Below are 57671 nucleotides of genomic sequence, written 5' to 3'. Positions count from 1 at the left end.
CCGGTGGTGAGCAGCAGCGGGAACCGCGGCCCGGTGCGTTCATCCGTCGCCACATATTCGGTGCGGATGAACTTGCCCTTGCCTCGGACAAAACCGTCCACATGCATGATCGGCGAACCCTCAGGGAATTTCTCGTTGCAGGGCCACTGCACCGAGCCTTTCTCTTCCAGATAGGCGTAGGAAACGCCGGCGAAACTTGGCGTTGTCGCGGCGATTTCATCCATGATTTCAGACGGATGTGCGTAGTTCCACGCAAGCCCCATGGCCTGCGCCAGTTTCTGCGTCACTTCCCAGTCGGCATAACCGTTCTTCGGCGACATGACCTTGCGCACGCGGTTGATGCGGCGCTCGGCATTGGTGAAGGTGCCGTCCTTTTCGAGGAAGGTGGAACCCGGCAGGAAGACATGCGCGTAATTCGCCGTCTCGTTCAGGAAGAGATCGTGCACCACGACACATTCCATGGCAGCGAGACCGGCCGAAACATGCTTCGTATCCGGGTCGGACTGGAGAATATCCTCGCCCTGAATATAGATGCCCTTGAAGCTGCCATCCACGGCCGCATCGAGCATGTTGGGGATACGGAGCCCCGGCTCGTTGTTAAGTTTCACGCCCCAGAGTTTCTCGAAGATGTCACGCGTGGCATCATCGGAAATATGCCGGTAGCCCGGAAGTTCGTGCGGGAAAGACCCCATGTCGCAGGAGCCCTGCACATTGTTCTGCCCGCGCAGCGGATTGACCCCCACGCCGGGGCGGCCGATATTGCCGGTCGCCATGGCAAGATTGGCGATCGCCATGACGGTCGTCGAACCCTGGCTGTGTTCGGTGACACCAAGCCCGTAATAGATCGCGCCATTGCCGCCCTTGGCATAGAGACGCGCGGCACCACGCAATTCTTCCGCCGGCACGCCGGTGAAACTTTCGGTTTCTTCCGGGCTATGCTGCGGCTCGGCAACGAAGGCAGCCCAATCCTCGAATTCCGACCAGTCGCAGCGCTCGCGGATGAAGGCTTCGTTGAACAGCCCTTCCGTGACGATCACATGCGCAAGCGCCGTCAGCACCGCAACGTTGGTGCCGGGCAGCAGCGGCAGGTGGAAGGACGCCTCCACATGCGGCGTGCGGACGAGATCGATGCGGCGCGGATCGATGACGATGAGCTTCGCCCCCTGCCGCAGCCGTTTCTTCAGCCGCGAGCCGAAAACAGGATGCCCATCGGTCGGATTGGCGCCGATGACCAGCACCACATCGGACTGCTCGACACTATCAAAATTCTGCGTGCCGGCGGAGGTGCCGAAAGCCTGGCCGAGACCATACCCCGTCGGCGAATGGCAGACGCGGGCGCAGGTATCGACGTTGTTATTACCGAAACCGGCGCGGATGAGTTTCTGGACGAGGAAGGTTTCCTCATTCGTGCAGCGCGACGAGGTGATGCCGCCGATGGACTCCCGACCATATTGACCCTGGATACGCCGGAACTCGGAGGCAACGTGAGAGAAGGCCTCCTCCCACGAGACTTCCCGCCATGGATCGCTGATCTTTTCGCGGATCATCGGGTTGAGAATGCGGTCCCTGTGGGTCGCGTAACCATAGGCAAAGCGGCCCTTGACGCAGGAATGGCCACGATTGGCCTGTCCGTCCTTCCACGGCACCATGCGCACCAGTTCTTCACCGCGCATTTCCGCCTTGAAGGAGCAGCCGACACCGCAATAGGCGCAGGTCGTGACCATCGAATGTTCCGGCTGGCCGATCTCGATCACCGATTTTTCCGTCAGCGTCGCCGTCGGACAGGCCTGCACGCAGGCGCCGCAGGAAACGCAGTCGGAATCGAGGAACGCCTCATGCGCGCCGGGTGACACCCGGCTTTCGAAACCGCGCCCTTCGATCGTCAGTGCGAAGGTGCCCTGCACTTCCTCGCAGGCGCGCACGCAGCGGGAACAGACGATGCATTTGGAAGGATCATAGGTGAAATAGGGATTGCTTTCGTCCTTCGGCATCCAGCGGGCATTGAGATCGCCCTCACCGGTGCGCGCCTTGACGTGGTTGTCGCCTTCATAACCATAACGCACATCGCGCAGGCCAACGGCACCCGCCATATCCTGCAATTCACAATCGCCATTGGCGGCGCAGGTCAGACAGTCGAGCGGGTGATCGGAGATATAAAGCTCCATCACGCCTTTACGGATCTGCTTCAGCCGCTCCGTCTGCGTGTGCACGACGAGACCGGGGGCGACAGGCGTGGTGCAGGAGGCGGGGGTGCCGTTGCGGCCCTCCACCTCGATCAGACAGAGCCGGCAGGAGCCGAAAGCATCCACCATATCGGTGGCACAGAGTTTCGGGACATCGATGCCCGCTTCGCGCGAGGCGCGCATTATCGAGGTACCCGCCGGCACAGTCACCTGCCGCCCATCGATGGTCAGCGTCACCATGTCCGTAGCGAGGGATTTCGGGGTTCCATAGTCAAATTCTGTCACAAGGGCCATGGTCTTACTCCGCCGCTTCAACACGTGGGATGGGGGCAAAATCTTCCGGGAAATGCCGGAGCGCGCTCATGACGGGATAGGGCGTGAAACCGCCAAGCGCACAGAGCGAACCGAATTTCATGGTTTCGCAGAGGTCTTCGAGCAGCGCCGTGTTTTTCTCCCGCTCGATGCCAAGCGCGATCTTGTCCACCGTCTCGACACCGCGCGTTGAGCCGATGCGGCAGGGCGTGCACTTGCCGCAACTTTCGACCGCGCAGAATTCCAGCGCGAACCGCGCCTGATGGAGCATGTCCGCGGTCTCGTCGAACACCACGATACCGGCATGTCCGATAAGGCCGCCGGCAGCGGTAAAAGCCTCATAATCGAAGATCGTATCGAACAGCGAGACCGGGAAATAGGCGCCGAGCGGGCCGCCCACCTGCACCGCCTTGACGGGCCGGCCAGTGATCGTGCCGCCACCGATATCGTTGACCAACTGACCGAGCGGCAGGCCGAAGGCGGTCTCATAAAGCCCGCCATGTTTGATGTTTCCGGCGAGCTGGATGGGGATGGTGCCATGCGAGCGGCCAACGCCGAAATCGCGATAGAAGGCCGCACCACGATCCATGATGACCGGAATGGAGGCGAGCGAAATCACATTGTTGACGACGGTGGGCTTGCCGAACAGCCCTTGCAAGGCGGGCAGCGGCGGCTTGGCACGCACGGTGCCGCGTTTACCTTCCAGGCTGTTCAGAAGCGAGGTTTCCTCGCCGCAGACATAGGCGCCGGCACCCATGCGCACTTCCATGTCGAAGGCCCGGCCGGAACCGAGGACGGATGGGCCGATGATGCCTTCGCGACGGGCGATCTCTATCGCCTGCTCCATGACCTTGATGGCGTAAGGATATTCCGAGCGCGTATAGATGAAACCTTTCGTCGCGCCGACGGCAAGGCCGGCAATCACCATGCCTTCGATCAGCACGAAGGGATCGCCTTCCATGATCATGCGGTCGGCAAAGGTGCCGCTATCACCCTCGTCCGCATTGCAGACGATGTATTTCTGATCGGCCACCGCATCGGCAACCGTCTTCCATTTGATGCCCGTCGGGAAACCCGCACCGCCGCGCCCGCGCAGGCCGCTTTCGGTCACCTGGGCGACGATGTCGAGCGGCGCCATGGCAACGGCTTTTTCAAGACCTTTCATGCCCTGATAGGCACGATAATCCTCAAGCGACAACGGATCGGTCACGCCGCAACGTGCAAAGGTCAGGCGCGTCTGGTTTTTCAGGAACGGAATATCCTTTGTCGGCCCGAGACAGAGACGATGCTCGCCGCCATTGAGAAAACCCGCATCGAAGAGCGAAGCAACGTCACTGGCCTTGACCGGCCCATAGGCGATACGACCATGCTCGGTGCGCACTTCCACAAGCACTTCAAGCCAGAGCATGCCGCGCGAGCCGTTGCGGACGATATGGACGTCGAGGTTGCGGACGGCCGCCTCGCGGGCGATCGCTTCGGCCACGCGGTTTGCGCCAACGGCAAGTGCTGCGGAGTCGCCCGGAACAAAAACGGTGACACTCATCGGCGCGCCTCCGTCAGAATGTCGCCAAGACAGTCCTCGTCAAGGCGGGCATGGACTTCGCCATCCAGCATCAGGGCCGGCGCCTGCGCGCAAAGCCCGAGACAGAAGACCGGTTCCAGCGTGACCGAGCCGTCGGCCGCGGTTTCGTGCCAGTCGAGGCCGAGCCGGGTCTTGATGGTCTCCGCAAGAGGCTCGCCACCCATCGACTGGCAAGCCTCGGCGCGACAGAGCTTCAGCACATGCCTGCCGGAAGGGTGATCGCGAAAGTCGGGATAGAAGGTTACGACGCCATGAACCTCGGCACGCGATATATTCAGCGAGGATGCGATGATCTGCTTGGCGCTTTCCGGTATGTAACCGAACTCCTCCTGCACCGCGTGCAATATGGGCAGCAATGGCCCTTCGAGGTGAAGAAAATCGCCAATGATAGCGGAAACACGGGCCGCCTCATCTGCGGCAACCGCACGGATATTCATAAGCCAGTCCTCCCAAACCGACAGGGGGCAGGTATGGCAAACGGCACATGTTTCAGTCCCTGCACAGCCCCTGCGTCGCCCGGAAGAATGGCGAGGTAGGCTTGATCAGGTCAATAATGTGTTTTCGTCGCCCGATAGGAAATTCCTATCAAAAGCCATCGCCGCAGCGCGCTGACGCGCCTCATGAAGAAGCGCGGAAACCAGTGGCGTGTGTGGCTCGCGATAAGTCGCGATCAGCCCCACCAGATGCTCCGCATCCGGCTCGGTAATCGGTATCATTCTGATCTGCTTTGGAAAACCAAATGATTCCGCTATGTTACGCGGCATTATTGAAGCCCATTGTCCGGTTCGGATATGGGAAAACAGCACAATCATGGAGTTGGACTCCAATGTCGGCTTCGCCTCCACACCCGCGTCAGCCATATGTTTGTTGATGATGCGGCGGTTCTGCATATCCGAAGTCAATAGGCATAACCTAAGACCCGAAACCTGTTTCCAGGTAACGCTTTCCTGATCGGCAAGCGGCGTTCCAGCTGCTGCAATCAGGTGATATCGCTCCGAATAAAGCGGCACCGTGGTCACTCGGCCAAGAGGTTCGTTGTCGAGGTAGCTGATTCCCGCATCGATCTCGAGGTTTTCGATCTGGCTCAAGACCTGAAGCGAGGTGCGTGATGTCACGGAAAAGGTCACATTGGGGTGCCGCGCCTGAAAGGATTCCGTCAATCGCGGCACCATTGCAAGCGCCGTCGGAATGACCGCAAGCCGGATATGGCCGGCCAGACCCTTACGCGCCGCCCGCATTTCCTCACGCATGGTGCGCGTATCGGCGACAATGCGACGCGCCCATTCGAGAACACGCTGGCCCTCCGGTGTCAGCCCCTGATAACGCGCCGCACGCACCACAAGAACGACACCCAGCTGGTCCTCCAGCTGCCGGATCGCGGCCGAGAGACTGGGTTGCGAAACACCACACTCCTCTGCCGCGCGGCCGAAATGCTCTGCGCGCGCCAATGCGATGAAAAATTCCAGCTTGTCGATCATGCGCCCTCCCGCGTGACTCGCGACCATGCGGACGGTGCGAGAAAAAGAACACTAAAGCGAGACGGAGAAGCCCGCAAAGGGATGCGGGTGTTTTCCTGCAAACTGTGCGCGGACGGCAAGACCGAATTCCCTCAAGCGCAGACAGTTACAGACGTCAACCTACTCTGGCGCACGGCAATCCGCTCCCAACCTGCTGCATTCAACCATGTGAGCCGTGCTCCAAACGGTGGGGATCGACACCCTGCCCTCTCATTCCGGGGCGTTTTCCGGCAGCGGGCAGAGACATCCGGCATTTCAGGTCAGAACCGTCACTCGCCATTCGGCTTGATGAAGTCGGTAATCGCGGGCGCCTTGAGGACGAACTGGCGATCCGAACTGACGTAGTTATCGGCGTGGAGGCGTGCGATCGGCTGGTATCGGTCCGGATCGACATAACGTCCTTCTGCATCAAGGCAATCTTTTTGGACGTGCATATGCACGACCTCCCCCAAAACCAGCGTGCGGCGCGGATAATCGATCAAACGCTCCACCCGGCACTCGAAGGCGCAGGGCGATTCCGCTGCAAAGCTCGCCTCGATCTTGCGGCAGGGAGAGGCCGTCAGCCGCGCCATGGAAAGTTCGTCAACCTCGCTATCGAAGCCGAGGCCACAGACAAGCATCTGCTCGGACAGAGCCATATCGACCATGTTGATGACAAATTCACCGGTGCGGCGAATATTGGCCATCGTATCCTTCTCCTCGCCCGTCACACGCGGCTGGATACCGAGAATGACGATCGGCGGGTCATGGGAGAAAACATTGAAAAAGCTCATCGGCGCGGCGTTGTTATGGCCTGCGGCCGAACGCGTCGTGACCAGCGCTATCGGTCGCGGGCCGATAAAATTCGTCAGCAAACGATAGCGGCTCTGCGGCTCGAGCGCGGTAAAATCGAATTCCATGATGGCACCTGAATTTATTGTATACAATAGTATTTCATATTGCAGACAATTTCTCAATCACCATCATCGCATGGTGGTCGATTTTTACTGCGTCGGCTGTTCTGATGCCAGGAGAGAACAGCAGGCCTCGTTGCATTTTCCGGCCTCATGGACGGGGCCGCCATCCACGCCTCGACTATCAGTCGCACATAAAAACTCCCCGACCTCAAGAGGGCGGGGAGCAAACCTGACATCATGTCAGGAACTTCGACTGGAGCTAGTCACTCACCCGTTCGAGAACGGGGTGGATCTGAGTTATCTAACCCGGTTATGCTTTTTGTATGGACTATTAGAACGCGCGCTCAAGGCGAACGAAACCGGTCCACTTATCACCGGCACCGCTGTCGATACCTTCGCGGCCATCCACGTCCTGATAGGTCACGGAAACCTTCGTGGAGAGGCCGGAAGTGATCTTGTAGCTGGCAGCTACACCGGCACGCCATGCATCGCGATCGCCAACGAAGTCGTTGTTGGCACCGATGTCGATCGTACCGAAGTACTGGAAGCCGGGGGTGATTGTCAGCTTGTCGGTTGCCTTGATTGCGTATTCAGCAGCAACAGTCCACTCGGACTCTTCGTAGTAGTAGTTGGCACCGGAAGCCCAGGCGCCGGAGAGGCCAAGGGTGCCCGGACCGATGTCAGCCGTGACGATGGCACGGATTGCACCGTTTTCCTGGTTCGTGTCGTAACCGCCGAGCACGTTGGCCTTAACGCCACCGAACTTGCCGCCAATGATGGCGCTGACGCCAACATCGTTCGTGTTGGTTTTGAACTTGCCGCCCTTCGTAACGCCGAGTTCGGACGTGCCCTTGCGCGAGCCTTCCAGTTCTTCAACGGCAGCGCCAACATAGAAGGAGCCGGCGTCGTAGGTGTAACGGATGGCGTTCAGACGGGTGCGGTTCGAGCTGAGCAGGTCGTACTCACCAGCGAGACCGTCATCCCACCAGTTGTAGTAGAAACCGACCTTCAGGCCGCCGAGTTCGATGAAAGCCTGATCGAGAACGACGTTGCGGTCGGTGTCGTTGTCAGCCTGACCGCGGAAACCGATGTAGCCGCGCAGAGCGCCGAGCTCGGTGTCGGTGCGGGTGTCGATGTTGAACTGGGCGCGGGTAAAGGAATCCCAGTCGGACGAACCGGACTGCTCACGGCCGAAATCGGTCTGGAAACGGATGTAACCGTCGAACTTCAGGCAGGTTTCGGTGCCGGGGATGTAGAAGAAGCCGGTGCCGAAAGCGTCGCAGACGCGGACATATTCCATGGGCTCGGGCTCGGCAGCGACGATAGCGTCAGCGGCCTGTGCGCCGGATACTGCCGCGAGAGCGGCAACGGAGCCGATCAGAAGGCTCTTGATGTTCATTTTTAATCTCCAGTCAAAAATTTTTCAACGAATGCGCAAATTTGAGGGCTGGTCTTTCCCTGCCGCCCGCTTCCCCGCGCAGATTCAGCAAATGACAGAAACCTCCGGAGACTCGCAATTCAAATCGGCAAAATACAAATACAATTAAAGTACACAATCCAATTGCGTAGTAAAATTACAACAAATTAACAGCTTAAAATATAGTATATTTGAATAATACATTCAAATAACGAAATACATTACTAAATATAATTCAAATAACGTTATAAATTACGAATATAGAAAATGACGTATACTCCCGGATCGGCAGCAGGATAGACAGGACTCGGCGATCGCACGTGGTGACGAAACGCGACGGTTCTCATTGTCAGACTGGATGTGAAGGCGGGTAATCGCCACGGCAATGCGGCGAGGAGATCCACCCACTCTTCCGGCAGGCGGCGTCTGGTCAAACTGGTGAAGGGACGTCGCGACGAACTATTGCGTAATGCTGGATGCGTCGGTGGGGAAGATCGTCGTCTTTCCCAGCATGTCTTCAATCACATCCGCGGGCGCCGGCCGGCTGAAATAATATCCCTGACCATAGGGACAGCCGGCGGCGCTCAGAAACGCCGCCTGCTCACCGCTTTCCACGCCTTCCGCAATGACATCGATGTCCAGCGACCCGGCAAGTTGGATCATGATCGAGACGATGGCGCTGTCCTTGGTTTTTTCCGGCAGGTTGGTCAGGAAGGAGCGGTCGATCTTCATGCATGAGAGCGGGAACGTCTTGAGCATGCCGAGACAGGAATAACCGATGCCGAAATCATCCAGCGCCAGGCTGACGCCCATCTGCTTGATGGCCCGCATGATCCGCACCGATGTTTCGACATCCTGGATGATGAGCGTCTCGGTGATTTCGATTTCCAGCAGGGAGGGTGAAAGGCCGGTTTCCTTCAGCACCGACCGGATCTGCTGCACCAGCCCGCCCTGAAATTGCCGGGGCGAGATATTGACCGCCATCTTGACGGGCGGCAGGCCGGCGGCAGCCCAGGCCTGCGCCTGACGACAGGCTTTCCTGAGGATATTTTCCCCCAGTTCCACGATCAGGCCGGTTTCTTCCGCAAGGCCGATGAATTCCGCAGGTCCCAGCAACCCTTCCACCGGATGCTGCCAGCGCACCAGCGCCTCCACACCGCTGATCCGGCCGCTGAGAAGATCGACCTGCGGCTGGAAATGCAGCACGAACTCGTCCTTCTCCACCGCCTTGCGCAACTCCTCGATGCGGGTGAATTTTTTCCTGAGATCGTCCGCCATGCGCGGTGTGAAGGTGGCGATGCCATCGCGTCCGTTATGTTTGGCCTCATACATGGCAAGGTCAGCCGCCGCGACAATTTCCGCCGTGGTTTCCCCATGTTCCGGGAAAAAGGCCATGCCAATGCTGCAGGTGACCTTGATATCGTAATTGCCGATGCGCAGCGGCTGCGAGACCGCGGCCCGGATGTGCTGCAGGCGGCTTTCGACATCCTCCCTGCGCTCTTCGAGAATGATGACGAACTCATCGCCACCGACCCTCAGCACGAGATCGTTTCGCCTGAGGCTTTTGGCAATACGCCCGGCGGTTTTCGACAGCAGCGCATCGCCGATGCTGTGGCCGAGCGTATCGTTGATCTGCTTGAAATTGTCGAGATCGAGAAAACCGATGCCGACCCTTCTGCCCGCCCTTGCCGCCGCCGCCAAAATCTCCGGCAATCGTGTATCGAGGAAACGGCGATTGGGTAGCCGGGTCAGCATATCGTGATCCGCTAGAAAGGCGATGTGTTCCGCCGCCCGTTTACGGTCAATCGCCAGACCCGCCATGCGCGCCGCGGCACCGATGAATTCCACCAGCGCCGCATCCGGTTCGCGGCCGGCCAGCATGCACCAGACGAAACCATGCGCCTTGCCTTCGCTGGCGGGAATATCGAAACTGAAGGCCGCGTTCTCGGCCTGCCGGGTGAGGCTTTCGGGATCGCTGACGGTGGAAACAAGCGAGGCCAGCTCCTCCTGCCGGCCAAGTGCGGGAGAGGCATAGAAAGAGGGCTCGCCTGCCGCCGCATCGAACACCCTGACCGCGCAGGCAAGCCCGGTGGCGAGATTTTCGATGGCCCTGACGAATTCTTCCAGAAAATCCTCGATACGCGCCGCCGCAACGATCATTTCCAGAATATGCGCCTGTGCCTGAAGCAGCCTTTCCGAGGCCTTTTTCTGGGTGATATCTCTGGAGGCCCCGACCACGCCGATGATGTTGCCGGCCTTATCCCTCAACGGCACCCGCGACATCATCAGCCAGCGGTCGATATCGCCGCGCATGGCGCGTTCCTCATAACCGAGATCTGGTTCCCCGGTGCGCATCACCCGCGCCTCGGTCTCGGGAATGCCGGCACGCCGCGCCGCTTCGCCATGAATATCGTAATCGGTGAGCCCAATCAGTTCCTCGACGCTGTCAAAGCCGTTTTCGGCGACGATGGCGCGATTGGCGAAAAGAAAGCGGCCCTCCAGATCCTTGGCATATATGAAATCCGGCACATGGTCGATCATCGCTTCCAGAAGCGTGTGCCGGTCGGAGGGACTGGTGTTTTCGGTCGTTTCAGCTGAGGCAGATGGCGTTACGCCGCGCTGTTTTCGCGACATGCGGTTCTCTACGGGTGTCTTCGGGCCTTTGGAACGCACCTCTCCGCCTCATCACTTCATAAGGAAGCGGAATAGTAGGATTATACATATTATATAATGATGAACGTCGAATAGAGATTAGGGGGCACTACCCCTTTTACCATCGACGGGCAGCCGACGGCATGAAACGAAACGGCGCGACAAAAGCCGCGCCGTCCGATGACTATAGGGAAAGAGGGCTTATGCCACCGGTGTCGGCAGGTCCTTGCCGGCAAAATGCGCATCGAGATTGGCAAGAACGAGATCGGCCATGGCGCGCCGTGTCTGGTGTGTGCCACTGCCCACATGCGGCGCGAGCGTGACGGTGTCGAAAGCGAAAAGTGCTTCCGGCACACGCGGCTCATCCTCAAAGACATCCAGCGCCGCACCACCGATGGCGCCACTGGAAAGAGCCTCGACAAGCGCCTTCTCATCAACCAGCGAGCCGCGCGCCACGTTGACGAGCACGCCCTGCGGTCCAAGCGCCTTGAGCACATCCGCATTGACGATATGGCGCGTTTCGGCAGTGGCGGCAGCGGCGATGATCAGCACGTCGCAATTGGCGGCCAGCGCCTTGATGCTGTCGTAGTAATCATAGGCGACATCGCGACGGTTTCTGGCGGTGTAGGAAATGCGCGCGTCAAAACCCTCGAGCCTTTTTGCGATCGCAAGACCGATGCGGCCGAGGCCGAAAATGCCGTAACGACGGCCGGTGACGCGGGTGGAAAGCCCCATATCGCCCTTCAGCCATTGCCCGGTGCGCACATGCTGGTCCGCCTGCGGCAACTTGCGCGCCTGCGCCAGAACGAGGCCGAGCGCGAGATCGGCGACATCCGCCGTCAGCACGTCAGGCGTATTGGAGACGCGGAAACCGCGTTTTTTGGCTTCGGCCAGATCGACCTTGTCGAAACCGACGCCGTTGATGGCGACGATTTCAAGATTGGGAAGCGTCGCCCCGATATCCGCCGGCAGGCCGATATGGCCGCCGGTAACGACGCCGCGGATCGCCGCGCCCTTTTCAGCCAGGAACGCCTCCTTGTCTGCGGCTTCGAACAGGCGATGCACGGTGAAGCGCTCAGCGAGTTCGCCTTCCAGTGCCGGGATGAGCGGGCACAATTGCACGATTTCAGTGGTCATGGGTCTTCCTTTGCGCCGGTGAGCTACTTCACATCGGCCTTGACGAATTGCCGGAGTTCCGGCGTTTGCGGATTGGCGAAGAGTTCCGACGAACGGCCCTGCTCCCAGATCTTGCCCTTGTGCATAAAGATGGTTTCAGTCGCCACGCGGCGCGCAAAGGCCATTTCATGGGTGACGAGGATCATGGTCATGCCGTCCTTGGCGAGGTTTTCCATGACGGTCAGCACTTCCTCAGTGAGTTCCGGGTCGAGCGCCGAGGTCACCTCGTCGAACAGCATCACCTTCGGCCGCATGGCGAGCGAACGGGCAATCGCCACACGCTGCTGCTGGCCGCCGGAAAGCTGGTCCGGGTAGGAATCGAATTTCTCCGACAGGCCGACGAGTTGCAGAACCTCGCGGGCGATATCCTTCGTTTCCGATTTCGCCACGTCCTTGACGATGCGTGGCGCAAGCATGATGTTTTCGCCGACCGTCAGATGCGGAAAGAGGTTGTAGCTCTGGAACACGATGCCGACATCGGTGCGCAGCTTGCGCAGCGCCTTGGCATCTTCTCCAAGGGTGTGACCTGCAATCTCAATGCGGCCGGAATTGATCTTCTCCAGCCCGTTCATGCAACGCAGCAGCGTGCTCTTGCCCGAGCCCGAGCGGCCGATGAGGGCGAAGACTTCACCACGGCCCACCGAAAGCGACACGCCTTTGAGGACTTCCAGAGCGCCAAAGCTCTTGTGAACGTTTTCAACGATTACTTCCGGCATGAAGCCTCCTTTCCAGCCAACGCGACAGCTGGGACAACGGGTAGCAGACGATGAAATAAAGCACGGCCACCGCGACGAAGACGCGGAACGGCTGGAACGTGGCATTGTTGATGAGCTGCCCCGCTCTTGCCAGTTCGACGAAACCGATGATCGATGCGATGGACGTATTCTTGACGACCTGAACGGCAAAACCGACGGTCGGCGGCAGGGAAATGCGGATCGCCTGCGGCAGGATGACGTAGCGATATTGCTGGGCGCGGGTGAGCGCCAGCGATTCCGACGCTTCCCATTGCTGCTTCGGCACCGCCTGGATGCAGCCACGCCAGATTTCCGCGAGGTAACCCGATGTGTAGATCGTCATCGAGGCGCCGGCGGCAAAGAGCGGCGGCAATTCCAGCCCGGCAAGGCTGAGGCCGTAATAGGACAGGAACAGGATCATCAGCACCGGAATGCCCTGAATGACCTGGATATAGGTGCCCGCGGCAATGCGCAGCAGCTTGTTATCCGAGGTGCGGGCGAGTGCGATGAAAAAGCCGACAATGCCGCCGCCGATAAGGGCAATGATCGTCAGAAGCACGGTCCATTGCAGGGCGGTCAAGAGGAAGCCGAATTCGTTCCAGCCGAAAGTTCGAAGAGTCATGACTGTACCTCCGGCATGGCGGTCATCGTCTTGCGGGCCACACGGCGGCCAAACAGCCACATGCCGACAAGGGCAAGGATGAGCCGCAGGCTGAGCGCCAGCGCAAGATAGATGAGCGTGACGACGATATAGACCTCGAAGGAGCGATAGGTCTGCGATTCCACGAAGGCTGCGGCGGCCGCAAGCTCATGGGTGGAGATGGCCGAACATATGCTCGATGCCAGCATCATCAGCACGAACTGGCTGCAGAGCGAAGGATAGACCTTGGCGATGGCCGGCACGATGATGACGTGGCGATAGATCTGGTACTTCGTGAAGCCCAGGGCCTCACCCGCCTCGATCTGCGACTTGTGCACCGCCTCGATGCCGGCGCGGATGATCTCCGTCGAATAAGCCGCAAGGTTGATCGTCATGCCGATCAGCGCCGCCGTATCTGCCCCGACACGAAAGCCGAGGCCCGGCAGGCCGAAATAGACGATGAAAAGCTGCACCAGAAACGGCGTGTTGCGGATCACCTCGACATAACCGTCGACGATGATGCGGACGATGCCGCCATTGATGGAGCGCAGCGAGGCTAGAAGAATGCCGAAAGCGCAGCCGAGCACGATGGACAGGACCGACAGCTTGATCGTCAGCCATATGCCATTCAGAATCTCATTCTGATATTGGGCGAGCGCGCCGAATTGGAATGTGTAGGACATGCGTCACTCCGTTGACATTTCCCGGCCCGCCGGAAGCCTTCCCGGCGGGCGCGTTGAAAGGCTCAATCAGAAGCTTGGCAATTGCGGCAGCGGACGGCCGGTCCACTTGACCGAGATACGGTCGAGATCGCCCGACATCTTCATGAGGTAGATGGAGGTGTTCAGCCACTGGCGCAGCTCGAAGTCCTCAAGCTTGGTCGCCATGGAATTGCCCTGCTGGAAGAAGGTGAACCCAACCTGCAGGCCGGCTTCCGGGCGCTGCTTGATGATCGCCTCACCCACCGTGGACGGCAGGGCCACGGCATCCACCTGACCGGCAAGCAATGCCTGGGCGCTGGTGGAATCGTCTTCGTAAACGACGATTTCAAGACCTTCGACATTGGCCTTGCGCAACGCGGTTTCCTGCGAGGAACCACGATTGACCGAAACGCGCTTGCCCTTGAGGCTGTCGAGATTTTCGAACTTCTGGTCCTTGCCGGAAATGATGTCCATGTTGAAGGCGCTGTAAGGCTGCGTGAACATCACGGTCTTGGCGCGTTCGCCGGTCGGGGCGAGCGTCGCGACAAGGAAGTCGACCTTGCCGGTCTGAAGCGCGGGAATACGCGCCGGCGGCGTCAACGGCACCAGTTCGACCGGCAGAGACAGGTAGGAACCGATGAGATTGGCGACATCGACGTCATAACCGGAAGGATTGCCCTTCTCATCCACCATGCCCATGGGCGGTGCACCGGTGAGAACGCCGATCTTGACCTTGCCGCGCGCCGTGATCTCGCTGATCGAGACGGCATGGGCGGATGTGCTGGCGGCAAGCGTTGCTGCGGCAACACCGACGGCAACGGTCATGTTCTTCAGAAATCTGGAAATGCTCATGGATTCTCCTCCAACCTTATAGTGGCTGCCCGAAGCGGAACAGTGGCCTTGCGCAAAGCGCAAAATGTTCTCGATAACATTTCAACGCGATTGACTAAAAACTCCTCCCAAGAAACAGCAAAAGCTCAAAACCGTCAGAATTTCCTATTAAATTCAGCGATTTCTGCTGGTTATCGATTTTCCTCTTGTCGACACCATTTCCCGTTCTTGGCAGGATCAATAATGCATGTTATCGGTATCATTGCAAGTCCGATCTACAGAACCGTTGCATCGGGCATTCATTTGGGAGGAAACCATGTATACGCGCTCGGCAATATTTGAAGGCACGATCCACCCCGGCCGGGAGGAGGAGTTTTTCCGCATCGTCGAGGAAAAATTGCTGCCCGTCTGGAAACGCATGCCGAACGCGCAGGCCGTGCGGGTGATGCGCACCAAGCGCACCGACCCTGACGCAGCGCCGATCATCATGGTGCAGGAAATCGATTACCCCTCCATGGAAGCGGTCGAAGAAGCGCTGGTCTCGCCGGTCCGTCTCGAAGGCCGGGTGCTGACGGACGAGATGATGAGCATGTGCGACGGACGGTTTTATCACCTCGTCTACCGCCGCATCGCATAAATCCGGTGCACGCCGCATCGATCTGCAATCAAGCGGCGTGCTTTCCCTGTTGATCTTCGTGTATGTCTTGTCCTGAACCGGTTGAAATTGTTGCCGGCTTAAAACTGGGGAGACATGCTTTGGTGGAGCGCACGCCCTTGGCCGCAGCGTTAGTCACGTCAAAAAAAGCAACGATGAGCGACGTCTCCAAACTCGCGGGCGTCTCGAAGATGACGGTATCGCGGGTGCTAGCCGATCCTGCGCTGGTGTCGGAAGAAACGCGCCAGAAGGTGATGAAGGCAATCGAGAAGCTCGGTTATGTGCCGGACCGGATCGCCGGATCGCTTTCATCCCGGCGCACCAATTTCATCACCGCCATCCTGCCGACACTCACCAACTCCAACTTCGCCGACAGCGCGCAAGGGCTCGCCAATGCGCTGCGCGCCGCCGACTACCAATTGCTGATCGGTTATACCATGTACGATCTGCAGGAGGAGGAGCGCGTCATCCGCACCATGATGGAGCGCCGTCCCGACGCCATTGTCGTCGCCGGCACGGTGCATACCAAGATGGCAAGCGAGGTGCTGATGCGTGCCGGCATTCCGATCGTCGAGATCTGGGACGTGCCCGAACACCCCATCGACCATGCGGTTGGCTTTTCCAACTACGAGGTGGGAAGAAACGCCGCCAAATATCTGATATCGCTTGGCTTCAAACGGATAGGCGCATTGGGCTCCAGGGCCGATGGCGACGTGAAGGACTGGCGCGGCGAAAGCCGCCTGCTCGGTTTTGGCGCAGCGCTGCGCGAAGCCGGCATTGCCGATGACCTCATCATCCGCGAGGGCAGCGCACCGGTTTCCTATGATCATGGGGCAAAGACGCTGGGCTCGCTGCTAGCAAAAGCGCCCGACGTCGAAGGTATTTTTGCGGTATCGGATATTTCCGCCGTCGGCGCGCTGATGGAATGTCATCGCCTCGGCATTCGTGTGCCCGAGCAGGTTTCCATCCTCGGCTTCGGCGATTTCGATATCGGCCGGCAATGTTATCCCGCAATTTCAACGATCCGCGTCGATGCGCAGATGATCGGGCGCAAGGCGGGCGAATTGCTGCTTTCGATCCTTGAGGCGGAAAAGGATGCCGCCATTCCCGAAGGAGCGCGGGTGGATGTCGGGTTCGAACTGATCGTGCGGGAGACGACCAAGCGAGCCGGCCTGTAGGGCTTTAACGAGTGAAGAACGAGCGGGTGCCGCTTGTTTCTTCTCCCCGACGGGGAGAAGAAACGGGCCGCACCGCCGTAGCATATCTCAAGATGCAGCCTGCGTGCGTACTACCTAGCACCCCACGTATCCGTCAGCCGATACCCCTCCGGCCACGGATCGGACGGATCGAGCATGTGCTGGTGAATGCCGGTGATCCAGCCACGGCCGGAGATTTCCGGCAGGATGGCCGGGCGGTCGCCGACCGTTGTCGTTCCGAGGATGCGGCCGGTGAAAGTCGAGCCGATCAGCGACACCGCCGTCAGCGTTTCACCCTCCTTCATCTCACCGCGCGCATGCAGCACGGCCATGCGGGCCGAAAGTGCCGTGCCCGTCGGTGAGCGGTCCACCTTGCCCGGCTGGATGGCGACGGCCGCCCCTGCCCTCAAGCCTTCGGCAGTGCGCTCCACCTTGCCGGCAAACAGGCAGAAGGAAAAATGTCGCCAGTCGGGGTTTTCGGGATGATCGAAACCCAGAGCCTTGTTGGCGGCATTGGTGATGCGCACGCCGAGGCGGGCAATATCATGCGCCTCTTCCGGTTTCAGTCTGAAACCCATCGCTTCGGCATCGACGATGACGAAGCTGTCGCCGCCATAGGCGGTATCCACCTTCAGCTTACCGAGGCCTTCGACCTCAAGTTCGGTATCGAGCTTTGCGGCAAAGCTCGGCAGGTTCTGCACGAAGATGCGCTCGGCCTTGCCGTTGCGGCATTCGGCGCGCACCTTCACCAGCCCGCCCGGCGCTTCCAGAAGCATATGGGTTTCCGGCTCCTGCATCGGCACAATGCCACCATCCAGCAGCACGGTGGAAACGCAGATGGAATTGGAGCCGGACATGGGCGGTGTGTCTTCCGGCTCCATGATGATGAAGGCGGCGTCCGCATCCGGATGTTTCGGCGGCACCAGCAGGTTGACGTGGCGGAAGACGCCGCCGCGCGGCTCGTTGAGCACGAAATTGCGCAGCGTCTCGTCACGAGCGATGAAACGGCTCTGTTCCCAGATAGTCTCGCCCGGCGGCGGTTTCACGCCACCGACAATCACATCCCCCACCTCGCCTTCCGCATGGGCGGAAATGACATGAACGGTCTTTATGCTGCGCATTCGAAACTCCTCAGGAAAGCCAGGATGGAAGGCGGGAACCCGCACGGCCGGTCAGTGCGCTTTCGACGCAATCGGCAAGGCTGCCGAAGCGAACCGCGCGGCCGCTGAGGCCCGGGCCGTAATGGGCGTATTTGCCGGAATTGGTCATCAGCGCGCGGGTTTTCGTCGGGAAAACCGGCTCGGAAATAGAACACCAGCAGAGATCCGGCAGCACCTGCACGCCGCTGTCCCTGAGGCTTTGCAGCGTGCCATCCTGCCCCGCCGCATCGATGACCTGCTGGCCGGCCGTGACGATGACGGCGACATCCGCATGGCGCTTGCGGCCGGCAAATTCAACGGCGAGCGCGCGGCACTCCTCCAGCGAGGCATGCGGGCTGCCGATGGCGACAAGCTGCACCTCTTCCGGTCCCTCATTCAGGAGCGACCAGCCAGCGGCCATATCGTCACGCGAAATGGTGACGGTCTCGGCGGTTTCGAGCGGTGCAAGCTCTGCCTCCGGCGTCACACCCGCAATATGCAGCATCGGCGCGGCGGAGGTGGTGCCGAAGGCGGCACAGAGCGCCTTCAGATCATCGCGCGACGGCCTTGCCGATGCGAGGCCGCGCAGCAGCGGAACGCAATCCGGCGCGGCCTTGCCGGCGAGATAACCGACGAGTGGCCAGAAGGCGTCGTCCACGCCCTGCGGCAAAGTCACATCGACAATGCGCTGCGGCCGCCGATTTTCCGTGAGATAGACACCCGAAAGCGGCGCCCTGCCCGTCATCGCGATGCAGAGATCGAGAAAATCCGGATGTTTGGCAGTTCGGGCACCGAGCACCGTATTGGCGAAGATCACCGCATTCGATTCGGCCCAGCCGATCGATTCGCCGGCATTCGGCGCGCTGTCGAGAAGGTAAGGCGAACAGGTGAAGGTGGGGCGACAGCCCATGCGCACATAGGCATCGGCCAGCCTTGCCGCCGGATCGCCAAAATCCTCCGGCACGCCCTGCGCGCGCCAATGCGCCTTGTCGACCGAAATGGCGTTCATGGTGGTCGGCACCCGCACCTTGCCGCCCATCTCCGCCATTTTTTCCGCAAAGGTGAGGTTGGCGGGGCTGGCATAGATGCAGCCATCGATATGGCCCTGGGTGACATCGACAAGCGCGGATGCCCCCTGCTGGGCGGCCATGGCGACGATGATGCGCATGGCCTGGCGCACGGCAACGCCGTCCCGTCCCTCCAGCATCGCACGGTCATCGTTCTTCAGGTCAAGATGGGCGGTTGCGGGCGGAGCGATCGCCAGCGAGACGCCGTCAGCCTCGATGGTGTTTTCGTCGACGCTGACATGTGCGGCACGGGAGAAGCGGGCGAAATTTTCCGCATCGAGCCGGATGACCGGCAGAGCCTTGCCGAACATTTCCGCCGCCACAAGCGCGCCGAGCGTCAGCACATCTTCAGCCTCGCAGAAAATCAGCGCCGAAGGCGCGCGGCCGGTGAGGATGAGATCGAGCAACACGCCCGAGCCGGTGCAGGAGCCACGGCTGGTCGGCATGAACAGCACGCCGCCGGTGAGACAGACGCCATGCAGCGGGTGATGCACATCGATCACCCGGCCGGTGGCGGGATCGACCCCGCCCCAGAAGCTCAACGCCTCGCTCGTGGCGGTGACCTTGCCTTCGGCCGCACCCGGCAGGATGCTGCGCGCCTCGGGAATAGCTGGTGTCGAAACGGCAGAAGACATTGAAAATCTCCGTCAGAAACGTTGCGGCGAAAATGCCCTTGTATCGATGGCCGGCCTTTGTCCGGTCAGAAGATCGGCGACGATGCGGGCCGTGCCCGCCGATTGCGTCAGCCCCAGATGCCCGTGACCAAAAGCATAGACCACCCGCGCCGTGTGCCGCGCTTCGCCAATGGCCGGCAGGCTGTCCGGCAGCGATGGGCGGAAACCCATCCACTGTTTGCCGCCTTCGGTTTTCAGGCCCGGCAGGAAGGCTTTCGCCTTGGCCAGAAGCGCCTCGGAACGGGCGAAATTGGCCGGAAGCTCCAGTCCACCCAGCTCGACCGCTCCACCAACGCGGATGCCGGAGGAAAGCCGCGTGACAACGAAACCGTGTCCGCCAAAGGTCACCTGCGTACGCAGATCAAAAGCGGAAGAAGGCAATGTGGTATTATACCCCCGTTCCGTTTCCAGCGGAATTTTTTCCCCGAGCGACCGGGCGATGCGGTGCGAGAAGGCACCGGCCGCCAGCACCACCCTGCCGGCCTTGCGGGTGCGGCCATCGTGGCTCGCCACCTCGACGCCATCTTCCCGCGGCCTCAGCGATGCGACATCGAGGCATTCGATACGCCCGCCAATGGTGCGGAAATGATCGGCCAGCGCCTGCGTATAGAGCTTGGGATCGGCGATAGAATACCAGCCGGGCGTAAACGTGCCACAGGTGAAACGCGGCGCGATGCCGGGTTGTATCTCGGCCATCTCATCGGCATTGAGATGCCGGAACGCGATGCCGTGGCGTTCGCGCGCCTTCCAGCCGGGAAGAGAGCTTTCGAATTCCGCCTCGCTCTCATAAACCTGAAGGTTGCCCTCCTTGCGCAGCATGGCGATGGTATCGGTCTTTTTGAGGAACGGCTCCAGCTCGGCCTTCGACAGGTCCATCAGCGCCGTCTGGGCGGCGGTGGAATGCTCGACTTTCGATGCGGCGCAGGCCCGCCAGAAGCGGAACATCCACGGCGCGATCTTCAGCGCATAGGCCGGCGGCACGCTGAGCGGACCCAGCGGATCGAGCAGCCATTTTGGCGCTTTCCAGAGAATGCCGGGCGATGCGAGCGGCAGAATATCGGTGAAGGCGAAGGCGCCGGCATTGCCTGCCGAAGCGCCCGCCGCCGGTCCCTCGCGATCGATGACCGTGACCGAAAGACCGCGGCCCTGCGCGGCGATCGCTGCCGAGAGGCCGACAACGCCGGCCCCAATGACGATGACATCATGTGCAGGCATTACCGGACGCTCGCCAGGAATTTCTGCGTTTCGGGATGCTGTGGTGCGCCGAACAGCTGATCGGGCGTGCCGATTTCCGCCATCACGCCTTGGTGGAAGAAGGCGACACGGTTCGACACATCGCGGGCGAAGGCCATTTCGTGGGTGACGCAGATCATCGTCATGCCCTCATCCGCCAGCATCTTCAGCGTATCGAGCACTTCGCCGACCAGCATCGGGTCAAGTGCGGAGGTCACTTCATCGAACAGCATATATTCCGGCGACATGGCAAGCGCGCGGGCAATCGCCATGCGCTGCTGCTGACCGCCCGACATGCGGTTCGGATAGACCTTCAGCTTTTCGGCAAGACCGACATGGGTCAGTTGCTTCACCGCGATCTCCTCGGCCTTCTCCCTGGAGATACCGAGCACCTTGCGCGGCGCCAGCATGACGTTTTCGAGCACCGTCAGATGCGGAAAGGCGTTCCATTGCTGGAAGACGATGCCAACCTTGCGACGCAGCTTGTTGAGGTCGGTTGACTTGGCATGCACTTCCGTGCCGTCGATGACGATCTTGCCACTGTCGATCGGCTCCAGACCGTTGATGCAGGTCAGCAGCGTCGACTTGCCGGAACCGGAACCGCCGATGATGGTGACCACCTCGCCCTTGTTGACGGTGAGGTTGATCCCTTTCAGAACCTCCAGCGGGCCGAAGGATTTGCGGACGTTTTCGATCTCAATCATTGGGGGACCACCGTCTTTCGAGATACCCGCCGAAACGGGCGATGGGGAAGCTGATAAGGAAGTAGATGGCGCCGCAGATCATCAGGATGGTCAGCGGTTCCTGCAGGCGGGTGACGAGGATCTGCGAGGCGCGCAGAAGCTCGATGAGGCCGAGCCACAGAACGAGCGCGGAATCCTTCATCACACCCAGCGTCAGCCCGATCCACGAGGGCAGCGACACGCGGGTGGCAAGCGGCAGCACGATGTAGCGCATGTCCTGCGACCAGGTCATGCCGAGCGACCGGCAGGCGCGGCGGGTGTTGGAAGGCACCGCTTCAATGCCGCCACGTACGATCTCGGTGCAATAGGCCGCCGTATAAAGCGACAGAACCACGCAGGAGGTGGTGAACGGCGGCCAGCCGAGCTTGGCGATCGACTGGAAGGCATTACCGAGCACCAGCTGGATGAGCAGCGGCACGGAACGAAAAATGTCCAGAACGAAGGTCAGCGGCAGCGACCAGTAAGGGCCGAACTGGAAACGGATGATCCCGAAGATGATCCCCATGATGGTGCCTGCCGTGACAGCGACGGCGGTGACGGCAAGCGTCATGCCGGCACCCTTGGCCAGAAAGGCGAGATCACTCCAGGTGAGAGCGGTTTCAAACATGGCTCACCTCTCTCAGTAACGGAACAGGCGCGCGGCCAGCAATCGGGCGGCGAGCGTGACGATCTTGGCGATCACGTAATAGATGACCGCGGCGAGCGCGAAGAATTCGAAGGTTCGGAACGAGCGCGCATTGAGCGCCTGCGTGACCCCGGCGAGATCCGTATTCATGCCGACCGTGACACCGAGCGAGGTCATGAGGATCGCCCAGACCATCTGGTTGGTGGCCGGCAAAAAGGCGACGCGCAGCATCTGCGGCAGGATGATCAGCCGGAAGGTCTGCATCGAGGTCATGCCGAGCGAACGGCCCGACCGCGTCTGCGTATCCGGTATGGCTTTCAGCGCGCCACGGAAATTCTCCGCGAGATAACCGGCATTGTTGAACGCGATACCGACCAGAAGCGCGGTATAGGGGCTGAGATGAATGCCGAAATTGCCGAGCCCGAAATGGGCCATGTAAATCTGGAACAGCGCTGGCGTGTTGCGGGCGATCTCTACCCAGACGGAGGCGAAAGCGCCGAGAATGCGGTTGCCGGAAAGCCGGAACAGCGTCAGCACGATGGCGCAGGAAAGGCCGATCACCATCGACAGAATGGCGATCTGCAGCGTCACCACCGCACCGTCCAGAAGCTGCGGCAGAGCCTTCAGCGCCTGATTCCAGTGGAATGTATAGTTGAACATTAAGCGTCCCGCCTTTTCAGAAACGATCAACGGCGCGATTATTTTGACCGCGCCGTTTACGAAAAGTCCTGATTAGCGATAAACGCCGTTGACGGTGAGCGAGGGAACCTCGCCGCCAACCCACTTCTTATAGAGTTCGGCGTAACGGCCGGTGCGAACCTGCTGGTTGATGAAGAGGTTCAGGTAGTTGATGAAGCCGTATTCGTCGCGGTTGGTGAAGAGCGCGACATAATCGATGTCGTAGGGCGCCTTGCCGACCACCGAGATACCGGCGAACTTGCCGCCCTTGACGTTGGACTGCGCAACCGTGGAGGTGGAAACGGTGGCATCGATCTGGCCCTGGCTCAAGGCGAGGAACACGTCAGCCTGCGTCTGGTACGGGCGGAATTCGCCCACGCCCCATTCCTTGACCGACTTTTCGAGCGCGATGGCTTCGAAGGTGCCGGCGGTCGCACCAACCGTCTTGCCCTTCATGTCCTCGAAGGACTTGATGCCCGACTTGTCGTTGGCGGTAACGGCCATTTCGAAGGCGAAATAAGGCACGGTCATGCCGACGGTCTTGGCGCGTTCCAGCGTATCGGAGGTCGAGGCAACGCCGACATCAACGCGACCGGACATCAGCGCCGGAATACGCTCGGGGAACGGCGTTTCGACGATTTCAGCCGTGACGCCGAGCGCCTTGGCGAGATCGTTGCAATAGTCGACGTCAAAGCCGATCGGGTTGTTGGCGTCGTCACGCGCACCCATGGGCGGGAAGTCGAGCACGACGGCGCAACGCAGCGTACCGGACGAAATGATGTCGTCAAGCTTGTCGGCCTTGGCCGGGGTGATAGCGGAAGTGGCGGCCAAGAGGCCGGCGAAAATGACCGATTTTTTCATTCTTGATTTGCTCCCAGAATTGGTCTGCCCTTGAAGGCGAGGCCACTATTTCCCCATGACAACGATAAATCAATATAAAAATACAAGGAGTATACAAAAAGAATTTTTTGCGCGTGCGAAGAGATGAAGGTCGATGGACCAGTTTCGCAGCGGGTGCGAGGAGCCGACAGGCCATGCGGAAACATCCAACGCCTCCTCATTCCTGTGCTTGTTACAGGAACCTGGCCAGCCCAAGTCTTTGGGCTGAAAGGATTGTCTCAACAGGCAAACGCGTGTTGGCTGGATTCCTGTGACGAGCACAGGAATGAGGGTTCGTCTTGGGCGTCACGAGTTTGTGGCAGGCGATTTTTGATTTCAGCTTTCCGGGCGGCGCCTCGAAAAGACCCGTTGCAATAGCACCGCCTTTGTATACTTTATGTATTCAAAATGTGCGAGCCCGACATCGGAGGATTATGATGAGCGACACCACCACCTTGACCATTGACGGACTTTTGCAGCGGGTGGAGGCGATTTTCCGCCGGGCGGGGCTGAATGACGTGCAGTCGGGAGCGCTGGCACGCGTCATCATCGCCGGCGAGCGGGACGCCTGTAAATCGCATGGCATTTATCGCATCGAAGGGGCGCTTCGCACCGTCAAGGCCGGCAAGGTGAAGCCCGACGCCATACCGGAAGTGGCCGAAGACGACGGCACGGCCATCGTGAAGGTCAACGCCAGGGGCGGTTTCGCCAATCCTGCCTTCGAGCTTGGCCTGCCGGTTCTGGCAGAGCGCGCGAAACGCCTAGGCGTCGCCGCACTCGTCATCAATGACTGCACCCATTTTTCGGCTCTCTGGCCCGAGGTCGAGGGACTGACCTCGAGCGGACTCGCCGGGCTGGTGATGTGCCCAAGCTATTCCACCGTCGCACCGACCGGTGGAACCAGGCCGCTGCTCGGCACAAACCCCTTCGCCTTCGGCTGGCCGCGCAAGGGCACCTCGCCTTACGTCTTTGATTTCGCGACATCCGTTGCCGCCCGTGGCGAGATAGAACTGCACCGGCGCGCGGGAAAATCCTTGCCGGAAGGCTGGGCCGTGGATGCCGAGGGCAACCCGACCACTGACCCGGAGGCAGCCCTTGCCGGTGCAATGCTTCCCTTTGGCGGCCATAAGGGTTCGGCCATCGGCACCATGATCGAGCTTCTCGCCGGCATCATGATCGGCGATCTCACCAGCCCCGAAGTGCTGGACTATCTCGGCACCACCACACTTGCGCCCTTCCATGGTGAGTTGATTGTCGCATTCTCCCCCGAAGCCTTCGCCAAGGGGCGTCCGGGCGATCCCTTCCAGCGCGCGGAAGTGCTGTTCGACGCCATCATCGGCCAGGGCGCCCGCCTGCCCTCTGGCCGCCGCTTTGCGGCGCGTGCCAAATCCGAAAGCGAAGGCATCACGCTCACCGCCGCGGAAATGGCCGGGCTCGACCGGCTGCTGGAGAAGGGGCTGGACGCGGTCTCCTGACTGCTTTGGAGTGGACATAAAAAAGGCCCGCAAATGCGGGCCTTCTCGTAACGATAGAGTCGTTCGGTGATTTTTGTGACTCCATAGAATCCTCACTCCGTCACCCCGGGCTCGATCCGGGGTTCAGCACGATCAAGCCCTTGATCGCGAGAGAACTCTTTCACGGCGCAGACGCGCCGTGGCTGGATGCCGGATCTAGTCCGGCATGACGAAGGAGCGCAATCAAGCGTATAATACGCATAAGGCCCGCGATTGCGGGCCTTTGTTTTACTTCAGCAATTAATCAGGCAGCCTTGCAGGACTGCACCGCGCCCGGAAGCTTGCTCCAATCCGCATACCAGCTGTTGAACAGCTTGAACTGCGCCTCGACATAACCGCGCTGGCTGTCGCTCAGCACATCGGTTTCGTTGAAGTGCAGCGTGTATTCCTTGTCGCCCTTCAGCACCATCATGTGCTTGAAATAAAGAACCAGATCCGGGCCTTCATCGAAGGAGGAGAGAACGGCGAGCGCCTGCTCCAGCTCCAGCGCACGCGTGCGGGCATCCGCGTCACCCTTGGCGGCGGCCTGCGACAGCTTGCAGAGATGAATGACTTCCTTCGGCAGCACGTTGCCGATGCCGGTGATGGCGCCGGTTGCGCCGCAGTTGACGAAACCGTGGAAGACGGCGGTATCGACGCCGATCATCAGGGTCACTTCGTCATCACGGCTGGTGATGTTTTCAGCGGCATAACGCATATCGGCCGGGCCGCCGAATTCCTTGAAGCCGACGAGGTTCTTGTGCTCGGCGCGCAGCGCGAAGAAGAGATCGGCGCGGGTGGCGAAACCGTAATAGGGGCTGTTGTAGATGACAGCCGGGATTTCCGGTGCAGCCGAAAGAATGGCCTTGAAGTGGGCCTTCTGGGCGGCGATGACCGAACCACGCGACAGGACGCGCGGAATGACCATCAGGCCCTTGGCGCCAACCTTCTGTGCATGGGCAGCGTGCGCAACGGCAGAGGCCGTGTTGACCGCGCCGGTCCCGACGATGACCGGCACGCCGGCCTTCACCAGGCGCTCCACGCCTTCCATGCGCTGCTCGTCCGTCAGGAGCGGCCAGTCGCCCATGGAACCGCAATAAACGACGGCGGACATGCCATCGGCGATCAGTTCCTTGCCCTTGCGGACAAGCGCATCGAAATCAGGGGTGCGGTCTTCCTTGCACGGGGTCATCAATGCGGGGATCACGCCGGAAAAAATGCTGGCCGTCATTATTAGCTCCTAAGGCACATGGTTCTCAGGAATGGACGCAGCAATGCGCCACCCTTTCGACAAGGACATTACTATCTTGTATTTTATTTGTCGACAAGAAATCGACAAGCTACAGACTTATTTCCAGACGCTCGTTTCGCACCAGCAGTTTCTGCACCTGCCGCACGATCTGTTCGGCATGTTCGCGCGCCAGTTTTTCCGAAAGGGCGATATCGCGCGCGGCAATCGCCGCGATCATTTCCTCATGATCGTCGATGAAGCGCTTGGGCAGACGATCATCATAGGACTGGTAATAAAGCCTGAGGATACGCCGCCCCTCGTCCAGCAGGCGCTTGAACAGGCTAGTGAAATAGGGGTTGCGCCCGGCTTCGGCGATCGCAAGATGAAGGGCGGCGTTGGTGGAGATCATCGCCAATGCATTCTGCTCTTCCACCGCGACGGCGAATTCCGCATTATGCGCCCGAATACCGGCCAGATCTTCCGGACGGTGATATTGCGCGGCAAGTTGCGTGGTGACCCGGTACATCAGCACCAGCGCATCGAAATAGGTGTGCATGTTGAGGAAATCGATATTCGACACCATGGTCGATCGGTTCGGCAGCGTATCGATCAGCCCCTCGCCCGAAAGCCTGACCAGCGCCTCACGGATCGGCGTGCGCGACATCTTGAACCGTTCGGCAAGCTGCACCTCATCGATGGGGCTGCCCGGTGGCAACACCAGATCGAGAATCTCGTCGCGCAGCAAATCATAGACCATCTTCACGCCGGAGCCGCGCTTGCGCTCGGCAGAAGCAATTATATCCGTCATCACCAAATCCCTCTTGTCGACATAAAGAGTACTATTATATTTTTTCGTTATCAACGACGCGTTGCGACGCGCCTTCCCCGAATGGCGGAATAATTGTTCAAAAACAACAAAAAGCCGTCGCGGAAATTACCCGCGACGGCTTTTGATCGTTCGGTTTGTGGCGTGGGCGCTGTTTATAACGCATCGCCGCTCGAGGAGGCTCGATTTATCCGGAGAACGGAGAGCACGCCTCTTGTTTTTTCCCGCCAGGGGAGAAGGTCGCGGCAGCGCCGCGCCTCAAGCAGACATCAGTTGCGCAGGCCGGTGGCCACGACGGAAATCTTGAAGGCACCGTCGAGCGTCGGATCGAAGGAAGCGCCCATCACTACGTCGGTTTCTTCGCTCACCGCTTCGCGCACCAGCGTCATCGCTTCGTCGATTTCATAAAGCGTCAGGTCATTGCCACCCGAAATGGAGACGAGCGCGCCGCGCGCCTCCTTCAGCGAGGGTTCGCCGAGCAGCGGATTGGCGATGGCTGCGGCCGCCGCTTCCGAAGCGCGTTTTTCGCCCTTGGCCTGCGCCGTGCCCATCAGCGCACGTCCGCCGTTCTTCATGACATAACGCACATCGGCAAAATCGAGATTAACGAGGCCTTCGCGCAGGATGAGATCGGTGATGCAGCGCACGCCAAGTGACAGAACCTTGTCGGCCGTCTTCAGCGCGTTTTCGAAGGTGGTGCCGGCGTCCGCAATGCGCAGCAGGTTCTGGTTGGGAATGACGATGACGGTATCGGCGGTGTTCAGCAGGTTGGCGAAGCCATATTCGGCCGCCCGCATGCGCCGTGCACCTTCGAAGCTGAAGGGAAGCGTGACGACGCCGACGGTGAGGATGTTCTTCGCGCGGCAGGCCTCGGCAATGACGGGAGCCGCACCCGTGCCGGTGCCGCCGCCCATGCCGGCGGTGATGAAGCACATGTCGTAACCGCTTAAGTGATCCATGATTTCATCGAGGGAATCGATCGCCGCCTGACGGCCGACCTCGGGATCGGCGCCCGCGCCAAGACCGCCAGTCAGCTCGGAACTCAGTTGCACGAGCCGCGGCGCATTGGTTTTCTTCAGCGCCTGCGCATCCGTATTGGCGGCAATGAAATCCACCCCGCCAATGCCCTCGGCAATCATGTTGTTGATCGCATTGCCGCCACCGCCACCAACGCCGACGACGGCGATATTGGGCGTGTTGCGGGCAATGGTGGCGCGCGGAGACTGGGTCATCGTCTTATTCTCTTTCTAAACTCATAGGGTCCGGCGCCGTTTTTGACTGCGGCACGCGAATGATCGGCGGCGTTGCAGCACGTCCTTCCTGGCGCACGAAGGAGGCTTTAACGCGTTGAATTTCCATGAAGCCTTATCGACCGATTGCGGCCAAAAGACTTGTGCTCCAGCGGCGAAAGATGCGCTACGGCGACGTTCTCCCACCCTTCCCCCGGATGAAAACCAAACCGAATCAACTGCTTCGCTAGTGAATGGTGATAGCCGAAAAGGCGCACCGTTTACACTCCATTCACTATGTTTATCTCAGTTTGGAACGAGTTGCCCCGACAGGGGTTTGCCTGCCGACAGTGCAGCAGTGCACGAAATGGAGACAGGCACATGTTGGCAGACGTTTTGCAAAGCGAACCCGGTTTCCGCACGGAACAGCCGCGCGTGCTGATCGTGGAAGACGAGTTCCTCATCGCCATGGATATCGAGGATTCCATTTTGCAGGCGGAAGAAGAGGCCGATGTCATCGGCATCGCCAACCGGCTGGATGAGGCCGTGGCACTCGGCAGCCGTGCCGACATCGCCTTCGTCGACGTCAATCTTGCCGACGGTCAGACCGGCCCGGAGATCGGAAGGCGGCTTTCGGAAGACCATGGCGTCGTGGTGATCTTCATGACGGCGAACCCTGAAGTCGTCCTCAACCTCGGCATCGGCGCCGGCGTCATCGCCAAGCCCGTGCCGCAGGATGCAGTCGAGCAATGCCTGTCCTACGCGCTTGCCAAACGCGCCGGCACCCATGCCGTAACACCCATCGGCATGATGGCTTTCGACTGAGGGATTTCCTGAAAACGAAAAAACACCCGAAAACAAAAAAGCCTGCCGCGGGAGGAGGTGCGGCAGGCTTTCTGAAAAGATGAACAGCGATATGGGAGGAGGAAAACCGCTGTCCCCGGGGCAATCCTTTGGGAGGAGGAGTAGGATCGCCCGCATTACCAAAAGGATGTGGGAGGAGGTACATCCGTTTCGATGATTTGAGGATAGCATTTTTTTGCGCGTTTCACAGGCACAAGGTTGCAGCGCAGATATGCGCTCACTGCATGGCGATCTCCGCGATGGAAAATCCGGGCGAATATTCGCGGGAGCCCGGGTGTTCCCGGCACCGGGAGACGGCCAAATCTCTGCCCGCGACACGGCAAGGTTCCGCATGCGGTGAATGGCATCGTCGCACCGGCGAACGGCGGAACGGAAAGCTCCAAAAACAAAAACGCCCGCGGAGCGGGCGTTAAAGCATTCATAAGTGGCGATATCGCCTTGATTACTTGCCGATGGCGGCGCGGGCAACGCTGGTGATCTGGCTGCGATCGATACCGAGATCGTGCAGTTCACGGGTGCTCATGCGGCCCAGTTCGTTGATGGTCTGACGATATTTGCGCCAATTGTTGAAGCTGCGTGCTACGTTCATGACATGACCCTTTCTGAGGTTTAGGTGACGTCAGTAACGTTTTCGTTCCGGCGTCCTTTGATGCCCTCTATATGCGCTTTCTCATGCTCAATGAACAGGCAGAATAAGGCAATCCACCCATGCGCTGGATGCAAGGGTTCCCATTCACCTCTTCCCGGAAAATGACGGGTGGCTGAAAATTCAGCCACATGGCGGACGATCTGAGCGCCCCTCGCCTTTTAGAACTTGTAGCGGACGCCGAAGACGTTGGCGTTTGTCGCGCCCTTCATATTGCCCAATGTTTTGCCACCGCCGGAACGGTGGTGAAGGCGCCAGAAGAATTCCGTCGAGGAATCCTCGCTGAAGGAGACGTTGATCTCAGGCCCGAGGTAAAACAGGACGTTGGCGTTGCCGCCGTCCTTGATTTCCTGCTCGCGCTCGCGGCCCGGCTGTGCATCGGTCACCAGGCTGAGGCCAGCGGTAAAGCTCGGCGTGATGAACAGCCGCTCGCCGAGCCTGATCTGTTCATAACGCGCCACCGGGCCGGCCCATACTTCACCGGTGAAACCCTTGCCAAATCTGGCAGCGACGCCGATTTCGCCACCCAGTTTCACATTGCCGATGCGGTAGGGGTAAAACTGATAACCACCGCCCAGAATGGCGTTCCGTTCATATTCCACCGGAAAGAGGGCCGCGCTTTTCAGCATGTCCTCTTTGGTCAGCACGCCGCCGAAACCGAATATCGCTTCACTCGTCCGCGACGTCATATCTTCCGATGCGAGAGACGGTGTTGCCGCCAGTGCGATCATGGCCGTAAGCGACAGACGTGCTGCGATAGTCATTGTACTACTCCTGAACAAAGCCCTCTTTTACCCAGCCGTCTCATAGGCATATTCCCGGAAGGCGAACATACCGTTACCGTACACAATTAATTCAACTCGTTCGAAAATGACGGCAAACGGGTTTTTTCCGCGGTTCAGCGCAGGAACCGCCGGAAGCGACGAAGCGCAAAAATGAAGAGCGCCGAGCCGATGGCGAGCAGAGCCAGCAATTGCGGCCACACCACATCCAGTCCCGCGCCCCTGAAAAGCACCGATTGCGCCAGAATGACGAAATGGGTGTTGGGCGCCAGAAGCATGATGTACTGGATCGCATCCGGCATGCTTTCGCGCGGCGTCATGGCGCCGGAGAGCACCTGCAATGGCAGCAGGAACAGGATCAGCAACATGCCGAATTGCGGCATCGAGCCGGCCACCGTCGCCAGAAAAATGCCCATCGACGTCATGGCGAACAATTGCAGGGCGGTGCCGAGCAGGAAGAGCAGGAGCGAACCTTCGATTGGAACGGCCAGCAGCCCCCTGACGACGACGAACAGGGAAAAGGCCGAGGCCACCAGCACGACGAGCCCCATGGACCAGACCTTGCTGAGCATGATTTCCAGCGGTGTCACCGGCATGACCAGCAGATGCTCGACCGTGCCATGCTCGCGCTCGCGAATGAGCGCGGCACCCGTCAGCACGATCGACAGCATGGTGATGGCGGTGATGATGTTGTTGATCGAGCCGAACCAGGATTTGTCCAGCTCCGGATTGAAACGCGAGCGCAGGGTCAGGTCCACCGGCACCGAGGTCGCGCCGCGATAGCGGTTGATATATTCCTGGATTTCGCTCGTCACGATGGTCTGCACATAACCGCCGCCGCTGAAGGCCTGGCTCATGCGGGTCGCGTCGATATTGAGCTGAATGGCGGGCTGCTGCCCGGCCATCAGCCGGCGCTGGAAATCCGGGGGAATGTTGAGCGCGAACGTATCAAGGCCGGCATCCATGCGCTTGTCCATCTCGGCAATGGAAATCTGCTTCGGCGGCGCAAAATAGGGCGGGTAAAAAGCCGTGCTGATGCGGCTGGAAAGCGGCGACTGATCCTCGTCGACAATGGCGATGGCGGCATTGTTGAGCGTTTCCGGCAGAGCGCTGGAGCCAGTGTAGATCTGCAGCGTGAAGGCGTAGACGATGAGGACCAGCAACATGCCGTCGCGCGCAAGCCCGCGCAGTTCCTTGATGCCGAGCTGGAAGATGTTGGACGAAAACAACCTCATGACGCCTGCTTCCTCAAAAGTGCGGCACCGGCGATGAGGAGCAGCGGAACGGCGATGAGAAGCGGCAGGAAGGAACCGGAAAGCCCGGCGAAATCCAGCCCCTTGGAAAAGGTCCCGCGGGAAATCGTCATGAAATAGGTGGCGGGATAGATGTTTCCGATAACGGCCCCCGCGCCCTGCAACGACGAGACGGGATCGATCATGCCCGAATATTGCGTCGCCGGAATGAGCGTCAGCAAGGCGGTGCCGAAGATCGCCGCGATCTGGCTCTTCATGAAGGATGACATCACGAGACCGATCGAGGTGGCGATGATGACAAAGAGCAGCGCTCCCGTTGCGTAAGCAAGATAGCTGCCGGTGAACGGCACCCGGAAAATGAAGATCGCGAATGCCGTCAACAGCAGGAAATTGAGCATGCCGAGGGCGACATAAGGAAGCTGCTTGCCAATCAGGAACTCCAGCCGCGTGGTCGGCGTCACGTACAGATTGACGATGGAGCCGAGTTCCTTTTCCCGGACGACGCTGAGTGCCGCCAGCATCGCCGGAATGAGCATCAGCAACAGCGGAATGACCGCCGGCACCATCGCGACAAGGCTTTTGACATCGGGATTGTAACGATAGCGCGTCTCGATGCTGAAGCTGCTCTGCGTCGCGGCGCTGCCGTAAATCTCAGCCGCCTTGCGCGCCAGCCATGTCTGGTGCATGCCCTGCACGTAACCACGCACGGTCTCGGCCCGCTGCGGCATGGCACCATCGATCCAGGCGCCCACCTCCACCGTCTTGCCGCGCAGCACATCGCGACCGAAACCGGGGGGAATTTCAATGGCAAGGCTCAGTTCGCCATCGCGCATGCGCCGGTCCATATCGGCATAATCGCGGATCGGTTCTTTCTCGATAAAATAACGGGAACCGGTTATGTCGAGCACATAATCGCGGCTGATGGTGGAATCGTCGCGGTCCAGCACTGCGAAGGTCAGATCCTCGACATCGAGATTGATGCCGTATCCGATCACGAACATCAGGATGACACTGCCGAGCACCGCCAGCGTGCCGCGAATGGGATCACGCTGCAACTCCAGCGCCTCGCGGCGCGTATAGCTGAACATGCGCCGGACATCGAAGAACCGTTTGCGGGCGGGCGCGGCGTGCTGCGCCGCCGGCACGTTTGCTGTCGCGGCAGGCGCTTCCGCCGGCCCTGATTTCGTCACGCCGGATGCATCTTCGAGATAGGCAACAAAGGCCTCCTCCAGCGTTGCGGCGTTCCGGCCCCTGGTGATCGCATCTGGCGTATCGCTGATCAGCACCTTGCCGGCATGCATCAGCGAAATCCGGTCGCAACGCTCCGCCTCATTCATGAAATGGGTGGAGATGAAGATGGTGACATTGTCGTTGCGGGAGAGATCGGCGAGAATCTGCCAAAATCCATCGCGCGCCACCGGATCGACACCGGAGGTCGGTTCGTCAAGGATGAGAATATCCGGCGAATGGATCATCGCCACCGCCAGCGACAGCCTCTGTCGGATGCCGAGCGGCAGGTCGTCCGGCAGCGTCTCCATGACCGCGCCGAGATCGAAACGCTCCGCCATCTCGGCGATACGCGGCTGGATTTTTTCTTCCGGCAGCTTGAACAGCCGCGCGTGAAGATCAAGGTTCTGGCGCACCGTCAGCTCGGAATAGAGCGAGAAAGCCTGGCTCATGTAACCGACCCGGTGGCGGATGGCCATGTCGCTCGCATCCACCTTGTGGCTGAAGAGCTTCGCCTCGCCTTCGCTGGCGGCCAGAAGCCCGGTCAGCATCTTCATGGTGGTGGATTTTCCGCAGCCGTTCGAGCCGAGAAAGCCGAAAATCTCGCCACGCGGAATCTTGAAACTGACATTGTCGACGGCGGTGAAATCGCCGAAGCGCATGCTGAGATGCGACGCTTCGATGGCATAGTCGCTCTCGCCGGTCACCTTGCGCGGCGCGATATGCACCTCCCGGTAGCCCTTGCGCTTTTCTTCCGGCAGAAGCGCGATGAAAGCTGCATCGAGATTGGCTGCCGAGGTGCGCTCCAGCAGTTCGGCGGGCGAGCCGGTGGCGAGGATTTTGCCGCCATCCATGGCGACCAGCCAGTCGAAACCGGCGGCCTCTTCCATATAGGCCGTCGCGACGATGACGCTCATGCCGGGGCGACCGGCGCGGATGGAATCGATCAGCTCCCAGAATTGCCGGCGCGACAGCGGATCGACGCCTGTGGTCGGCTCATCGAGAATGAGCAGGTCCGGATCGTGAATCAGCGCGCAGCAGAGCCCGAGCTTCTGCTTCATGCCGCCGGAAAGTTTCATGGCCGGGCGGTCGGCGAAAGGTTCGAGACCTGTGCTCTTCAGCAATTCGGCGATACGCGCCCGCCGCTCTCCGCCGTCCTGCCCGAACAGCCTGCCGAAAAAGTCGATATTCTCGAAGACGGACAAGGTGGGATAAAGGTTCTTGCCAAGCCCCTGCGGCATGTAGGCGATGCGCGGGCACGTATCCTCACGGTGGCGCGCATCGGACATATCGCCGCAGAGAACTTCCACCCTGCCCTTCTGGATGGCGCGGGCGCCGGAGATCAGCGACAGCAGGCTGGATTTGCCGACGCCATCCGGGCCGATAAGCCCGATCATTCGCCCCGAGGGAATATCAACCGATATGTCGGCCAAAGCCACCGTGCTGCCAAATGACAGCCGCACGTCGGCCAGGCGCGCGACCGGCGCGTTCTGATCGTTTCCGGTGCTCGTCGCAGAAGGCGTGACCATGGCGGCCACCGTCACTTCACGAGATTACGGTCGAGATTTTCCGGCCAGACGGCCTCGGGATCAAGCCGAACATAGGCCATGCCCGGCAGACCGGTTTTGACATATTGAATATATTTCTGCAGCAGTTCCTGCGGGATCTGCGCCCGCACCCGGAAGGTCAGCTTCTGGCGCTCTTCCTCGGTTTCGACCGTCTTGGGCGTAAACTGCGCGACATCCGCCACGAAGGAGACCTTGGCCGGAATGGTATATTGCGGCGCGGCATCCAGTATCAGGCGAACATCGGACCCCATGGATGTGCGGCCGGCCTCGGCCGTCGGCAGGAAGAACGTCATGTAGACATCGCCGAGATCAACGAGGTTCAGAACCCGTCCGCCGGCAGAGAGCACCTCTCCGGGCTGGGCGATGCGATATTGCACCCGGCCATCGCGCGGCGATTTCAGCGTCGCATCGGCAATATCCGTTTCGATGCTTTCGATATCGGCCTGCGCGGCATCGACCGCCGCTTCGGCGTCGACGATCTGCGCCCGGGCGGCATTGATTGCGGCATCCGAGGCGGCGAGCGAGGCTTCGGCGGAAGCGAGCGTCGCGCGGGCGGATTGTTCGGCCGCTTCGCTGTCATCGACGATCTGCTGCGATACGACATTGCCGGTCAGCAGCTGTTTCGAGCGCGTATAGGTCTTGGAGGCGGAATCAAGCTGGGCCTTGCGCTGTTCCACCACTGCGAGAGCGGATGTTTTCTCCGCCTCCCGCTGGGCAACGAGGCTGTTGGCGGTATCGATCGCTATTTTCGCGCGGCGAAGCTGTGCCTGCGCCTGACGCCTCTTGGCTTCCAGCTGGGCGGTGTCCATCTGCGCAAGCACCTGCCCGGCCTTCACGAAATCGCCTTCGCGCACCATGATGTCCTGAAGACGGCCGGCGGTCTTCGTAGAAATATCGATCTCGACCGCCTCGATCCGGCCGTTGCTGGCCGCGAAACCGGCGGGCAACCCCTCTGCCGTGAACTTCGACCAGACGAAATAAGCGGCAATGGCAAGCACCAAAACCACCAGACCAATGAGCAAGCCTTTTCTGGACATCCGTCTTCCCCATGAACCCTTCGAGTTTCAACCGTAATACGATGAAACCGAAGAAGCCAGCCACCTTTACGTTCATAATTCGCACCTGATATTTCCCCTGTCCAAGGGAGAAAGACCGGTTGCCGTGGCTGTTTAGGTGAGGGTGCGGTTTGCGGCTTTGACACACGTCAATTGGACGAAGAACTAAAACCCTTTCGTCATGCTCGGGCCTGTCCCGAGCATCTGCCAGCCGTCAGTTTTTTGTAATGTGATTGGATCCTCGGGACGAGCCCGAGGATGACGTTAAATCTATAACGGAAGGCCAACCGGCGAACGCCACACGGGTGCCGTGCGCCAGCCTGCCATCAACGCAGCCCCTGCGTTCTTACACCGCCCGCGCCCGCTTCACCTCGGCTTGTGTCCACTCCGGCAACCAGTCGCGATGGGCCACGAGAAGGTCGTCCACCAGCGACCATATCTGGTCGAGATCCAGTTCCGCCGCCGTGTGAGGGTCCATCATCGCCGCGTGGAAGATGTGGTCGCGGTTTTCGGTGATCAGCGCCCGCACCGTCAGCTCCTGAACATTGATGTTGGTGCGCATCAGGGCGGTGAGCTGCGGCGGCAATTCGCCGATGAAGGTGGGCTGCACGCCATTATGGTCGACAAGGCACGGCACTTCCGCCGCGCAATCGGATGGCAGCGAGGTGATGCAGCCATTGTTGCGCTGGTTGCCGTAGATGACGGAGGGTTCGCCGGTCCAGACCGAATTGATGATGGAAGAGGCATATTCCTTGGACGGCTTGACCTCGATCTTGTCAGCGGAACGATAGGCAGCCGCCTGTCCCTTCCAGCGCTCGATCTGTTCAATGCAGCGCTTGGGATATTCATCAAGCGGAATGCCGAATTTCTCGATCAGGTCTTCGCGGCCTTCCTTGATGAAATAGGGCGTATATTCGGCGAAATGCTCCGAGCTTTCGGTGACGAAATAACCGAGCCGCGTCAGCATCTCGTAGCGAACCTTGTTGGGGCAGCGCGGGTTCCAGCCAGGTTTTGGCGCACGGCCTTCGCGGTAGCCGCGCACGAGATCGGGATAAAGATTCCTGTAGCTGCCGTCGGGCTGGCGGTGTTCGAACTCCAGGAAAAACGCCATGTGGTTGATGCCCGCCGAACGATAGCGGATTTCCTCGTAGGGAATATCGAGATCGTGGGCGAGTTCCATCGCCGTGCCCTGCACGGAATGGCAAAGGCCCACCTGCCGGATCGTCGGGAATTTCTCGGCAATGGCCCAGGTGTTGATCGCCATGGGGTTCACATATTGCAACATGATGGCGTTGGGGCAGACGGCCAGCATGTCCTCGCAGATCTTCCACAGGTGCGGAACGGTGCGAAGACCGCGCATGATGCCGCCGACGCCGAGCGTGTCGGCGATGGTCTGGCGCAGGCCATATTTGCGCGGCACCTCGAAATCGGTGACCGTGCAGGGCTCGTAACCGCCGATCTGGAAGGCGACGACGACGAAATCGGCACCGGCAAGGGCCTTCTTCTGGTCGGTATAGGTCTCGGCCTTCGCCTTAGCCCCCAATGTCGAAATCAGCTTGTTGACGACGATGGCGCTTTCTTCCAGCCTTTCGCGGTTGATGTCCATCAGCGCGATGGTGGCACCGGACAGGGCCGGACGCTGCAGCACGTCGCCGATGATGTTCTTCATGAAAACAGTGGAGCCTGCGCCGATAAATGTGATCTTGGGATCTCTTGCCATGTCTACCTCCGGTATTGGGAATTCAAGCGATTTCGAAGGCGGCTCGTACAAGCCGCTGAGTATATTCTGTTTTCGGGTTGGTCAGCACGTCCTCGACGGGCCCTTCCTCGACGATCCTGCCGCCTTGCATGACGATGACGCGGTGGCAGAGCGCGCGGACCACCTTCAGGTCGTGCGAGATGAACAGGTAGCTCAGGCCACGCTCATCCTGCAGCTTGCGCAGGAGATCAATGATCTGTGCCTGTACGGAAAGATCGAGCGCCGAGGTTGGTTCATCGAGCAGGATAAACTCCGGCTCCAGCGCCACGGCGCGCGCAATGGCGATGCGCTGGCGCTGGCCGCCGGAAAATTCGTGCGGGAACCGCGAGAGGATGTTGCCGGGCATGCCCGCCGCCTCCAGCGCATCACGCACCCGGTCCAGCCTTTCGGCTTTTGTTTTGCCAAGACCGTTGATGATGAGGCCTTCCTCGATGATCTGGCCGACGGTCATGCGCGGATTGAGCGAGGCGAAGGGGTCCTGAAAGACGATCTGCATGCGCGAACGCAAGGGCCGCATTTCGGCGCGGGAGCGGCCATCGACCCTCTCGCCATCAAAGATCACCTCGCCACCCACCGGCTCGTTCAGCCGCAACAGCGATTGGCCGAAGGTGGTCTTGCCGGAACCGGATTCACCGACGAGCCCCAGCGTCTCGTGCCGCTTCAGAGTGAGGCCGAGGCTGTCGACAGCGATCAGCTCTTTCAGTTCCGGTTTGAACAGTCCGCCGTAACGCATCATGAAGGACACGCGCACGCCGCTTGCCGTCAGCAGCACGCCGGAATTTTCCGGCAGCGGGTTCGCAGTACCATGCGGTTCGGAGCCGAGCAGCCTTTTCGTATAGGGGTGCTGCGGCGCTTCGAAGAGCTTTTCCGTGGTGTTGTGCTCACGCATCTCGCCATGCTGCATGACATAGACGTAATCGGAAAACTGCTTCACGATCGTCAGGTCATGGGTGATGAGAACCACGGCCATGCCGCGTTTCTTCTGCAGGTCGCGGATGAGATTGAGGATCTGCGCCTGCACCGTCACATCGAGCGCGGTGGTGGGTTCGTCGGCAATCAGCACGTCCGGATCGTTGGAGAGCGCCATGGCGATCATCACACGCTGCCGCTGGCCGCCGGAAAGCTGGTGCGGATATTGTTTGAGCCGCGCTTCCGGTTCCGGTATCTGCACCTGCCGCAGAAGATCGAGCGCCCTCGCCTCGGCCTCTTTCCGGCTGAGTTTCGAATGAACGCGGATAGCCTCGACGATCTGGCTGCCGATCGTATAGATCGGGTTCAGCGAACTCATCGGCTCCTGAAAGATCATCGAGATGCGGTTACCGCGCAGCGCGCGGCGCTGGCGGCTCGAAAACTTCAATATGTCATCGCCGTTAAACCGCACGGTCGCGGATTTCGAGACGGAAGCCCGCTTCGTCAGAAGGCCCATCACCGTGCGGGCCGTGACCGATTTTCCCGAACCGGATTCGCCGACGATAGCGATCGTCTCTCCGCGATAGAGTTGGAAGGAGATGTCCTTCACCGCCTCCACCGTGCCGTGTTCCACCTTGAACGTCACGGCAATGTTGCGGGCATCGATGATGGCGTTATCCTGACGGTCATCGGCATCGAAGCGGATGGCGGGGGCGTAGGCGTTGTTTTGGGCAGCTACCATTTTACGCTCCTCTCAATAGGGATCGACGGCATCGCGCAGGCCATCGCCCAGCGCGTTGAAGGCGAAAACGGTGACCAGCACAAAACCGACCGGTGCGAGAATCCATGGATAGGAACCGATGACGGAATAGGTCGCGGTATCCTGCAGCATCAGCCCCCAGGAGATAAGCGGCGGCTTCACCGCAAAGCCGAGGAAACCGAGGAAGGATTCGAGCAGAACGACACTCGGAATATGCAGGGTGACGGCAACGATCACATGGCTCATCACATTCGGCAAAATATGCTGGAAGATGATGCGCCGGTCGGTGGCGCCGACGGCAATGGCCGCCCGCACATAGTCAATACGCGCCAGTGCCAGCGTCTTGCCACGCACCTCCCGCGACATCTGCGCCCAGCCGAGCGCCGACATGACGCCGACCACGAAGACGAGGAACACGGTGGTCGGTGCGGTGACAGGGATGAGCGAGGTCAGCGCGAGGTAGAGCGGCAATTGCGGGAAAGCCAGAACCACTTCCACGAAACGCTGCACCCATGCATCCAGCGGCCCGCCGAAATAACCTGATATCAGGCCGACACTGGTGCCGATGACGGTGACGATGGCGACGACGCTGAGCGCAATGGCAAGCGAGATGCGCGAGCCATAGATGGCGCGCGACAGCACATCGCGTCCGAATTTGTCGGTTCCGAGAAAATGCACCGGCTGGCCATCCGTCGAACCGAAGAAATGCCGGCTCATCGGAATGAGACCCAGAAGCCTGTATTCCGCGCCTTTGACGAAGAAGCCGAGATAAACGGGATTGTCGTAATCCGGCCCGACGATGGGCTGGAAGGTGACCGGGTCAAGCTCGTCCGTCTCCGCAATGGCATAGACGCGGGGGGCGAGGCTGATATTGCCGTCCTTGTCGGTGAAGCGAACCACCTGCGGCGGCGAAAAGCTGCCATGGGTTTCAAGCGGGTTCATTGGCGCGAAGAAATCCGCGAAAATGGCAATCAGGATCAGCAGGATCACCAGCACCAGCCCGACCATGCCGGTAAACGAGCGTCTGAGACGCCGCCAGACGAGTGCGAGATAAGTCTCGTTGCCATGGGCGGAGCGGTCGGGTTTTGCGGTGGCGGCGGTTTCGGTCTTCATCTCGTCAAACGCCATCATCTCAGGCCCTCCCGAATTCGCGAACGCGTGGGTCAAGCATGGCGAGCAGCATGTCGGCGATGATGTTGCCGACGATCAGCGTTGCGGCCAGCACCATCATGAAGGTCGCGGTGACATAGACATCGCCCACCGCCATGGAGCCAACAATGGCCGGGCCGACGGTCGGCAGTGCGAAGATGATGGCGGTCTCGATCTCGCCGCTCAGCATGTAGGGCAATACGACACCCTGATACATGACCAGCGGGTGCACGGCATTCGGTACCGCATGGCGCATGATGACAGCGCCTTCCGAAAGGCCCTTGGCGCGGGCCGTCTCGACATATTGTGCATTCAGCGTGTCGAGCAGATTGCCGCGCATCACCCGCATATTGTAGGCGAGGCCACCGAAGACGGCGATGGCGACCACCGGCCAGACATGGCTGACGAGATCGACAAATTTGCCCCACGACCACGGCGCTCCGCCATATTGCGGCGAGAAGAAGCTGCCGATCTCCGACACGTCGAAATGAAACACCATGAGATAAACGAGGATCAGGGCCATCAGGAAACGCGGGATGGTCATGCCGAGGAAGGCGATGGTGGAGAGCAGGTTATCCACCCAGGAATATTGCCGTGTCGCCGCCCAGATGCCGAAGGCAATGCCGAGGACGGACGCAAAGATGTGGCAGACCAGCGCCAGCGCAATGGTGCGCGGCAGGCGTTCGCCAACCACATCGGCGACCGGCTTGTTGTAATAGAAGCTGTAGCCGAAATCCCCGCGGGTGATGATGCCGCCGATCCAGTTGAAATATTGCACCACAAGCGGCTTATCGAGGCCGTGTTCGATACGGTAGGCCTGCGCCTGCGCTTCCGCCTGTTCGAAGGACGCCCCGCCCTGGTTCATCAGCTGTGAGCGGATGTAGTCGGCATAATCGCCGGGCGGCGCCTGGATGATGGCGAAGGTCACCACGCTCAGGATCAACAGCACCGGAATGGCGGATGCTACGCGTATCGTCAGAAATCTCAGCATCGAACGGTCTTCCTCGGTTTGGATGGGCCGTGTGTCTCCGGCCGCGCTTCACGCGCGACCGGTGCCGGGTGTGCTCCGGGAGGAGTTCTTCAAGTTTCGCATTTTCCGGACGGAAAACCGCTACGCACTTTTACTGGAATGCCTAGTTGATCGGCCCGCCCTCGCCCGGCTTGCCGGGCAGCTGCTCAGGGAAAAGTTCGTATTTGCCCTGCTTGTCGGCCGCGACCCACAGGCGTTCGCGGATGATGGAATCTTCAGCCCAGTTGAACATGAAGATCGGCGTACCCTGCGGCACGTTGGAGAACCGCTTGTTGACGATGAGCGCGCCCGGATATTCGGTGAGGCCGATCGTATAGAGGTTCTGCGTATAGACCTTCTGATATTGCTTCATCAGTTCCGCCCGCTCGGCATTGTCCTGCGAGGAGATGAATTTCCGCACCAGATCGGCCATCTCCTTCTCGAACGGCATCAGATCCAGCTCCTTGCCCTCGGGCGAGCGATGGTTCCAGCTGGTGCGCGGGCCGACAGGAGCAAGCTGCTCGGTATTCTGCACCACGGAGGAAAGCTCGGTGGAGTTGCGCCGCACCAGCCAGTCGAACTGCCCGCCATAATGGGCGGCATCACGCTGGTTGGAATCGAGGCTGTTGATGACGACGCGCAGACCGAGTTTCGCCATCTGGCCCACGAGACCTTCAGCAAGGCTCTTGTCCGTCGCGTAACCGTTATTGACGAGAAGGGTAATCTCGACATTGCGGCCGCCTAACGTCTCCTTGGGGAAGTTCAGGAAACCATCGCCATCGGTGTCCTTCAGGCCGATCGAGGCGAGTGCCGCCTTGGCGCCCTCGAGGTTGAAGGGGTAGTACACCGTGGAGGCGCGATCATAAAAGCTGGTGCCGGATGAAATGCCGCCCGGATAGATCGCCGTGAAAGGTCCCTTCACCAGCGAGTCACCGATCGCCTTGCGATCGAGAGCAGAGGTGACGGCCTGACGGAACACCTCATTGCGGTTCAGCTCACGGATTGCCTGCCCGCGCTCATCTGGATTGCCCCAGCCATTGGCGGAGAAATTCATCTGCAGATTATAACCGATGAGGCGCGGCCCGAAGGCAAGGCGGGCGGGTGCATTCGGATCAGCAGCGCGTTTCAGCGAGGCAACGAAGTTCTCCGGCTGTTCGAGGTTGGAGAAATCACCCGATCCCGCCACGGCCTGCACATCGCGGTCCGCCCAGGTGGAGAGCTTGTAGTGGACTTCGTTCAAGTAGGGCAGTTGCTGGCCCTTTTCATCCACCTTCCAGTAATAGGGGTTACGACGCAGAACAATGAGATCGTCGGGCCGGTAGGACACCGGCACCCATGCGCCCATGACCGGCATGTTCATATATTCCGGCGGGAAAGCGTTCTTGAACTGGTTATAGGTGTTCTTGGAATATTTCGGATGCTGCGGCTTCAAGATATGCGACGGCCCGGGGCAGAAGCTCGGATAGGCCATGGTGTAGAGATATTGCTTGGGAAAAGCGGCCTTGAAGGTCCATTCGACGGTGTAATCATCGACCTTTTTAAGCGTCGTTCCTTCACCGAAAGCCTCAGGCGACGCACCGCCGCCGAGCGGTGAGACATTTGGATCGACGACCGCATCTTCCCAATAGAACATCACGTCATCGGCGTTAAAGGCTTCGCCATCCGACCATTTGGCGCCCTTGACCAGATGCATCGTCAGCTTGTGGCCATCTTCGGACCATTCCCAGCTTTTGGCCAGGTTGGGCAGCGGTTCGGTATCCTTGGCATCCACCTGAAAGAGCGGCGCAGTGCGCGTCAGGCATTCCGAAAGCGCAATATCGATGCCGCCCCAGCCCTGGCTCTGGCCGGCAATATAGTTCCAGCCCTCGGGCCGGCCGCCGACCACATGGCGCATCGTGTCGCCGTAAACACCCATACCGTCGGGCATATTGCCCGTCTTGTAGACCAGCGGTTCTTCCGGAAGTCGCTCTTTCAAGGACGGCAGCTTGCCCGCCTTCTCGAATTTTTCGGTGATCCAGTCGGGTTCGCTGTAGCTCGGCAGCGCCTTGAATTCGAGGATCGAGTCGCGCGCCACATAGTTGATCTTGCCTTCGGCCGGAAATTGCGGCGGCTCCGGCGGCGTGGTGGTCTCGAAGGCATGCGCATTGAGTGCGATCATCGAAACACTGAGCCCCAGTGCCGAGATGATACCGATCTTGCGTTGAACTAACATCGTTTTTCCTCCCAAATGGCAGCTCTTCGACCGCCCACCCTCTGTGATCGTTCTAACCGGACGGCGAACTCCCTTCCGCCGCCGGCCTGTTTCCATGCTTTTCCTCAGACAGCCTTTTTCAGCGCCGATTTTTCGGCCCGCAATTCTTCGATGGAACGAACATTGCGGCGCGCAGCCCCTGCCCAGTCACGCGTCTTGACGGTGGATTTCGCCAGCCTTTCCTTCGCCGCCGGCACGGCATCGGCATATTGCGGCAGCCAGCGTGCCTGCGCGACGACCATTTCGTCCACCATCTGCCAGACCTCTTCCGGCGTCGCGACGGCGCCTACCAGCGGATCATGCAGCACCGCGAGCTTCAGGAGATCGATATCGCCGCTGACCGCCGCGTGCACCGACATGCGCTGCACGTTGATGGAGGCCATGCAGGTGGCCGCGCAGGCTTCCGGCAGCGTGATGCCGGAGACCATGTTGATGCCGAAACGGTCGACGAAACCGGGTGACTCGATGATGGCATCGGCCGGCAGGTTGCTGATGACGCCGTTGTTCTTGACATTGAAATGGCCGCGATAGACGCGTCCTGTCTCCAGCGCCTCGAGAATATGGCTCGCATGTTCGTTGGAGCGCTTGGTCGGATCGATCGGCTTCGCTGCGGACGCCAGGAACTGTGGGAATTCGGTTTCGAACCAGTTGCGCGTTTCCGTGGAGTGACGCAGGTAACCGCCGGTTTCGCCGTGGATCCAGTCGGACATGTCGATCCAGCGGGCGATCTCGTCAGGCCGCTTGCGATACCACGGCAGATATTCAGAGAGGTGACCGTTGCTCTCGGTCGAATAGACACCGAAGCGCTTCAGCACGTCGATGCGCAGCTTTTCCTGCTGTGAAAAGACCGGATGCGCCTCGAAGGCGGCAACCAGCTCATCTTTTCCGATCTTTCGGCCGTTGAGCCTGAGGTCGATGAACCATGTCTGGTGGTTGATGCCGGAGCAGATGTAGTCCAGCTCTGACAGGGATTTCGCGCCGAGGATTTCAGCGATCTGTTCCGCGCCATGCTGCACGCCGTGGCAGAGACCGACCGTATCCACCTTGCCATATTCGATGGCCGCCCAGGTGTTCATGGCCATCGGGTTGGCATAGTTCAGGAACTTCGCACCCGGTGCCGCAACCTCGCGGATATCCTTGCAGAAATCCAGAATGACCGGAATGTTGCGCTGGCCATAGAGAATGCCGCCGGCGCAGATGGTATCACCCACGCACTGGTCGATGCCATATTTCAGCGGAATGCGGATATCGTCGGCATAAGCTTCCAGACCGCCAACCCGCACACAGCTGATGATATATTTCGCGCCTTCCAGCGCCCGGCGGCGGTCAGTATCGGCCGTCACTTTCACCGGGAAACCATTGGCCTCAACGATCTTTTCAAGGATCGCCTTGATCATATCGAGATTGTGCTGGCTGATATCAGTCAGTGCGACTTCGATGTCGCGAAACTCCGGCACGCACAGGAGATCGGTGAACAGTTTTTTCGTGAAACCGACGCTGCCTGCGCCAATAATAGCGATTTTGAAACTCATAACGCCACCTCTGTTGCAAATCGAACGGGTGAAACGGGCCGAAGGATCGTAAAATGGCGCTGCAGAAAAATACCCGTAAGAATCCCGGAAAACCGGCCTTCCTCCCAATTTCTCAGCAACAATATCCCGCTGGCTGTCTCCTCGGGTCGGGATTATGCGTATAAAGACGGAGAGAACCAGAGAAGGATTATGCTTTCATGGGTAATTTTGTGCTGCGTGATTTGATCGATCAGGGACCCGGCATGCGCACCGTCTCGCTGCCACGCGGCCGCCAGACGCTGCACACCATGCCGACCAGCAGCGGTTATGAAATCCGCCGCGACGGCAATTATGACTGGGACGGGCGCAAACGCGGCCAGACACCCTTCACCGTTCTGCAATATTGCATCGCCGGTCAGGGCAACCTGCGTTACGAGAACCGGCATTATGTGGTTAGGCCGGGTGAAACCCTGCTGCTGCTTATCCCCCACAATCACCGCTACTGGCTGGAAGAGGGCAAGGAGTGGGAGTTCTTCTGGATTTCCATGAATGGCGAGGAGGCGCTGCGCATTCACCGCAATATCCTCTCCGTTACCGGTCCGATCCTCAAGCTCCAGCCCGAAACCGTCGATCACCTTGCCGAATGCTGCTCACGCCTCGTCAACGGCGCGGAAACGCCGGGCGCGGCTTCTGCCGTCGCCTATGAGGCGGCGATGACACTTTATGACGATGTCTTCGGCTCGCACCCCTCCTTCGGTGGCGAATATCGCACCCTGCAGCAGGTGCTGAGCTATATAGACGGCCATCTCGGCGAGCGACTTTCGGTGAGCGACCTCGCGGCGGTGGCGGGCCTCAGCCGGGCCCACTTTTCCCGCATCTTCACGGCAAGCGAAGGCCTGCCGCCGGCGGAATTCGTTTTGCAACGACGCCTGCGGCGGGCGGCCAAGCTTTTGACGACGGCCGCGAATATCCCCATCAAGGAGGTGTCGGTGCTATGTGGTTTCGAGGATCCGAACTATTTCTCCAAGGTCTTCCGTCGCCTTTACGGCATCAATCCAAGCGAATTCCGCACCACCGGCATGTATGCGAGCGTGCGGCAGAATGGAACGTGAAGGCGCAACTTGGTTTTGCCACGTTTCAGGCGATTAAGAATGGATACAACCTCTTTTGGAGCGCAACCTTTTTTGGAGACCGGCCGAGGTGAACAGTAAAATCCGGACGATCCTCGTCTTTCCGCTGCGGGCAATCATCGTTTTCGCGCTGATCCTCGACGGCATTTTCCGTCCGCTCTATCGGCCGGTGATAAAGGCCATATCCGGCCTGACATTCATCAAGCGGCTGGAAAACCGGATCGCGCGATTGCCGCGCCTTGCCATCCTTCTCTGTCTTGCGGTGCCCTTCGCGATTGCCGAACCGATGAAGATCGTCGGTCTCGTTCTGATTGCCCATGGCGCGGTCAAGACGGGTCTTGCCCTGACGATCCTTGCCCATCTCGCAACCTTCCTGATCGTCGAACGCATTTATCACGCGGGACAGGAAAAGCTGCTCACCTATGCCTGGCTCGCATGGATCATGCGCTATGTGCGTTTCGCGCGTTCGTTTTACGATCGCTTCAAACTTGCGGCACTGAACTGGGTCAGGCTCCGGGTTCTAGCCCAATAGAGGCAGGGTGCCCCCGTCACCGTTTGCGGCGCAGCCTCTTCAGAAGATATTCGGCAAGGACAGTTGATTGCAACGAAACGAGAATAATGACGATACCGAAAACCACACGGGCTTCCGGCACCTCGTCAAACAGGAAATATCCGACAGAGGTCACGAACAGGATCGATAGATAGCCAACGGGTGCAAGGACACTGGCATCGGCAATACGATAGGCCCGCAGGAAGCAATATTGCCCCATCTGCGCCAGCAATCCGATGCCGAGCAGCGGAACCCAGTCGAATGACGCAACCGGTTTCCATGTCCAGATCGCCGGAACGGCGGTGATGACGGCGAGGCCCACCGTGTAGAACACCATCATGACCGTGGTATTTTCCTGCCGCAGCGCCCGGGTCTGGATCACCGCAAGCGCCCCGAACACCACCGATACCAGAACAACAATCACGCCCGCGCCAAACTCCGTGCCGCCCGGCCCGATGACGACCAGAACGCCGACAAATGCAAGACAGGCCCCCGTCCAGCGAAAACGGCTCACGTTTTCGCCAAGAAAGGCGACGGCCATCGCCATCGTCACCAATGGCCGGGAAAAACCGACGGCATTGACGGTCGCAAGCGGCAACAGGGTGATGGCGATGAAATTGCTGGTGAGTGCGATGGCGTTGCAGCAGATGCGGAAAATGTTGCGCCAGGGATATTTGACACGCACCATTTCTCCCCTGTGCCGCCAGATGAGCGGCAGGATGAACATCAGACCGATCATCGCCCTGATAAAGACCAGCTGGAAGGCGGGATAGGTGACGCCCTGCGCCTTGACGAGCGCGGTCATTCCACCCGCAACAAGGGTCATGTCCAGCAACAGCCAGCCAATGCCCGCGCGTGTATCCGTTTCGCGCGGGTTTTCCTGTTCTTCGCTTTGGGTGTCGCCATTCACGCCGGCTGCACAAGATTGGCCATAAGGCGGAAGGCCCCCGGCACAAGCTTGTCCATCTGGTGATGCAGCACGAGGCTTGTATGGGTGTGCCGGCCTTCGCCGATGGCACCGGAGACCAGCGCGCCCTTGAGCGGCTGTTCATCGACATCATGCATGGCGAGCAACGGCTCGTAGACATCATCCCAGCGCGAGGCGAAATAAAGCCCGCGCTCCTTGTCCCAGCCCGCCCAGTCGGCGGCATCGATCCTGTTGGGGCCGGCAAGCAATGGATGGTCAGGCGCCAGCACTGTCACCTCCGCCTGCGGGTCGGTCACGCGCCAGCGCAAGGAAGGCTTGCCGATCTCAAGCCGCCTCACAGGTGTCGTCTCCGGGTTCCATCCATCGGTCGGCCGGTGATAGAGCGTGACGAGATGGCCGCCATCTTCGACGAAACGATGCAGTCTTTCCGTCGCGGCGGCCAGATCCTTGCGGATGCCGAAAGCAAAGATGCCGATAACGATCGTCGTGAAGGATGACAGGTCGCCGCCAAGCGCCTGAGCATCGAGTTCGGTGACATCGAGGCCCATGCGCGAAAGCCAAAGACCCACCCTGTCGGCGCCACCACCGACATAACCGACACGCACGCCATCGGGCAGCTTGAGGTCCAGCGACAGGATTTTCAAAGCGGAAGGCGCCAGAAACCTTGCCCTGCCGATATGCGGATAGACGATAGGCGTGATCTGAAAGGCCGGTTGCGAACCGACAAGCGCTTCAATCTGGGCAAGGCCCGCCCGGGCCTCACCGGTACGTTCGGCAATCCAGTCGCCGCCGTTCTTACGCAGGTTCCAGCCGCCCGTATTCCTGAACGAGAGCGGCGCATCGGCACCCTTTATATGCGCCTGAAAGACATGTGTACCCTGCCCCTGCCCAAGCGGCACCAGAAGGGCATCGGGCGCTATCGTCAGCGACTGCGCGGGGGTTACGAAAAACGCCTCCTCCAGATCGAAGGCGGCCGAAACCTTTCTGCCTTCAACCTTTGCGGAAAGCAGCACGGAAGCATGGCCATTGCCGCCCGAGGCTTTCCAGTCGGGCTGGTAAAGCCCCGAAACAGCAGCATCCGGATCGGCGGCAAGCGAAAAGACCAGCATCTCGCCACGCGATTGAATGGATGATGAAACACCCGATGGAAGGACGGGCGTGACCTCGACATCAAATTCTGATGCCCTGCCCGTAAGCTCCACGGAAAGAGCCGATGTCCCACCCGGAACGATCTCCGCCGGCTCGGCATAGGCCCGCTCGAAAACGTCGAGCGCCGTCAGGATAGCGGCATCGACCTGCGCGCGCTTGCGCGCGATCCGATGCCCGTGCAGCTCCCTGAAATCCGTGGCTGCAGCCTCTTCGACCGACTGCAAAAGAGCCGCCGCCGCAAGAAGTGACGCCGTTATCCGCTGCTTATCGGGGAATGCCGCTATTGCTTCGGTTATTGCCTGTTCGGCCTTGACCAGCACCTTTGCCAATTCGACATCCAGCCTCGGAAAAGCCGCAAGGTCGGACAGTGAAGACGGCAGCCTGTCAAGGATCGAGCTTTCCTCGCCACCGACGGCATCGGAGAGTTCGAGATGCAGCGGCCAGACCTCCTGCGCCCGCTTCGGCCAATGTCCCATTCCCTGCGAGGCGTGATAATAACGCGACCATTCGCCGATGCGGTCATATTGCGCACCGGTGGCCTGCTCCCTGCCCGGAACATTGATCGTCAGCGTCGTTTCCGGCGGCGGCACTTCGTCATCATAGGTGTCGCCACCGCCTGACCATGCGGGAAGATAGTACTTCGCCACCTTCCACGGTTTCAGCCCCTCGGCGAAATGTTCGGGATAGGCGGTGGGGTCGGCGGCCAGCGCGATGGCGCTCTTTGCCGCACGCGTCATGGCGCGATGATGCCCGTGTTGTCCCGGCACATCGAGAAATGTCGGAATGACGATATCGGGCCGCTCCCTGCGGTAGGCGCGCACCAGCCGCTCGACGATACGCTGCTGCCCCCAGCGGTTAAAGGTCTGGTCGCCATCCTTGGAAAAACCGAAGTCGTGAATGATATCCGCCGGACCGTGACCGAGCCAGCTTATATCCGCATCGATGACGCGGGCGGCCTCCTCCAGTTCCCGCGACCGGATGACGCCGAGCGCGCCGAGTCGCTCCGGCCCCAGTGCATTCTGCCCGCCTTCACCACGCGTCGAGCAGGCGATGATGATCCGCATGCCGAGTTCCATGCGGAAATAGGCGAGAAGTCCGTTCTGCTCGTCGTCCGGGTGTGCGCCGGTATGCATGACGGTGACGGTGGATTTTAGCGCGCTCAGTTTGCGGTGCAGGCGCAAAAGCCACGGATCGGCCATCTGCCGTTCGATACGCTCCCGGGGGTTAAGCATGGCGGTCTCCTCCAATATTCAGCCGGGTGCCTGCGCTGCGGCTCCCATGGATGTCTCGAGTTTTGGCGTGACGATGTCGAACAATGGCAAGGCGGCAGCACCGAGGGCAGCGGTCAGTTGCCCGGACTTGCCGTGGATGACACGCGGCAGTTCCCGCTGTCGCCGGCTCGCGACCGAGGTGGGCAAAGGCCCCATCCGCGCAATGATTTCACTGATGATGATCTCAGGCAGCGCGCCGCCGAGAATGACCGTCTGCGGGTCGAGAATATTCTCGAGCATCGCAACCATCGGCGCCAGATGGGCGGCGGCCTCGTCGATCCATTCCATCACCACCGGGTTGCCCGCCCTGAACAGGGTTTCCAGATCGTCAAGCTCGGTATCCACGACACCGGCGCAGACAAGTTTTTCCTTCAGCACGTAGACCGAGGCATAAGCTTCCAGGCACCCACTCTGTCCGCAGGAGGGGCAAAGCCTTCCCTTTGGCGAAACGGTCACATGGCCGATTTCGCCGGCATTTCCGAATGCGCCGCGATAGGGCGATCCGTCCTGAATGATGCCGAGGCCTATACCGACGCCGAAATAGATCATGCAGAAATTCGGGATGGCCAGCCCTGCGCCGAACAGCCGTTCCCCGACCGCAGCGGCCGTCGCATCGTTTTCCACCACGACCTGCTGGCCGCAGGCTTCCCCCAGCATCTGCCGGGCATCGATGCCATCCCAGCCGGAAAGCGTCGTCGGTCCGACGGAGGTCATGCCGTCGATCTCAAAGGGGCCGGGCATGACGACCCCGGTGCCGAGCAGCCTGCAGCCGAGATTTTTCGCAACAGCGGCATGCTCGGCGGCAAAGGTCTTGAATATGGCCTCAGGCGTCGTGTCCTTTAGCGGGGTAACACGATGGGTACGCAACACGCCGGCAAGATCGAGCCCGACGGTGACCATATGGTCAGCGGCGATTTCCACGCCGATCGTCGCCCCTCCATCCGGGTTGACGGCGAACTGGATCGGCGGCTGCCCCCTGCCCGTGCGGCGGCGGCCGAGTTCCTTCAGCAATTCCTCGCCCATCAACTCGTCAACGATATTGGCAACCGCCTGCGGCGTTAGATGCGTGATCTTGGCGATCTGGGCTCGGCCGAGCGACCCGTGCCGCCGGACGATATCGAGGACGACTCGCCTGTTGTGTTCGCGGCTGCGCTCAGGATTTTTTCCGATTGCTACGGGATAAGCGTCCACTGTGTGCACCGTCATCTCTTCAACTTCCCGTCTCTTGGAAAATTCATAGCGTCGAATGGACGATAAGCGCAATATATTAATTCAAGTAAATTATCTTATTGACAAATGCACGCCTTCAGAGAACCGTAGAGAGCGACCGGGGGTCAGGCTTGTTTGGGGCGGAAGAGGAAACTCCGTTGCCGGCAAATCGATGAGCGCGCGCGAAAGCGCGGATAAAGGGAACGATCACTCCGCATCCGGAAGACCGGACGGAGGAAATGGAGGCTTACATGCGCAGGGCTACTCTGTTCGCCGGCTTGGTCGCCGGTTTCAGCACATTTGCATTCAACGCCGCGCAGGCGGTTGAAATCGAATATTGGCAATATGTCTTCGACACACGCGTGAAGGCCATGGATGAGCTGATCGCGGAATTCCAGAAGGCCAATCCTGACATCACCGTCAAGCAGGTGACCTTTCCTTACGCCGATTACCAGACACGCGTCATCGCCGCCAATCTTTCCGGCAAGGGCCCTGACGTGATGCAGCTGTTCTACGGCTGGCTGGACAAGTTCGCAGCCGGCGGCATCTTGCAGCCGTTGCCGGCCGACGCATTCCCGCATGACAAGATCGAAAGCGAATTTTTCCCGATCGTCAGCGCCATGAAGCGCGGCGACGACTATTACGGCCTGCCGACGGCGGTTCGTTCGCTGGCGCTCTTCTACAACAAGAAGCTCTTCACCGAAGCCGGCCTTGACGCCGCCAACCCGCCGAAGACGCTCGACGAATTCGTGGCAGCCGCGGAAAAGATCGCCAAGCACGACGCCGCCGGAAACCTCACCGTTGCCGGCTCGACGCTCGACATGGGCGGTCAGGATCACCAGTGGTGGCGTGAGGTGCTCATCCGCCAATATGGCGGCGAGCCCTATACCGACAATGACCAGAAAGTGACCTATAATAGCGAGCCGGGTATTCAGGCCCTGAAATTCTATACCAGCCTGCAGCTTGAAAAGAAGATCGGCCAGGTGGGTTTCATGGATGAGGGCCAGGCCGCCTTCCGGGCCGGCAAGGCCGGCATGACCATCGACGGCACCTTCCGGCTCGGATCGTTCCGCACCATCAAGGATTTCGAGTGGGGCGTGACCGAACTTCCCACCAACGACAAGAACATCCGCTCCAACTATGCGAGCTATTTCGCCAACGGCATCAGCGCCAAGACGACCGGTGAAGAGCTTGAGGCGTCCAAGAAGTTCCTCGCCTATATCTCCTCGCCGGAAGCCATGGCGATCTGGCTGAAGACGGTGGGTGAACTGCCGGCACGGCGCTCCGCGGCGCTGACCGAAGCAAACCTGAAGGACCCGATCTACGCGCCGTTCCTGAAGGGTCTGGAATATGCCCATACGACGCTGTTCATGGATGAAGCCGCCCAGCGGCAGAACGCCATCGACATGACCAACCGGGTGCTTCTCGAAGGTCAGTCCGTCGAAGATTCCATCAAGCAGGCAGCCGAAGCCGAGCAGGAAATCATCGACGCGGCGAAACCCTGAAAACCGCAGGCCAGACCATGACAGCGATAGATCAACAGGGGGCGGCATCCGGCCGCCCCGGCGGCTCCTTTGGAGATCGCCTTTCCATGCGCACGAAACGGCTTTTGTGGATCTGGAGCTTTCTGGCGATCCCAATCCTGTTTTACAGCGTCATCCGTTTTTATCCGACGCTGCAGGCTTTCTATCTGTCCTTCACCAACTGGGACCTGCTGCGACCGGCAAAGTTCATCGGCATCGCCAATTACGCGAAGCTGTTCAAGGACCCGCAATTCTGGAAGGTGTTCAAGAACACCTTCGCCTATCTGATCGTCGGCACGCCGATCAGCCTCGTTCTGGCTTTCGTCATCGCGTTTTATCTGGACCGGGTGCGCATTCTGCACGGTTTCATCCGCGCGCTTTATTTCCTGCCCTACCTGACCACGGCTGCCGCCATGGCCTGGGTCTGGCGCTGGTTCTATCAGCCGCCGCCCATCGGCATCATCAACGACGTGCTCGGCATGATCGGCATTCCCCAGCAGCCCTTTATCCGCTCCACGGATCAGGCGCTTTATTCGGTCATGGTAACGGCCATCTGGGCTGGCCTCGGTTTCCAGATCATCATCTTCATGGCCGGCCTGCGCGCCATTCCAACGACATTTTACGAAGCCGCCCGCATCGACGGGTTGGGTGAATGGGCGATCCTGCGCAAGATAACCTTGCCGCTTCTGAAACCCACCACCGTTTTCCTCGTGGTGTTTTCCTCGATCGGCTTCCTGCGCATTTTCGACCAGGTCTATAACATGACCACCAATGATCCGGGCGGCCCACTCGGTTCCACCAAACCGCTGGTGCTGATGATCTACCAGACCGCGTTCAATTCCTATGCGATGGGCTATGCCGCCGCGCAGACGGTTGTCCTGTTCACCATTCTTCTCGTCGTATCGCTGATCCAGCTCTGGGTCCTGAGGGAAAAGAAATGAGCGAAGCGTCGCCACTCTCCCACGCCCGTATCCGCCCCGGCCGCGTTCTCGCCTGGACGCTGCTGTTCATCGGCGGCCTGATCATGATTTCGCCGCTGCTCTTCATGTTCGCGACCTCGTTCAAGACGGCGGATCAGGTTTACGATCTACGTCTCATTCCGGCTGCGCCGACGCTTGCGAACTACATCACCGTCATGGCCGATGGCCGTTTCCTGCGCTGGTTCTTCAACTCGATGCTGGTTGCGGTCATCGTCACCGTGTCCAACTGCTTCTTTGACAGTCTGGTCGGGTACACGCTGGCGAAATTCGAGTTTCGCGGCCGTTATTTCATCTTCCTCGCCATCCTCTCGACGCTGATGATACCGACAGAAATGCTGGTCATTCCCTGGTATCTGATGTCCAGCCAGCTGGGCTGGCTCGACAGCTACTGGGGCATCATGTTCCCGGGCATGATGACGGCCTTCGGCACCTTCCTGATGAAGCAGTTCTTCGAGACGGTTCCCAACGACTTCATCGAGGCTGCGCGCGTTGATGGGCTCAACGAATTCCAGATCTGGTGGAAAGTCGCCCTGCCGCTGGTGACGCCGGCGCTCTCCGCACTGGCGATCTTCACCTTCCTCGGCAACTGGACAGCCTTTTTCTGGCCGCTGATCGTCACGACAAGCAAGGAACTCTACACCCTGCCCGTCGGTCTTTCGAGCTTTGCCGTGGAACAGCAGATCCAGTGGGAAATGATCATGACGGGCGCAGCCATTGCGACCATCCCTACCCTCATCGTCTTCATCGTCCTGCAACGCTACATCGTTCGCGGTGTGATGCTGGCGGGCCTGAAAGGATAATATCATGGCCGATATCAACCCGCGCCAGTCGGATACCAGCAAGTTTCCCGACCCCGTCTACAAGGAAACCGTGCTGCGCCCGCTTTTCGACGGCGCCAAGAACCACCATGTCGATGGCTTCCGCCGCATAGACCGCGCTCATCTGGTCATGCTGCGAGAGACCGGCATTCTCGATGGCGAAACGGCGGCCAAGATCGCCGGTGCGCTTGAGGATATCGACAGGACCATCGAGCCCTCCGAGCTCGTCTATACCGGCGAAGTCGAGGATTTCTTCTTCCTGATCGAGAAGGAACTGAAAGCCCGCATCGGCGTCGATGTCGCCGGCCGCCTGCACACGGCCCGTTCGCGCAACGATATCGATCACACGCTGTTCAAGATCGGCCTGAAGGACAAGATCGACACGCTCACCGCCAAGGCGCGTGTTCTCTTAAAAGCGCTGATCGATGCCGCCGAGCGTAACCAATCCACCCTGATCGTGGCCTATACGCATGGGCAGCCGGCCCAGCCCACCACCTTCGGCCATTACCTTTCCGCCGCCATCGAAGTGTTGATCAGGGATATCGAGCGTTTTGCCGAGGCCCGCCGCATCGTCGATCTTTCGCCGATGGGCGCTGCCGCCATCACCACCTCGGGCTTTCCCATCGATCGGGCGCGGGTTGCCGAATTGCTGGGCTTTGCTGCGCCGCTGCGCAATTCCTATTCCTGCATCGCCGCCGTCGATTATACGACGGCAACCTATGGCGCGATCGAGTTGATGTTCCTGCATCTCGGCCGGCTCATTCAGGATTTCCAGTTCTGGACGAGTTTTGAGGTCGGCCAGATCTATGTGCCGAATTCGCTGGTGCAGATTTCCTCGATCATGCCGCAGAAACGCAACCCGGTGCCGATCGAACATCTGCGCCACCTCGCCAGCCAGACCTTAGGCCGGGCGCGGACCGTGCTGGATGTGATGCACAACACCCCCTTCACCGACATGAATGACAGCGAGGGCGAAACCCAGGGCATGGGTTACGAGGCCTTCACTTCTGCCGGCCGGGTTCTCGATCTGCTCGCCAGCCTGGTTGGCCAGATCAGCATCGATCCTGAAAGGGTCGACCAGAATATCCGCCGATCCTGCATCACCATCACGGAACTGGCGGATTCGCTTGTCCGCATCGAAGACCTGTCGTTCCGCCAGGCGCATGAAATTGCCGCGACCGTCGCCAAAAGCGTCGTCGCCCTGAAGGGCGACCTGCCGAATGACGGTTACCAGCCGTTCCTCACGGCATTCAGTGAACTGACAGGACGCGAGACCGGCATCGACGAGGAAAAGTTCAGGCAGATCGTCTCGCCGGAACACTTTGTCGCCGTGCGTGGCCGTTTCGGCGGCCCGGCGCCTGAACCCATGCGGGAAGCGATTGCAGCCTATCGCGACAGGCTCGGTGCTTTTGCAGCGGAAGCACAGCGATCCGCCGATCACGAAGCAGCAAAGGCCGCCGAACTGGCAGAGAAATTCACCGCCCTGACGGGAGCGCGATAATGGCGACAATCGAACTCAATCAACTCGTGAAGCGCTACGGCAAGGTGGAAGCGGTCAAGGGCATCGACCTTGCCATTGAAGACGGTGAATTCGTCGTTTTTGTCGGCCCGTCCGGCTGTGGAAAATCCACCACACTGCGCATGATCGCGGGGCTGGAAGAGATTTCCGACGGCACGCTGAAGATCGCCGGAAACGTCGTCAACGAGAAAGAACCGAAACAGCGTAACATCGCCATGGTCTTCCAGAACTATGCGATCTACCCGCATATGACGGTTCGCCAGAATATCGGCTTCGGGCTCTATACCGCAAAGCTCGACAAAACGGAAAAGAACCGGCGCATCGAAGAGGCCGGCCGGGTGCTGGGGCTGGAAGCCCTGCTCGACCGCCGTCCCGCAGCCCTGTCGGGCGGCCAGCGGCAGCGTGTCGCCATCGGCCGCGCCATGGTGCGTGATCCCGCAGCCTTTCTTTTCGACGAGCCGCTCTCCAATCTCGATGCGCAACTGAGATCGCAAATGCGCATCGAAATCAAGCGTTTGCACCAGCGTCTTAAGACGACTACCGTTTACGTCACCCATGATCAGGTGGAAGCCATGACCATGGCGGACCGGATAGTGGTGATGAAGGATGGTCATATCCTGCAGGTCGGCACGCCGACGGAACTCTACGAAACGCCTGTCGATGTCTTCACCGCCCGCTTTATCGGCAGCCCCTCCATGAACCTGCTGCGGGGTTCAAGAACAACCAACAGCGTTGCCCCCTCCGCCACGGGCGATCTTCTGATCGGTGTTCGCCCGCATGACCTGCTGGTTGGAGAAAGCGAAGCTCCGCAGGGAACCTTTATGCTCGAGGGGACCGTAACCGCCGTTGAGCCGCTCGGCCCGGAAACGCTGGTCCATCTGGATACCGACACGACGTCGGTGATCGCCACGGCGAGAGGAAAATCCATTCCCGCTGTCGGCAGCCGTTTGCAATGCCGGGCAGAGACAGGCGCGCTTTATCTTTTCGACGCGAAAACGGAAAAGCTTCTGGGCCGCGCATGATGACAACAGAAAAATCAGCCGTCATCAGCATCGGCCGGATCTATTGCGACCTCATTTTCACCGGACTCGATGAATTGCCTGTGCTCGGTCGGGAACTGTTTGCCCGCGACATGGAAATTGCCGCCGGCGGCGGCGCCTTCATTGCCGCCGCACATTTCGCCCATATAGGCCGCCCGGTTGCGTTGCTGGCAAGGCTCGGCACCGATACGTTTTCGCGCGATATCGGTGAGAAAATGGCGCAGAGCGGCGTCGACCTGCAGTTTCTGGAACATGCGACAGATGCCGGACCTCAAGTCACCGTGGCGACAGTGGTCGGTCAGGACCGGGCGTTTTTGACACGCCGTGCCGGTGACGCCCGGCCTTCGACGCTGGATGCGGCCTTAGCATGGGACAGGGCACGACATCTGCACATCGCCGAATTTGCTACTCTGCATGAGATGCCCGATCTCGTCGCGCGCGCCAAGGCAAGCGGATTGTCCGTTTCTCTTGATCCGAGTTGGGATGCGTCGCTGATCTACGA

At 59.9% G+C, this 57671-nt stretch carries 48 protein-coding genes (2 of these 48 cut by a window edge); 12 read left to right on the top strand and 36 right to left on the bottom strand.

The genetic code is table 11. The features are described from left to right. The 12 genes from fdhF to O3S81_RS11885 form a co-directional block, all read right to left on the bottom strand. Nucleotides 1-2477 carry the 5' portion of a formate dehydrogenase subunit alpha gene (fdhF, locus tag O3S81_RS11940; protein ID WP_269343387.1) on the bottom strand. 406 nt of this gene lie to the left of the window's left edge, so the window shows 2477 of its 2883 coding nt (coding positions 1-2477); the start codon lies at nt 2475-2477; its stop codon lies off the left edge, out of view. 4 nt (nt 2478-2481) lie between these two features. Beyond that, nucleotides 2482-4038, bottom strand: coding sequence for a formate dehydrogenase beta subunit (locus tag O3S81_RS11935; protein ID WP_269343385.1), 1557 nt, complete (start codon nt 4036-4038; stop codon nt 2482-2484). Continuing rightward, nucleotides 4035-4514, bottom strand: coding sequence for a formate dehydrogenase subunit gamma (locus tag O3S81_RS11930; protein ID WP_269343383.1), 480 nt, complete (start codon nt 4512-4514; stop codon nt 4035-4037). The genes O3S81_RS11935 and O3S81_RS11930 overlap by 4 nt, the downstream gene beginning before the upstream one ends. Before the next feature lie 105 nt (nt 4515-4619). After that, nucleotides 4620-5555, bottom strand: coding sequence for a LysR family transcriptional regulator (locus O3S81_RS11925; protein ID WP_269343381.1), 936 nt, complete (start codon nt 5553-5555; stop codon nt 4620-4622). Between the two features lie 308 nt (nt 5556-5863). Beyond that, entirely contained in the window at nt 5864-6493 is a 630-nt protein-coding gene (locus O3S81_RS11920; protein WP_269343379.1) for a flavin reductase family protein, read from the bottom strand. A gap of 328 nt (nt 6494-6821) precedes the next feature. Then, nucleotides 6822-7889: a porin gene (locus O3S81_RS11915; RefSeq protein WP_269343377.1), complete on the bottom strand. Its 1068-nt coding sequence runs from the start codon at nt 7887-7889 to the stop codon at nt 6822-6824. A 477-nt stretch (nt 7890-8366) separates the two neighbouring features. Continuing rightward, nucleotides 8367-10541: a putative bifunctional diguanylate cyclase/phosphodiesterase gene (locus O3S81_RS11910; protein ID WP_269343363.1), complete on the bottom strand. Its 2175-nt coding sequence runs from the start codon at nt 10539-10541 to the stop codon at nt 8367-8369. A 219-nt stretch (nt 10542-10760) separates the two neighbouring features. Beyond that, entirely contained in the window at nt 10761-11696 is a 936-nt protein-coding gene (locus O3S81_RS11905; protein ID WP_269343361.1) for a 2-hydroxyacid dehydrogenase, read from the bottom strand. Nucleotides 11697-11719: 23 nt separating this feature from the next. Next, complete coding sequence (locus tag O3S81_RS11900; RefSeq protein WP_269343360.1) at nt 11720-12451, bottom strand: amino acid ABC transporter ATP-binding protein; 732 nt, start codon at nt 12449-12451, stop codon at nt 11720-11722. After that, a complete protein-coding gene (locus tag O3S81_RS11895; protein ID WP_065116844.1) occupies nt 12432-13091 on the bottom strand; it encodes an amino acid ABC transporter permease in 660 nt (219 codons plus the stop codon). The genes O3S81_RS11900 and O3S81_RS11895 overlap by 20 nt, the downstream gene beginning before the upstream one ends. Beyond that, complete coding sequence (locus O3S81_RS11890; protein WP_003505665.1) at nt 13088-13792, bottom strand: amino acid ABC transporter permease; 705 nt, start codon at nt 13790-13792, stop codon at nt 13088-13090. The genes O3S81_RS11895 and O3S81_RS11890 overlap by 4 nt, the downstream gene beginning before the upstream one ends. 66 nt (nt 13793-13858) lie before the next feature. Beyond that, nucleotides 13859-14662 (bottom strand): transporter substrate-binding domain-containing protein, encoded by an 804-nt coding sequence (locus O3S81_RS11885; RefSeq protein WP_269343358.1) that lies wholly within the window; start codon nt 14660-14662, stop codon nt 13859-13861. Between the two features lie 295 nt (nt 14663-14957). Between O3S81_RS11885 and O3S81_RS11880 the strand changes: the two genes are divergently transcribed. Beyond that, on the top strand, nt 14958-15278 hold the full coding sequence (locus O3S81_RS11880) for a hypothetical protein (RefSeq protein ID WP_269343356.1): 321 nt from the start codon (nt 14958-14960) through the stop codon (nt 15276-15278). Nucleotides 15279-15451: 173 nt separating this feature from the next. Further along, entirely contained in the window at nt 15452-16474 is a 1023-nt protein-coding gene (locus O3S81_RS11875; RefSeq protein ID WP_269343354.1) for a LacI family DNA-binding transcriptional regulator, read from the top strand. Between the two features lie 110 nt (nt 16475-16584). Here O3S81_RS11875 and O3S81_RS11870 read toward each other — a convergent pair whose 3' ends face one another. The 7 genes from O3S81_RS11870 to O3S81_RS11840 form a co-directional block, all read right to left on the bottom strand. Beyond that, nucleotides 16585-17613, bottom strand: a complete 1029-nt coding sequence (locus tag O3S81_RS11870) for a trans-3-hydroxy-L-proline dehydratase (protein WP_269343352.1) — start codon at nt 17611-17613, stop codon at nt 16585-16587. 10 nt (nt 17614-17623) lie between these two features. Beyond that, nucleotides 17624-19333, bottom strand: coding sequence for a cis-3-hydroxy-L-proline dehydratase (lhpI, locus tag O3S81_RS11865; protein WP_269343350.1), 1710 nt, complete (start codon nt 19331-19333; stop codon nt 17624-17626). A gap of 12 nt (nt 19334-19345) precedes the next feature. Then, on the bottom strand, nt 19346-20587 hold the full coding sequence (locus O3S81_RS11860; RefSeq protein ID WP_269343348.1) for an NAD(P)/FAD-dependent oxidoreductase: 1242 nt from the start codon (nt 20585-20587) through the stop codon (nt 19346-19348). Further along, nucleotides 20587-21309, bottom strand: a complete 723-nt coding sequence (locus O3S81_RS11855; protein WP_112637244.1) for an amino acid ABC transporter ATP-binding protein — start codon at nt 21307-21309, stop codon at nt 20587-20589. The genes O3S81_RS11860 and O3S81_RS11855 overlap by 1 nt, the downstream gene beginning before the upstream one ends. Beyond that, nucleotides 21302-21955 carry an amino acid ABC transporter permease gene (locus O3S81_RS11850; protein WP_269343343.1) on the bottom strand — a complete coding sequence of 218 codons (654 nt, stop codon included), beginning with the start codon at nt 21953-21955 and terminating at the stop codon, nt 21302-21304. Before O3S81_RS11850 ends, O3S81_RS11855 begins: the two co-directional genes overlap by 8 nt. Before the next feature lie 12 nt (nt 21956-21967). Continuing rightward, on the bottom strand, nt 21968-22633 hold the full coding sequence (locus O3S81_RS11845) for an amino acid ABC transporter permease (RefSeq protein ID WP_269343341.1): 666 nt from the start codon (nt 22631-22633) through the stop codon (nt 21968-21970). Between the two features lie 72 nt (nt 22634-22705). Beyond that, on the bottom strand, nt 22706-23512 hold the full coding sequence (locus O3S81_RS11840; RefSeq protein ID WP_269343340.1) for an ABC transporter substrate-binding protein: 807 nt from the start codon (nt 23510-23512) through the stop codon (nt 22706-22708). Between the two features lie 455 nt (nt 23513-23967). Between O3S81_RS11840 and O3S81_RS11835 the strand changes: the two genes are divergently transcribed. Then, a complete protein-coding gene (locus tag O3S81_RS11835; RefSeq protein ID WP_269343338.1) occupies nt 23968-25005 on the top strand; it encodes an Ldh family oxidoreductase in 1038 nt (345 codons plus the stop codon). 283 nt (nt 25006-25288) lie between these two features. On the opposite strand, the gene O3S81_RS11830 is transcribed toward O3S81_RS11835, so the two are convergent. The 3 genes from O3S81_RS11830 to ftsZ all read right to left on the bottom strand — a co-directional run bounded on the left by O3S81_RS11830 (nt 25289) and on the right by ftsZ (nt 28312). Then, entirely contained in the window at nt 25289-26254 is a 966-nt protein-coding gene (locus O3S81_RS11830; RefSeq protein ID WP_269343336.1) for a dihydrodipicolinate synthase family protein, read from the bottom strand. A 109-nt stretch (nt 26255-26363) separates the two neighbouring features. After that, complete coding sequence (locus O3S81_RS11825; RefSeq protein WP_269343335.1) at nt 26364-27062, bottom strand: GntR family transcriptional regulator; 699 nt, start codon at nt 27060-27062, stop codon at nt 26364-26366. A gap of 287 nt (nt 27063-27349) precedes the next feature. Further along, entirely contained in the window at nt 27350-28312 is a 963-nt protein-coding gene (gene ftsZ, locus O3S81_RS11820; protein WP_003521714.1) for a cell division protein FtsZ, read from the bottom strand. A gap of 378 nt (nt 28313-28690) precedes the next feature. Here ftsZ and O3S81_RS11815 point away from each other — a divergent pair, with 378 nt between their 5' ends. Continuing rightward, on the top strand, nt 28691-29134 hold the full coding sequence (locus tag O3S81_RS11815) for a response regulator (protein WP_269343331.1): 444 nt from the start codon (nt 28691-28693) through the stop codon (nt 29132-29134). Between the two features lie 481 nt (nt 29135-29615). Here the strand turns inward: O3S81_RS11815 and O3S81_RS11810 are convergent, their stop codons facing one another. The 11 genes from O3S81_RS11810 to O3S81_RS11760 form a co-directional block, all read right to left on the bottom strand. Beyond that, on the bottom strand, nt 29616-29762 hold the full coding sequence (locus tag O3S81_RS11810) for a DUF1127 domain-containing protein (RefSeq protein ID WP_065116857.1): 147 nt from the start codon (nt 29760-29762) through the stop codon (nt 29616-29618). A gap of 218 nt (nt 29763-29980) precedes the next feature. Next, entirely contained in the window at nt 29981-30583 is a 603-nt protein-coding gene (locus tag O3S81_RS11805; protein ID WP_269343329.1) for a hypothetical protein, read from the bottom strand. Nucleotides 30584-30717: 134 nt separating this feature from the next. Further along, complete coding sequence (locus O3S81_RS11800) at nt 30718-31836, bottom strand: ABC transporter permease (protein ID WP_269343328.1); 1119 nt, start codon at nt 31834-31836, stop codon at nt 30718-30720. After that, nucleotides 31833-34610, bottom strand: coding sequence for a ribosome-associated ATPase/putative transporter RbbA (gene rbbA, locus O3S81_RS11795; protein ID WP_269343326.1), 2778 nt, complete (start codon nt 34608-34610; stop codon nt 31833-31835). The genes O3S81_RS11800 and rbbA overlap by 4 nt, the downstream gene beginning before the upstream one ends. Before the next feature lie 11 nt (nt 34611-34621). Beyond that, on the bottom strand, nt 34622-35686 hold the full coding sequence (locus O3S81_RS11790) for an HlyD family secretion protein (protein WP_269343324.1): 1065 nt from the start codon (nt 35684-35686) through the stop codon (nt 34622-34624). A 364-nt stretch (nt 35687-36050) separates the two neighbouring features. Beyond that, nucleotides 36051-37424, bottom strand: a complete 1374-nt coding sequence (locus tag O3S81_RS11785; protein WP_269343322.1) for an alpha-glucosidase/alpha-galactosidase — start codon at nt 37422-37424, stop codon at nt 36051-36053. A gap of 22 nt (nt 37425-37446) precedes the next feature. Further along, on the bottom strand, nt 37447-39114 hold the full coding sequence (locus O3S81_RS11780) for an ABC transporter ATP-binding protein (RefSeq protein WP_269343320.1): 1668 nt from the start codon (nt 39112-39114) through the stop codon (nt 37447-37449). A 12-nt stretch (nt 39115-39126) separates the two neighbouring features. After that, nucleotides 39127-40263, bottom strand: coding sequence for an ABC transporter permease (locus O3S81_RS11775; RefSeq protein WP_269343317.1), 1137 nt, complete (start codon nt 40261-40263; stop codon nt 39127-39129). A gap of 1 nt (nt 40264) precedes the next feature. Further along, nucleotides 40265-41272, bottom strand: a complete 1008-nt coding sequence (locus tag O3S81_RS11770; RefSeq protein WP_112766410.1) for an ABC transporter permease — start codon at nt 41270-41272, stop codon at nt 40265-40267. Nucleotides 41273-41414: 142 nt separating this feature from the next. Next, nucleotides 41415-43502 (bottom strand): ABC transporter substrate-binding protein, encoded by a 2088-nt coding sequence (locus tag O3S81_RS11765; protein ID WP_269343316.1) that lies wholly within the window; start codon nt 43500-43502, stop codon nt 41415-41417. Nucleotides 43503-43606: 104 nt separating this feature from the next. Further along, nucleotides 43607-45073 carry an alpha-glucosidase/alpha-galactosidase gene (locus O3S81_RS11760; RefSeq protein ID WP_269343315.1) on the bottom strand — a complete coding sequence of 489 codons (1467 nt, stop codon included), beginning with the start codon at nt 45071-45073 and terminating at the stop codon, nt 43607-43609. Nucleotides 45074-45270: 197 nt separating this feature from the next. Here O3S81_RS11760 and O3S81_RS11755 point away from each other — a divergent pair, with 197 nt between their 5' ends. Then, nucleotides 45271-46164, top strand: a complete 894-nt coding sequence (locus O3S81_RS11755; protein WP_269343314.1) for an AraC family transcriptional regulator — start codon at nt 45271-45273, stop codon at nt 46162-46164. 88 nt (nt 46165-46252) lie between these two features. Next, complete coding sequence (locus O3S81_RS11750) at nt 46253-46714, top strand: hypothetical protein (RefSeq protein WP_269343313.1); 462 nt, start codon at nt 46253-46255, stop codon at nt 46712-46714. 16 nt (nt 46715-46730) lie between these two features. Here O3S81_RS11750 and O3S81_RS11745 read toward each other — a convergent pair whose 3' ends face one another. From O3S81_RS11745 to O3S81_RS11735, 3 genes are read right to left on the bottom strand one after another with little or no spacing between them, the layout of a single operon-like run. Further along, nucleotides 46731-47642, bottom strand: a complete 912-nt coding sequence (locus tag O3S81_RS11745) for a DMT family transporter (protein ID WP_269343311.1) — start codon at nt 47640-47642, stop codon at nt 46731-46733. After that, the gene (locus O3S81_RS11740; protein ID WP_269343309.1) at nt 47639-50041 is read right to left on the bottom strand and encodes a PIG-L family deacetylase; all 2403 of its coding nucleotides are present in this window, start codon (nt 50039-50041) and stop codon (nt 47639-47641) included. Before O3S81_RS11740 ends, O3S81_RS11745 begins: the two co-directional genes overlap by 4 nt. 18 nt (nt 50042-50059) lie before the next feature. After that, nucleotides 50060-51286 (bottom strand): ROK family transcriptional regulator, encoded by a 1227-nt coding sequence (locus tag O3S81_RS11735; RefSeq protein ID WP_269343307.1) that lies wholly within the window; start codon nt 51284-51286, stop codon nt 50060-50062. A gap of 242 nt (nt 51287-51528) precedes the next feature. On the opposite strand from O3S81_RS11735, the gene O3S81_RS11730 reads away from it, so the two are divergent. The 6 genes in view from O3S81_RS11730 to O3S81_RS11705 are tightly spaced (at most 17 nt apart) and all read left to right on the top strand, a layout consistent with a single transcriptional unit that may run on beyond the window. Then, complete coding sequence (locus O3S81_RS11730; protein ID WP_269343306.1) at nt 51529-52794, top strand: extracellular solute-binding protein; 1266 nt, start codon at nt 51529-51531, stop codon at nt 52792-52794. A gap of 17 nt (nt 52795-52811) precedes the next feature. Continuing rightward, nucleotides 52812-53753, top strand: coding sequence for a carbohydrate ABC transporter permease (locus tag O3S81_RS11725; protein ID WP_269343304.1), 942 nt, complete (start codon nt 52812-52814; stop codon nt 53751-53753). Continuing rightward, nucleotides 53750-54592 (top strand): carbohydrate ABC transporter permease, encoded by an 843-nt coding sequence (locus tag O3S81_RS11720; protein ID WP_269343303.1) that lies wholly within the window; start codon nt 53750-53752, stop codon nt 54590-54592. Before O3S81_RS11725 ends, O3S81_RS11720 begins: the two co-directional genes overlap by 4 nt. 4 nt (nt 54593-54596) lie before the next feature. Further along, on the top strand, nt 54597-56111 hold the full coding sequence (gene argH / locus O3S81_RS11715; RefSeq protein ID WP_269343301.1) for an argininosuccinate lyase: 1515 nt from the start codon (nt 54597-54599) through the stop codon (nt 56109-56111). Then, nucleotides 56111-57151 (top strand): ABC transporter ATP-binding protein, encoded by a 1041-nt coding sequence (locus O3S81_RS11710; RefSeq protein WP_269343300.1) that lies wholly within the window; start codon nt 56111-56113, stop codon nt 57149-57151. Before argH ends, O3S81_RS11710 begins: the two co-directional genes overlap by 1 nt. After that, nucleotides 57148-57671: the 5' portion of a carbohydrate kinase family protein gene (locus O3S81_RS11705; protein WP_269343526.1), read on the top strand. It continues 370 nt past the right edge of the window; only the first 524 of its 894 coding nucleotides appear in the window; it begins with the start codon at nt 57148-57150; the stop codon falls past the right edge of the window. The genes O3S81_RS11710 and O3S81_RS11705 overlap by 4 nt, the downstream gene beginning before the upstream one ends.

The organism is Agrobacterium sp. SOY23 (genome assembly GCF_027212525.1).
Taxonomy (GTDB): Bacteria; Pseudomonadota; Alphaproteobacteria; order Rhizobiales; family Rhizobiaceae; genus Agrobacterium; species Agrobacterium tumefaciens_I.
This window is presented reverse-complemented; position numbering and strand designations above follow the sequence as displayed.

Excerpts from the sequence above, each read along its gene's own strand:
- O3S81_RS11935 (WP_269343385.1), bottom strand. The coding sequence starts at position 4,038 with ATGAGTGTCACCGTTTTTGTTCCGGGCGACTCCGCAGCACTTGCCGTT.
- O3S81_RS11930 (WP_269343383.1), bottom strand. The coding sequence starts at position 4,514 with ATGAATATCCGTGCGGTTGCCGCAGATGAGGCGGCCCGTGTTTCCGCT.
- O3S81_RS11925 (WP_269343381.1), bottom strand. The coding sequence starts at position 5,555 with ATGATCGACAAGCTGGAATTTTTCATCGCATTGGCGCGCGCAGAGCAT.
- O3S81_RS11920 (WP_269343379.1), bottom strand. The coding sequence starts at position 6,493 with ATGGAATTCGATTTTACCGCGCTCGAGCCGCAGAGCCGCTATCGTTTG.
- O3S81_RS11915 (WP_269343377.1), bottom strand. The coding sequence starts at position 7,889 with ATGAACATCAAGAGCCTTCTGATCGGCTCCGTTGCCGCTCTCGCGGCA.
- O3S81_RS11910 (WP_269343363.1), bottom strand. The coding sequence starts at position 10,541 with ATGTCGCGAAAACAGCGCGGCGTAACGCCATCTGCCTCAGCTGAAACG.
- O3S81_RS11905 (WP_269343361.1), bottom strand. The coding sequence starts at position 11,696 with ATGACCACTGAAATCGTGCAATTGTGCCCGCTCATCCCGGCACTGGAA.
- O3S81_RS11900 (WP_269343360.1), bottom strand. The coding sequence starts at position 12,451 with ATGCCGGAAGTAATCGTTGAAAACGTTCACAAGAGCTTTGGCGCTCTG.
- O3S81_RS11895 (WP_065116844.1), bottom strand. The coding sequence starts at position 13,091 with ATGACTCTTCGAACTTTCGGCTGGAACGAATTCGGCTTCCTCTTGACC.
- O3S81_RS11890 (WP_003505665.1), bottom strand. The coding sequence starts at position 13,792 with ATGTCCTACACATTCCAATTCGGCGCGCTCGCCCAATATCAGAATGAG.
- O3S81_RS11885 (WP_269343358.1), bottom strand. The coding sequence starts at position 14,662 with ATGAGCATTTCCAGATTTCTGAAGAACATGACCGTTGCCGTCGGTGTT.
- O3S81_RS11880 (WP_269343356.1), top strand. The coding sequence starts at position 14,958 with ATGTATACGCGCTCGGCAATATTTGAAGGCACGATCCACCCCGGCCGG.
- O3S81_RS11875 (WP_269343354.1), top strand. The coding sequence starts at position 15,452 with ATGAGCGACGTCTCCAAACTCGCGGGCGTCTCGAAGATGACGGTATCG.
- O3S81_RS11870 (WP_269343352.1), bottom strand. The coding sequence starts at position 17,613 with ATGCGCAGCATAAAGACCGTTCATGTCATTTCCGCCCATGCGGAAGGC.
- lhpI (WP_269343350.1), bottom strand. The coding sequence starts at position 19,333 with ATGTCTTCTGCCGTTTCGACACCAGCTATTCCCGAGGCGCGCAGCATC.
- O3S81_RS11860 (WP_269343348.1), bottom strand. The coding sequence starts at position 20,587 with ATGCCTGCACATGATGTCATCGTCATTGGGGCCGGCGTTGTCGGCCTC.
- O3S81_RS11855 (WP_112637244.1), bottom strand. The coding sequence starts at position 21,309 with ATGATTGAGATCGAAAACGTCCGCAAATCCTTCGGCCCGCTGGAGGTT.
- O3S81_RS11850 (WP_269343343.1), bottom strand. The coding sequence starts at position 21,955 with ATGTTTGAAACCGCTCTCACCTGGAGTGATCTCGCCTTTCTGGCCAAG.
- O3S81_RS11845 (WP_269343341.1), bottom strand. The coding sequence starts at position 22,633 with ATGTTCAACTATACATTCCACTGGAATCAGGCGCTGAAGGCTCTGCCG.
- O3S81_RS11840 (WP_269343340.1), bottom strand. The coding sequence starts at position 23,512 with ATGAAAAAATCGGTCATTTTCGCCGGCCTCTTGGCCGCCACTTCCGCT.
- O3S81_RS11835 (WP_269343338.1), top strand. The coding sequence starts at position 23,968 with ATGAGCGACACCACCACCTTGACCATTGACGGACTTTTGCAGCGGGTG.
- O3S81_RS11830 (WP_269343336.1), bottom strand. The coding sequence starts at position 26,254 with ATGACGGCCAGCATTTTTTCCGGCGTGATCCCCGCATTGATGACCCCG.
- O3S81_RS11825 (WP_269343335.1), bottom strand. The coding sequence starts at position 27,062 with ATGACGGATATAATTGCTTCTGCCGAGCGCAAGCGCGGCTCCGGCGTG.
- ftsZ (WP_003521714.1), bottom strand. The coding sequence starts at position 28,312 with ATGACCCAGTCTCCGCGCGCCACCATTGCCCGCAACACGCCCAATATC.
- O3S81_RS11815 (WP_269343331.1), top strand. The coding sequence starts at position 28,691 with ATGTTGGCAGACGTTTTGCAAAGCGAACCCGGTTTCCGCACGGAACAG.
- O3S81_RS11810 (WP_065116857.1), bottom strand. The coding sequence starts at position 29,762 with ATGAACGTAGCACGCAGCTTCAACAATTGGCGCAAATATCGTCAGACC.
- O3S81_RS11805 (WP_269343329.1), bottom strand. The coding sequence starts at position 30,583 with ATGACTATCGCAGCACGTCTGTCGCTTACGGCCATGATCGCACTGGCG.
- O3S81_RS11800 (WP_269343328.1), bottom strand. The coding sequence starts at position 31,836 with ATGAGGTTGTTTTCGTCCAACATCTTCCAGCTCGGCATCAAGGAACTG.
- rbbA (WP_269343326.1), bottom strand. The coding sequence starts at position 34,610 with ATGGTCACGCCTTCTGCGACGAGCACCGGAAACGATCAGAACGCGCCG.
- O3S81_RS11790 (WP_269343324.1), bottom strand. The coding sequence starts at position 35,686 with ATGTCCAGAAAAGGCTTGCTCATTGGTCTGGTGGTTTTGGTGCTTGCC.
- O3S81_RS11785 (WP_269343322.1), bottom strand. The coding sequence starts at position 37,424 with ATGGCAAGAGATCCCAAGATCACATTTATCGGCGCAGGCTCCACTGTT.
- O3S81_RS11780 (WP_269343320.1), bottom strand. The coding sequence starts at position 39,114 with ATGGTAGCTGCCCAAAACAACGCCTACGCCCCCGCCATCCGCTTCGAT.
- O3S81_RS11775 (WP_269343317.1), bottom strand. The coding sequence starts at position 40,263 with ATGATGGCGTTTGACGAGATGAAGACCGAAACCGCCGCCACCGCAAAA.
- O3S81_RS11770 (WP_112766410.1), bottom strand. The coding sequence starts at position 41,272 with ATGCTGAGATTTCTGACGATACGCGTAGCATCCGCCATTCCGGTGCTG.
- O3S81_RS11765 (WP_269343316.1), bottom strand. The coding sequence starts at position 43,502 with ATGTTAGTTCAACGCAAGATCGGTATCATCTCGGCACTGGGGCTCAGT.
- O3S81_RS11760 (WP_269343315.1), bottom strand. The coding sequence starts at position 45,073 with ATGAGTTTCAAAATCGCTATTATTGGCGCAGGCAGCGTCGGTTTCACG.
- O3S81_RS11755 (WP_269343314.1), top strand. The coding sequence starts at position 45,271 with ATGGGTAATTTTGTGCTGCGTGATTTGATCGATCAGGGACCCGGCATG.
- O3S81_RS11740 (WP_269343309.1), bottom strand. The coding sequence starts at position 50,041 with ATGCTTAACCCCCGGGAGCGTATCGAACGGCAGATGGCCGATCCGTGG.
- O3S81_RS11735 (WP_269343307.1), bottom strand. The coding sequence starts at position 51,286 with ATGACGGTGCACACAGTGGACGCTTATCCCGTAGCAATCGGAAAAAAT.
- O3S81_RS11730 (WP_269343306.1), top strand. The coding sequence starts at position 51,529 with ATGGAGGCTTACATGCGCAGGGCTACTCTGTTCGCCGGCTTGGTCGCC.
- O3S81_RS11725 (WP_269343304.1), top strand. The coding sequence starts at position 52,812 with ATGACAGCGATAGATCAACAGGGGGCGGCATCCGGCCGCCCCGGCGGC.
- O3S81_RS11720 (WP_269343303.1), top strand. The coding sequence starts at position 53,750 with ATGAGCGAAGCGTCGCCACTCTCCCACGCCCGTATCCGCCCCGGCCGC.
- argH (WP_269343301.1), top strand. The coding sequence starts at position 54,597 with ATGGCCGATATCAACCCGCGCCAGTCGGATACCAGCAAGTTTCCCGAC.
- O3S81_RS11710 (WP_269343300.1), top strand. The coding sequence starts at position 56,111 with ATGGCGACAATCGAACTCAATCAACTCGTGAAGCGCTACGGCAAGGTG.